At 39.7% G+C, this 57,671-nt stretch carries 55 protein-coding genes, 4 tRNA genes and 2 pseudogenes; 11 read left to right on the top strand and 50 right to left on the bottom strand.

Going from position 1 to position 57,671, the window contains the following annotated elements; translation table 11 throughout:
• Positions 1 to 250: 250 nt before the first annotated feature.
• Positions 251 to 811, bottom strand: coding sequence for a hypothetical protein (locus DWV68_RS06470; protein ID WP_118087993.1), 561 nt, complete (start codon positions 809 to 811; stop codon positions 251 to 253).
• A gap of 6 nt (positions 812 to 817) precedes the next feature.
• Positions 818 to 2,101 (bottom strand): serine/threonine protein kinase, encoded by a 1,284-nt coding sequence (locus DWV68_RS06465; RefSeq protein ID WP_197420822.1) that lies wholly within the window; start codon positions 2,099 to 2,101, stop codon positions 818 to 820.
• 227 nt (positions 2,102 to 2,328) lie between these two features.
• Here DWV68_RS06465 and DWV68_RS06460 point away from each other — a divergent pair, with 227 nt between their 5' ends.
• On the top strand, positions 2,329 to 3,111 hold the full coding sequence (locus tag DWV68_RS06460) for an adaptor protein MecA (protein ID WP_118057758.1): 783 nt from the start codon (positions 2,329 to 2,331) through the stop codon (positions 3,109 to 3,111).
• 54 nt (positions 3,112 to 3,165) lie between these two features.
• On the opposite strand, the gene DWV68_RS06455 is transcribed toward DWV68_RS06460, so the two are convergent.
• The 5 genes from DWV68_RS06455 to DWV68_RS06435 all read right to left on the bottom strand — a co-directional run bounded on the left by DWV68_RS06455 (position 3,166) and on the right by DWV68_RS06435 (position 7,501).
• Positions 3,166 to 3,810, bottom strand: a complete 645-nt coding sequence (locus tag DWV68_RS06455; protein ID WP_117698866.1) for an ATP-binding cassette domain-containing protein — start codon at positions 3,808 to 3,810, stop codon at positions 3,166 to 3,168.
• Positions 3,811 to 3,812: 2 nt separating this feature from the next.
• The gene (locus tag DWV68_RS06450; RefSeq protein WP_117842364.1) at positions 3,813 to 4,655 is read right to left on the bottom strand and encodes a hypothetical protein; all 843 of its coding nucleotides are present in this window, start codon (positions 4,653 to 4,655) and stop codon (positions 3,813 to 3,815) included.
• Positions 4,652 to 5,449, bottom strand: a complete 798-nt coding sequence (locus DWV68_RS06445; protein ID WP_118665332.1) for a hypothetical protein — start codon at positions 5,447 to 5,449, stop codon at positions 4,652 to 4,654. Before DWV68_RS06445 ends, DWV68_RS06450 begins: the two co-directional genes overlap by 4 nt.
• Positions 5,450 to 5,453: 4 nt before the next feature.
• On the bottom strand, positions 5,454 to 6,638 hold the full coding sequence (locus DWV68_RS06440) for a hypothetical protein (RefSeq protein ID WP_147404532.1): 1,185 nt from the start codon (positions 6,636 to 6,638) through the stop codon (positions 5,454 to 5,456).
• Positions 6,639 to 7,291: 653 nt separating this feature from the next.
• Positions 7,292 to 7,501 (bottom strand): DUF1858 domain-containing protein, encoded by a 210-nt coding sequence (locus tag DWV68_RS06435; RefSeq protein WP_117699346.1) that lies wholly within the window; start codon positions 7,499 to 7,501, stop codon positions 7,292 to 7,294.
• Between the two features lie 218 nt (positions 7,502 to 7,719).
• Here DWV68_RS06435 and DWV68_RS06430 point away from each other — a divergent pair, with 218 nt between their 5' ends.
• Positions 7,720 to 7,890: a DUF362 domain-containing protein gene (locus tag DWV68_RS06430; RefSeq protein ID WP_022242564.1), complete on the top strand. Its 171-nt coding sequence runs from the start codon at positions 7,720 to 7,722 to the stop codon at positions 7,888 to 7,890.
• 107 nt (positions 7,891 to 7,997) lie between these two features.
• On the opposite strand, the gene DWV68_RS06425 is transcribed toward DWV68_RS06430, so the two are convergent.
• Together DWV68_RS06425 and DWV68_RS06420 are read right to left on the bottom strand one after the other, a co-directional pair.
• Entirely contained in the window at positions 7,998 to 8,579 is a 582-nt protein-coding gene (locus DWV68_RS06425) for a MerR family transcriptional regulator (RefSeq protein WP_022242563.1), read from the bottom strand.
• A gap of 112 nt (positions 8,580 to 8,691) precedes the next feature.
• On the bottom strand, positions 8,692 to 9,468 hold the full coding sequence (locus tag DWV68_RS06420) for a hypothetical protein (RefSeq protein WP_147404531.1): 777 nt from the start codon (positions 9,466 to 9,468) through the stop codon (positions 8,692 to 8,694).
• Positions 9,469 to 9,883: 415 nt separating this feature from the next.
• Between DWV68_RS06420 and DWV68_RS06415 the strand changes: the two genes are divergently transcribed.
• The gene (locus tag DWV68_RS06415) at positions 9,884 to 10,249 is read left to right on the top strand and encodes a zinc ribbon domain-containing protein (RefSeq protein WP_118088291.1); all 366 of its coding nucleotides are present in this window, start codon (positions 9,884 to 9,886) and stop codon (positions 10,247 to 10,249) included.
• Between the two features lie 130 nt (positions 10,250 to 10,379).
• On the opposite strand, the gene DWV68_RS06410 is transcribed toward DWV68_RS06415, so the two are convergent.
• The 20 genes from DWV68_RS06410 to DWV68_RS06310 form a co-directional block, all read right to left on the bottom strand.
• A complete protein-coding gene (locus tag DWV68_RS06410) occupies positions 10,380 to 11,372 on the bottom strand; it encodes a Fic family protein (RefSeq protein WP_118665326.1) in 993 nt (330 codons plus the stop codon).
• A gap of 169 nt (positions 11,373 to 11,541) precedes the next feature.
• The gene (dnaB, locus tag DWV68_RS06405) at positions 11,542 to 12,873 is read right to left on the bottom strand and encodes a replicative DNA helicase (RefSeq protein ID WP_117699176.1); all 1,332 of its coding nucleotides are present in this window, start codon (positions 12,871 to 12,873) and stop codon (positions 11,542 to 11,544) included.
• A 16-nt stretch (positions 12,874 to 12,889) separates the two neighbouring features.
• The gene (rplI, locus tag DWV68_RS06400; protein ID WP_117842217.1) at positions 12,890 to 13,336 is read right to left on the bottom strand and encodes a 50S ribosomal protein L9; all 447 of its coding nucleotides are present in this window, start codon (positions 13,334 to 13,336) and stop codon (positions 12,890 to 12,892) included.
• Positions 13,333 to 15,384, bottom strand: coding sequence for a DHH family phosphoesterase (locus DWV68_RS06395; RefSeq protein WP_117947274.1), 2,052 nt, complete (start codon positions 15,382 to 15,384; stop codon positions 13,333 to 13,335). Before DWV68_RS06395 ends, rplI begins: the two co-directional genes overlap by 4 nt.
• 90 nt (positions 15,385 to 15,474) lie before the next feature.
• Complete coding sequence (locus tag DWV68_RS14380) at positions 15,475 to 15,651, bottom strand: hypothetical protein (RefSeq protein WP_156454673.1); 177 nt, start codon at positions 15,649 to 15,651, stop codon at positions 15,475 to 15,477.
• Positions 15,652 to 15,765: 114 nt separating this feature from the next.
• Positions 15,766 to 17,166 carry an alanine/glycine:cation symporter family protein gene (locus DWV68_RS06385; RefSeq protein WP_117842215.1) on the bottom strand — a complete coding sequence of 467 codons (1,401 nt, stop codon included), beginning with the start codon at positions 17,164 to 17,166 and terminating at the stop codon, positions 15,766 to 15,768.
• 268 nt (positions 17,167 to 17,434) lie between these two features.
• A complete protein-coding gene (locus tag DWV68_RS06375) occupies positions 17,435 to 18,223 on the bottom strand; it encodes a polysaccharide deacetylase family protein (protein WP_242994288.1) in 789 nt (262 codons plus the stop codon).
• Complete coding sequence (pgmB, locus tag DWV68_RS06370) at positions 18,220 to 18,861, bottom strand: beta-phosphoglucomutase (protein WP_118057750.1); 642 nt, start codon at positions 18,859 to 18,861, stop codon at positions 18,220 to 18,222. The genes DWV68_RS06375 and pgmB overlap by 4 nt, the downstream gene beginning before the upstream one ends.
• A 14-nt stretch (positions 18,862 to 18,875) precedes the next feature.
• Positions 18,876 to 19,691, bottom strand: a complete 816-nt coding sequence (locus DWV68_RS06365; RefSeq protein WP_118057749.1) for an alpha/beta hydrolase — start codon at positions 19,689 to 19,691, stop codon at positions 18,876 to 18,878.
• A 28-nt stretch (positions 19,692 to 19,719) separates the two neighbouring features.
• Positions 19,720 to 22,029, bottom strand: coding sequence for a glycoside hydrolase family 65 protein (locus DWV68_RS06360; RefSeq protein ID WP_118057748.1), 2,310 nt, complete (start codon positions 22,027 to 22,029; stop codon positions 19,720 to 19,722).
• A gap of 15 nt (positions 22,030 to 22,044) precedes the next feature.
• Complete coding sequence (locus DWV68_RS06355; protein WP_022242550.1) at positions 22,045 to 22,893, bottom strand: carbohydrate ABC transporter permease; 849 nt, start codon at positions 22,891 to 22,893, stop codon at positions 22,045 to 22,047.
• Complete coding sequence (locus tag DWV68_RS06350; RefSeq protein ID WP_022242549.1) at positions 22,893 to 23,762, bottom strand: carbohydrate ABC transporter permease; 870 nt, start codon at positions 23,760 to 23,762, stop codon at positions 22,893 to 22,895. Before DWV68_RS06350 ends, DWV68_RS06355 begins: the two co-directional genes overlap by 1 nt.
• A gap of 65 nt (positions 23,763 to 23,827) precedes the next feature.
• Positions 23,828 to 25,090 carry an ABC transporter substrate-binding protein gene (locus tag DWV68_RS06345; protein WP_118057747.1) on the bottom strand — a complete coding sequence of 421 codons (1,263 nt, stop codon included), beginning with the start codon at positions 25,088 to 25,090 and terminating at the stop codon, positions 23,828 to 23,830.
• A gap of 327 nt (positions 25,091 to 25,417) precedes the next feature.
• A complete protein-coding gene (locus tag DWV68_RS06340) occupies positions 25,418 to 26,374 on the bottom strand; it encodes a LacI family DNA-binding transcriptional regulator (protein ID WP_118057746.1) in 957 nt (318 codons plus the stop codon).
• Positions 26,375 to 26,580: 206 nt separating this feature from the next.
• Entirely contained in the window at positions 26,581 to 27,315 is a 735-nt protein-coding gene (locus tag DWV68_RS06335; RefSeq protein WP_118057745.1) for a hypothetical protein, read from the bottom strand.
• Positions 27,316 to 27,566: 251 nt separating this feature from the next.
• The gene (locus tag DWV68_RS06330; RefSeq protein WP_118665322.1) at positions 27,567 to 27,878 is read right to left on the bottom strand and encodes a hypothetical protein; all 312 of its coding nucleotides are present in this window, start codon (positions 27,876 to 27,878) and stop codon (positions 27,567 to 27,569) included.
• Entirely contained in the window at positions 27,878 to 28,276 is a 399-nt protein-coding gene (locus tag DWV68_RS06325) for a hypothetical protein (protein WP_118057743.1), read from the bottom strand. Before DWV68_RS06325 ends, DWV68_RS06330 begins: the two co-directional genes overlap by 1 nt.
• Before the next feature lie 57 nt (positions 28,277 to 28,333).
• A complete protein-coding gene (locus tag DWV68_RS06320) occupies positions 28,334 to 29,440 on the bottom strand; it encodes a lysylphosphatidylglycerol synthase transmembrane domain-containing protein (protein ID WP_118057742.1) in 1,107 nt (368 codons plus the stop codon).
• Positions 29,382 to 29,933 (bottom strand): hypothetical protein, encoded by a 552-nt coding sequence (locus DWV68_RS06315; RefSeq protein WP_117947264.1) that lies wholly within the window; start codon positions 29,931 to 29,933, stop codon positions 29,382 to 29,384. Before DWV68_RS06315 ends, DWV68_RS06320 begins: the two co-directional genes overlap by 59 nt.
• Before the next feature lie 33 nt (positions 29,934 to 29,966).
• On the bottom strand, positions 29,967 to 30,992 hold the full coding sequence (locus DWV68_RS06310; RefSeq protein WP_118057741.1) for a glycosyltransferase family 2 protein: 1,026 nt from the start codon (positions 30,990 to 30,992) through the stop codon (positions 29,967 to 29,969).
• A 659-nt stretch (positions 30,993 to 31,651) separates the two neighbouring features.
• Between DWV68_RS06310 and tyrS the strand changes: the two genes are divergently transcribed.
• Positions 31,652 to 32,878, top strand: a complete 1,227-nt coding sequence (gene tyrS / locus DWV68_RS06305; RefSeq protein WP_118057740.1) for a tyrosine--tRNA ligase — start codon at positions 31,652 to 31,654, stop codon at positions 32,876 to 32,878.
• Positions 32,879 to 32,982: 104 nt separating this feature from the next.
• Here tyrS and DWV68_RS06300 read toward each other — a convergent pair whose 3' ends face one another.
• The 13 genes from DWV68_RS06300 to DWV68_RS06240 form a co-directional block, all read right to left on the bottom strand.
• Positions 32,983 to 33,906, bottom strand: coding sequence for an Rpn family recombination-promoting nuclease/putative transposase (locus DWV68_RS06300; RefSeq protein WP_118057739.1), 924 nt, complete (start codon positions 33,904 to 33,906; stop codon positions 32,983 to 32,985).
• Between the two features lie 337 nt (positions 33,907 to 34,243).
• Complete coding sequence (locus DWV68_RS06295) at positions 34,244 to 35,002, bottom strand: putative ABC transporter permease (protein ID WP_158561552.1); 759 nt, start codon at positions 35,000 to 35,002, stop codon at positions 34,244 to 34,246.
• Positions 34,996 to 35,466 carry a phosphohydrolase gene (locus DWV68_RS06290; RefSeq protein ID WP_118057737.1) on the bottom strand — a complete coding sequence of 157 codons (471 nt, stop codon included), beginning with the start codon at positions 35,464 to 35,466 and terminating at the stop codon, positions 34,996 to 34,998. Before DWV68_RS06290 ends, DWV68_RS06295 begins: the two co-directional genes overlap by 7 nt.
• A gap of 125 nt (positions 35,467 to 35,591) precedes the next feature.
• A complete protein-coding gene (locus DWV68_RS06285) occupies positions 35,592 to 35,852 on the bottom strand; it encodes a Gfo/Idh/MocA family protein (protein WP_330415621.1) in 261 nt (86 codons plus the stop codon).
• A 210-nt stretch (positions 35,853 to 36,062) separates the two neighbouring features.
• Positions 36,063 to 37,286, bottom strand: a complete 1,224-nt coding sequence (locus DWV68_RS06280) for a hypothetical protein (protein ID WP_118057736.1) — start codon at positions 37,284 to 37,286, stop codon at positions 36,063 to 36,065.
• On the bottom strand, positions 37,276 to 37,758 hold the full coding sequence (locus tag DWV68_RS06275; protein ID WP_118057735.1) for an RNA polymerase sigma factor: 483 nt from the start codon (positions 37,756 to 37,758) through the stop codon (positions 37,276 to 37,278). The genes DWV68_RS06280 and DWV68_RS06275 overlap by 11 nt, the downstream gene beginning before the upstream one ends.
• A 146-nt stretch (positions 37,759 to 37,904) precedes the next feature.
• On the bottom strand, positions 37,905 to 38,873 hold the full coding sequence (locus DWV68_RS06270) for a PfkB family carbohydrate kinase (protein ID WP_117699239.1): 969 nt from the start codon (positions 38,871 to 38,873) through the stop codon (positions 37,905 to 37,907).
• Between the two features lie 122 nt (positions 38,874 to 38,995).
• Positions 38,996 to 40,462, bottom strand: a complete 1,467-nt coding sequence (locus DWV68_RS06265) for a glycoside hydrolase family 32 protein (protein WP_330415648.1) — start codon at positions 40,460 to 40,462, stop codon at positions 38,996 to 38,998.
• A gap of 39 nt (positions 40,463 to 40,501) precedes the next feature.
• A complete protein-coding gene (locus DWV68_RS06260; RefSeq protein WP_118057761.1) occupies positions 40,502 to 41,608 on the bottom strand; it encodes a glycoside hydrolase family 172 protein in 1,107 nt (368 codons plus the stop codon).
• Between the two features lie 20 nt (positions 41,609 to 41,628).
• Complete coding sequence (locus tag DWV68_RS06255; RefSeq protein ID WP_022242530.1) at positions 41,629 to 42,456, bottom strand: carbohydrate ABC transporter permease; 828 nt, start codon at positions 42,454 to 42,456, stop codon at positions 41,629 to 41,631.
• Positions 42,453 to 43,385, bottom strand: a complete 933-nt coding sequence (locus tag DWV68_RS06250) for a carbohydrate ABC transporter permease (protein WP_117842185.1) — start codon at positions 43,383 to 43,385, stop codon at positions 42,453 to 42,455. The genes DWV68_RS06255 and DWV68_RS06250 overlap by 4 nt, the downstream gene beginning before the upstream one ends.
• Before the next feature lie 87 nt (positions 43,386 to 43,472).
• Positions 43,473 to 44,765, bottom strand: coding sequence for an ABC transporter substrate-binding protein (locus DWV68_RS06245; RefSeq protein WP_117699248.1), 1,293 nt, complete (start codon positions 44,763 to 44,765; stop codon positions 43,473 to 43,475).
• A gap of 1 nt (position 44,766) precedes the next feature.
• A complete protein-coding gene (locus DWV68_RS06240; RefSeq protein ID WP_118057733.1) occupies positions 44,767 to 46,227 on the bottom strand; it encodes a glycoside hydrolase family 32 protein in 1,461 nt (486 codons plus the stop codon).
• Positions 46,228 to 46,487: 260 nt separating this feature from the next.
• Between DWV68_RS06240 and DWV68_RS06235 the strand changes: the two genes are divergently transcribed.
• Together DWV68_RS06235 and DWV68_RS15160 are read left to right on the top strand one after the other, a co-directional pair.
• Positions 46,488 to 47,537, top strand: coding sequence for a LacI family DNA-binding transcriptional regulator (locus tag DWV68_RS06235; RefSeq protein WP_117947250.1), 1,050 nt, complete (start codon positions 46,488 to 46,490; stop codon positions 47,535 to 47,537).
• Positions 47,538 to 47,563: 26 nt separating this feature from the next.
• Positions 47,564 to 47,830, top strand: a pseudogene (locus DWV68_RS15160) (DUF624 domain-containing protein); the annotation flags it as partial.
• 125 nt (positions 47,831 to 47,955) lie between these two features.
• On the opposite strand, the gene DWV68_RS14690 reads toward DWV68_RS15160, so the two are convergent.
• Positions 47,956 to 48,156 (bottom strand): hypothetical protein, encoded by a 201-nt coding sequence (locus DWV68_RS14690; protein ID WP_118542276.1) that lies wholly within the window; start codon positions 48,154 to 48,156, stop codon positions 47,956 to 47,958.
• A gap of 48 nt (positions 48,157 to 48,204) precedes the next feature.
• Positions 48,205 to 48,275, bottom strand: a tRNA-Cys gene (locus DWV68_RS06225).
• Between the two features lie 189 nt (positions 48,276 to 48,464).
• Here DWV68_RS06225 and DWV68_RS06220 point away from each other — a divergent pair.
• Positions 48,465 to 49,016, top strand: coding sequence for a hypothetical protein (locus tag DWV68_RS06220; protein ID WP_118665320.1), 552 nt, complete (start codon positions 48,465 to 48,467; stop codon positions 49,014 to 49,016).
• A gap of 76 nt (positions 49,017 to 49,092) precedes the next feature.
• Here the strand turns inward: DWV68_RS06220 and DWV68_RS06215 are convergent, their stop codons facing one another.
• The 3 genes from DWV68_RS06215 to DWV68_RS06205 are packed head-to-tail and all read right to left on the bottom strand — an operon-like array spanning position 49,093 to position 52,758.
• Complete coding sequence (locus DWV68_RS06215) at positions 49,093 to 50,475, bottom strand: NCS2 family permease (RefSeq protein WP_117699227.1); 1,383 nt, start codon at positions 50,473 to 50,475, stop codon at positions 49,093 to 49,095.
• Positions 50,476 to 50,501: 26 nt separating this feature from the next.
• Positions 50,502 to 52,208, bottom strand: coding sequence for an adenine deaminase C-terminal domain-containing protein (locus DWV68_RS06210; RefSeq protein ID WP_118665318.1), 1,707 nt, complete (start codon positions 52,206 to 52,208; stop codon positions 50,502 to 50,504).
• Positions 52,192 to 52,758: a phosphoribosyltransferase family protein gene (locus DWV68_RS06205; protein ID WP_022242521.1), complete on the bottom strand. Its 567-nt coding sequence runs from the start codon at positions 52,756 to 52,758 to the stop codon at positions 52,192 to 52,194. Before DWV68_RS06205 ends, DWV68_RS06210 begins: the two co-directional genes overlap by 17 nt.
• Positions 52,759 to 53,537: 779 nt before the next feature.
• Between DWV68_RS06205 and DWV68_RS06200 the strand changes: the two genes are divergently transcribed.
• Positions 53,538 to 54,416, top strand: coding sequence for a LysR family transcriptional regulator (locus tag DWV68_RS06200; RefSeq protein ID WP_117842179.1), 879 nt, complete (start codon positions 53,538 to 53,540; stop codon positions 54,414 to 54,416).
• Between the two features lie 87 nt (positions 54,417 to 54,503).
• Here the strand turns inward: DWV68_RS06200 and DWV68_RS06195 are convergent.
• A tRNA-Cys gene (locus tag DWV68_RS06195) sits at positions 54,504 to 54,574 on the bottom strand.
• A 69-nt stretch (positions 54,575 to 54,643) separates the two neighbouring features.
• Positions 54,644 to 54,715 (bottom strand) — tRNA-Glu (locus tag DWV68_RS06190).
• A gap of 219 nt (positions 54,716 to 54,934) precedes the next feature.
• Between DWV68_RS06190 and DWV68_RS06185 the strand changes: the two genes are divergently transcribed.
• The 3 genes and pseudogenes from DWV68_RS06185 to DWV68_RS15155 all read left to right on the top strand — a co-directional run.
• Positions 54,935 to 55,828: an ABC transporter ATP-binding protein gene (locus DWV68_RS06185; protein ID WP_118665316.1), complete on the top strand. Its 894-nt coding sequence runs from the start codon at positions 54,935 to 54,937 to the stop codon at positions 55,826 to 55,828.
• A 1-nt stretch (position 55,829) separates the two neighbouring features.
• Positions 55,830 to 56,624 (top strand): ABC transporter permease, encoded by a 795-nt coding sequence (locus DWV68_RS06180; RefSeq protein WP_117842177.1) that lies wholly within the window; start codon positions 55,830 to 55,832, stop codon positions 56,622 to 56,624.
• A gap of 266 nt (positions 56,625 to 56,890) precedes the next feature.
• A pseudogene (locus DWV68_RS15155) lies at positions 56,891 to 57,243 on the top strand (IS91 family transposase); the annotation flags it as partial.
• Positions 57,244 to 57,461: 218 nt separating this feature from the next.
• Here DWV68_RS15155 and DWV68_RS06175 read toward each other — a convergent pair.
• Positions 57,462 to 57,534: transfer RNA gene (locus DWV68_RS06175), tRNA-Asn, on the bottom strand.
• Positions 57,535 to 57,671: the final 137 nt, after the last annotated feature.

Below are 57,671 nucleotides of genomic sequence, written 5' to 3'. Positions count from 1 at the left end.
GAGAAACACGCTTTACGAGTTTCCCGCGTAAAAAGAAGCACAGACTATCATTTTTGTCTGTGCCTCTTACCTTTCTTTTTCTTTACATTGTGCTGCATTCTGCAGCGGTGTGAGTAAGCATTCAGGGTAACCTTCTCACATCAAAAGCATATATTTCTATTTATTCATCTTTTTTTATTTTTGGTTTCTGTTAAATTTACATGCCTGCTTTCTACTTTCCTTTTCCAAAAGGATAAGCGTTCGTGATATGTTAAACTAAAGTTTTTAAAAACAGGCGCTCTGCTTCTTTTAAATGAAGCGGGTCCTCCATAAAAGGAAGGGTATGGATTGGTATGCGGTATTGTTTCTGAAAATCTTTTTTATCTTTTTTCATCCCAAACTGTGCCAGAAACGTCACGTTATCCAAATACTTTTCCTCTTCCCATATGACGGACATAAAATACTCTAATTCCTTTCGTTTCCATGGACTTAAGGAAACCAGAATCAGCTTCCGGTCACAGCGCAAGAATTCCCGACGAATCCTGTAAAACTCACTTCCGCCGTCTATGATGTAATATTCATAGCCCTGTCGGATATATTCCGGCATATTATCACTTCCCGCATTTGCAAAATAGTGTTTTCTGTCCGGCCGCCCCCATTTACCCTGCTGCTGTTTCTGCAGTTCTTCCAATTCGTGATTTCCACTTAATTCCACCAATGCCGTGTGACTTTTCAGGCAGTCCGCACAGTAATGGGTCAGCGCAGTGCACAGATGCGTCACACCCACGCCCTGCTGCACACCAAATATTCCGATACTTTTTCTTTCTTCCATGGTTTGTTATCTTCTCCCTTCTTTCGAAAGCATTTGTGTGAAGAATGCTTCCTTTTCTCTGCCACCATCAAATGGCATTGTGTCCCTCGGATAACAGTACACTTCTCTTCCGATGAAAGCTGCAAATTCTCTCGCCTCCATGGGGCTACTGTGATTACAGATAATTTTAAGATTTGGTACACAACGTAACGTTTGCCAGGCTTTCATGGAAGCCTCCCGCTTCCACAAAGACAGATTCACTACGAGTACTGTAATCTCAGCCTCTTCCATGCAGGCTTCTTCCACTGCAGCTCCATAATCGAAAATGAGTGTATCTTCCCCGCTGCCGATAGACTCACTTCCCCGGAAATTCCGGCAGATGACGATATCTTCTTCGCACTCTGCCTCACGGCTCCGCCCAATTTGTTCCACCACATTACTTATCTTTTCCCTTTCTTCGGACTGAATTTCCCGATACAGGGCATTTGCGCCCCCCGCATTAAAAAATGAAGTCAGTGCAATGGCTATATGGGTGGTTCCGACTCCGGATTCTGCCCCCACAACAGATATGCTTTTTAAGAGATGCTCTTTCCGATTCCCCTTCTGCTTTAACGCACGGGTCAGTGCCTGTTGTAATTCCCCGGCGCTTTTGTAACGCTTATTTGGATTTTTTCTTGTGGCTTTTTGTGCGATATGCCGGAATGCCGGGCTGCTTTTGTGGGAATGCTTCTTAACATAAAGCAAAAAAACAGCCCCGATTGCATAAATATCGCTTGCCGTATGCAGTTCATGTTCCCCATACTGCTCCGGTGCCGCAAAACCTTTTGTTCCATAGTTCTGATAATTTTTTCCACGACTGGTAATATATGATGCAATTCCAAAATCGATTAATTTTACCTGATTCCCACATACTATAATGTGCGACGGTTTTAAATCCTGATGTAATACCGGAAATGGTTTCTGGCTGTGCAGGAATGAAACAATTCCACAAAGCTGTATGCCAATCTGTATCATATACTCCTGGGAAACTGACGTATTCCAAAGCAACTTCTCTAACGATTCACCCTCGATATATTCCTCAATGATATAATAAAAGGCTTCATCTTCCTCTATATCATATACAATTGGAATCCCGGGATGTCGTAACTTAGCGAGAATATTCGCTTCAGAAAGAATTGAAGACGGCATAGAACGTGTCTTTGAAATACACTTTATTGCACGATATGTCTCCAACTTCAGATGTCTGGCAAGATATACCTTTCCTGCTGCGCCGCTTCCTAACTCCGACAACAGCTCGTATCTGTCAAACAAAATTTGTGTTTCTATATGTTCCGCCCCTTCCTTCTTTCAAAGGAACCGGAACGCATCTCTTGGAATAGTTTATAGCACAAAGCAATTAGGCTTTGCAATAGAAAATCTGTTTTTTTAGACTTTTTAGAAAACTTTAATATTTTTTACCGGTTTACAAGTATTTTGCATTCCATTATAATATAGGCGTAAACTTCATACAATTTTCTATAGATAAGGAAGTGATTTTTATGAAAATTGAAAAAGTGAATGATAACCAGATTCGCTGCACACTTACCAGAGCAGACTTAGATGACCGCCATCTGAAGCTGAGTGAGTTAGCATATGGCACGGAAAAAGCAAAGTCCCTGTTTCGTGACATGATGCAGCAGGCGAATTATGAATTTGGATTTGAAGCCGAGGATATGCCTCTTATGATAGAAGCCGTTCCCCTGACACAAGATACAGTATTGCTTATTATTACCAAGGTAGAATACCCGGAAGAGTTAGACACCCGGTTTTCCAAATTTTCAGAGCCGGACGAAAATGAATATCCGGATTTTGCAGATGCAAAGAACACTCCTGCAGCCGGAGCCGATGATATTTTAGGCTTCTTCAAACAGCTTCAGGAGAAGCAGAAGAGCGAACTTGCCAAGTCAGTGAAGGCTGCTGCCCCGGCAGAAGCTCCTGTCAAGAAGGCTGCCACTCCTGCTCCGAAGCCTGTCGTAGAACCGGTGGTAGATATTACCCGGCTGTTCGTCTTCGACAGCTTAGAGAAAATCAGCAATCTTGCCCGTATTTTAAATGGCTTTTATAACGACCGGAATTTCCTTTACAAGAATCCGAATAAGAGTGCCTTTTATCTGGTACTGCACAAGGGACACCATTCTCCGGAAGATTTCAATAAGGTCTGCAACATCTTATCGGAATACGCTTCCACTGAGAAATACAGCCGTGCTTCGCAGGCTTACTTCGATGAGCATTTCCTGCCTCTGATTAAAGAGCAGGCACTGCAGGTACTGGCGGAAATTTAAAAACGATAAAAAGGAATTGCTTTGAGTTTCACTCAATGGCAATTCTTTTTTTGTTTATCTTTCTAATTTATGTAACCGACCATGCTCCATCTCATATACTTCATCACATAATAATTCTATATCCTCTCGATTGTGACTGGCCAGTAGTAAAGTTTTTCCCTCTTCTTTAAAAGAAAGAAACAATTTCCTCATTTGTTCAACCCCATCTTTATCTAATCCATTCATCGGTTCATCTAAAATGAGAATATCCTGATTTTCCATGGTTGCCTGTGCAATTGCAAGACGCTGCTTCATACCCAGAGAATATTTTCCTACCGGTTTCTTTAGCTCCGGATCAAGTCCGACTTTTCTCATACTTTCTTTTACATATTCCCGATTTTTCTTATGATTAATCATATATAACAGTTCAAGATTTTTAAGTCCGCTGTACTGCTTTATAAATGCCGGTTCTTCAATAATTGTTCCCAGATTTTGAACCACATCCATATCTTTTCCAACCATTTTCCCACGAACTGTTATTGTTCCTTTTTCTACAAGATAAAATCCACTAATGCACTTAAAAAGTACTGATTTTCCTGAACCATTATACCCTACAATTCCATATATTTTTCCACTTTCACAAGTCAATGATACATCCTTTAATACTTTATGCTTTTTAAAAGATTTCTCAATATGTTCTACTTTAATAACCTCTGCCATAGCTATTCCTCCCTGCTTATCCAGTCTATTCTCTGAATCTGTCTCTGACCTGCAACCACCAGCAGAAACAGAATCAGAAAATAACCTACATAGATATATACAAAATTTGGTTTACTCAAATCATATCCATATCTCCAATTTCCCACATTTTCCCATGAAAATGGTGAAAAATATATAAGTCCTAATTTTGCACCGGCATCCAGATAGTTTACCATTGTAGAAAAGAAAATAAGCAGAATAGTGACTATATATGCACCTACTCTTCTAACATAAAGACTTAATGTATATAATAGCATTCCAATTACTGCAAATGCTAATATATCCATTAAAATTACATGCCCCATCATCTGGTAGGGTGTAAATGCTGACATTACTTTTGTATCCACAATCAGCGGAATCTGATATTTTTCCATACCATAAACAGAAACCGTCCTGTACAGACTTCCCCATGAATTGCTAAAATCAACTGCCGGAAAGTTCAATAAAATGCTTAATAATACCAGTATTACAGCTAATAAAATACTGCTTCCGAAAATATAAAAAATATTTCGACTTCCCCACCGCTTTTTTCCTATACGCTGTACAAAATATAATTCATTTCTCTCCATAAATGGAGCATTCGAATAAAAACATAACACACTTAAAAGTACAACCTTCATAAAGAAATCATCATTTTGAATAAAAGGTAATATTGCAAAACTGTCTTTTACGTTCAATTCCATTGCAAGATTCCGGTAGAGTCTTAACATATCATCTACCATAAATCCCCAAATGATAAGTAATGTCAAAAAACGCATGGACTTCATTCTGCAATAAAGATTCTGTATTTTTGACTGCAAATTCACATACTTTCCCCCCTTATCTCTTTTGTTACTCTGGCTGCAATCAAATTACCCAATACGATAACACAAAGTATTGTCATTAAGAATATGTATCCAAGACTTATCCATGCATTTCCAAATACATCTGTAGAAAACATAAATAGAGAATTCCAATCCCAAATACCACCTTGTGGAAATAATACGCCAAGATATGTAACGATAAAATAATAACCAGCCATAGGAATGCAGATTGCAAACATCTGATTCTTAGCCAATAGAGACAGCAGCATGGATACCAGACACAGAATGCCTCCTAACAATCCAAATATAATTGCAGAAAAAACCAAATATAATATTGGCATTCCATGCATTGCAAACCATCCAAAACAATTCCCACGCAAATCGACACCATTTGCTGTATAAAATTCATCCTCTAACATCAGCAGGGGATGCCAAAAACTATCCTGCTGAAAAAAGAGTAACTGTCCTGCGAAAACAGTAATATCTGCTGCCAGAAATCCGCTTAATACTTTTGACCATATATAACTCTTTAAATCTCCACGCAAAATTTCATTCTGCCAAAAATGATGTTCCTGATCTTCTCTTAATGCATTTCCATATGCAAAGCTGCTAAATGCAAATATTGCAATTGTAACACTCTGAAATTTCATAACTTTATATCTGCTAATAACATCTATTGCCGGCTGGCCAACTTTCGCCATTAGATTCATAATAATATATACTCCTATTACACCAAGCCAGAACGGTGCTGAAGTAAATACCCTGTATAAATCCATTTTTAAATATTTTTTCAGCATATTACTACTCTACCTCCAGTTCAACCATCTCTTCTCCTGTGACAGCATTAATTGGTATATAATTATATGATTCATTCCGTCCTTCTCCCTGATATTTCCCAATCTGACATATCCATACCGGCACCATATCATATACCCCGTTCTTCTTTTGTAATGGATACATTACAAGCTGACATTTCCGAACAGTTATTGGTTCTTCCGTAATAACACTTCCATAGTTCTTTTCTAAAACCTCTGCAATTTTATCAAAAGAAACCAGTGATAACTTCTTTTTTTCTAATTTGCAGGAATATAAAACAGGAATCTGAAGTTCCCCTAATCCATCTTTCATTACATACACCTGCATATCACCATACATTCCCGGATAATCCCTGATATTTTCATACCGGAAAATTTCGATTCCCTGTAAAGTCTGAGAAAAATAGAATAGATAACCCTCTTCCTCTTCTGACCATTCTTCTTTTGCATCTTCTTCGGATAAACTGCCATCCTTTAATAATCTTTGCGTCTGCTCCTCTAAATCTTCTATGTGCATACAATAACTTTCCTTGTATTGTAAATTACCTTCCTCTATTCCAAGCTGATTCATTTGTTCACATGCGCTTTCCCACGCCTGCGTTCTGTCAAAACCAGATAAATCATCTGCATCCCTAAATACAGCCTCATTATCCATTGGATCCTCTGCCCCATATTCACCATTCATATGCAGTACCTGCACTAAATATCTCATTAACGGTTCTTTCCAGTAAAGTCCCTGTTCGGCATCTAAACGTAAAAATCCTTCTAATTCATTATCGTAAACTTCGGCATTCAACCTGTCCCCATTTCGGCTTTCTGTTTCAAAACAGCTTTCTTCATAGTTTAAATTATCCTTTAAGAACATTGTTTTCCACTTATCCGCATCCGGATAAACAATGCTTGCTGTTGATGCATATAAATTTTCATAATCAATATTTTCCCCTGTAATTATCTTTGCATCAAACGCAAAACTATCGTTCACTGTTTTTTTATATTCTTCCGGAAAAGATACTGAACTCTGTTCCTTTTCTGTGTCATTTTCCGCTATCTTCTGATATTCTGTTCGTTCATATGGCAGATGAGCCTGCTGCCATAAAATTGCTATGCATATTATTACTACTGTATAAAAGGCAATTGTTTTAATAACTTTTTTGCAGTTATTTATTTTCATATCTACTCCTTTTACAGGTGGGGCTAACCCCACCTGCAATATATATAAGTTCTTTCCATTCTTTAAGATGTGTACCTTCCAGATATTGTTATGGTATGAGAATGTGCTGCGCGCCTGTGATTCATTTTTTACAGAAACAGCAAACGGACTTGCATCATTTGTCAATTTCCAATATTTTGGAAATGAATTTAAATATCACAAAATAGAATTCTCTTTTCTTTACTTAAAGAACCGGAATCCTCTGCTTACATTTCTCTATATGATTTTATTTTGGGAAATTTGATATCCAAGACTTTGAATATCAAATATAGCGATAACCGCAACTAAGAATTTTCTTGTCATCATAACTCCCTCTCCTCTTGTTTTCAATAACTATTAAAAGCTTAGTATTTTTCATTTTTTCTGTCAATATCAATTATTATCAAAACGAATTATAAATATTTGTATATTTTATACAATCTTACCTGTATATTTTAACTTCAAAACTCACTTTTTCTATCACACTATTTCTGTATCATTATAATCTGCAGAACCTGTCACTGACAGCTTCTTACGGATGCACGACTACAAAAAAAGACCAGAACGCACGATATTTTCAAGCCTTACGGCATTCGATTATCGGACTGTTCTGGTCTTTTATTTGTCTCTATTTCTTACTTGCCGTCTTTTGCAAGGAAATCATTGATTTCATCAACCAAAGACTGTGGCTCGATTCCATGAACCATTGCTGCCTGTTCAATTGTCTCCATCTGTGAAGATGGGCATCCTAAACAATGCATTCCTATGTTTAAAAGAATCGGTGCAATATTCTCATCGATCTGAAGTAATTCACCAATCATGGTATCCTTATTAATCTGTGCCATATTTTTTTCCTCCTTCTTGTTTTCAATGGTGTTATTATAATCCCTCCCGGCAAAATATGCAATTAGTTTTCCCTTTTGTCCACGATTATATACACGATTGCTTTTTCTTTAGTACATGATGGAGAAGTATTGTAAATCGCAATTTTTTGTATTAAAATAATTGCAAGCTAGAATTTTAGCCTATACATTGTTTATTATTTTTAAAGGAGGACGATAAAATGGCATATGTAATTTCTGATTCATGTGTAAGCTGCGGTACTTGCGAAGGCGAATGCCCAGTTGGAGCTATCTCTGCAGGAGATGGAAAATACGAAATCGCTGCTGATACTTGCATCGAGTGTGGAACTTGTGCAGGTGCTTGCCCTACAGGAGCTATCAGCCAGGAATAATTTTCGTACTTAATTCAAAAGAAGCTGTTGGTTTCGCCACACAGCTTCTTTTTTATGCAAGAAACTCGCAAAGCGTGTTTCTCGTAGTTATGCCCTCATTTGTGAGGCTATGCTTCATTCGGTTTCCATTCCTGTTTCTTATGAAACAGCTTCTTCTCTTTCTTTCCCTTTGCCTTCAGGCTCTGACGAATCAGCTCGTCCAGTTTCTTATAGCGTTCTTCCTCCGCTTCATCCTGTTCCCTCATCAGATAATTCATTTCTTTTAATACATAATCCCGCACCAGTTCGCTGACTTCTTTTCCCAGTGCATGATTGTTTTCGGCAATCGCACCTTTTACAATCTGTGCCATCATATGCTGGAACTGCTCCATCCGCCTTGTGTTGTCCTCTACCTCCGTGGAAAGAGTCTGCTTCGCCGGCTCCGATGCTGCTGTTGCCGCTAATAGCTCCGGTGCATCTTCCCTGCCGCCATTATGTATTAAAAGCTTGATTGCCTTTAACTGATAACCCTGCTCTTTCCATTCTTTTATCTTCATGAATTGTTCAATGTTTTCTTTTGTATAATAACGGTGTCCCATTTCGTTGCGGGGTACCGTAAGTTCTAACTCTTCTTCCCAGTATCTAAGTACATGGGATTCTACATTTACAAGTGCTGCAGCATCTGAAATCATATACCGTTGCTTGTCCATAATTGCTCCTCCTTTGCTACTGCTTCTTCCTTAAAATTATAACGCTGCGGCTTTTGTCAGTGCAATTATTTTCCATCGTATTATTCCGACATATTGTGCATGGTTCGCACAATTATTGACATTTCAGGAAGACTCCTGCAACATGTTTTACCACAATCTGGCTGCCCGCTGTCAATGCATTTCCATCTTCATTCGTGGCTCCTGTCAGCTCCAGCGCATATTGCTTTCCACGTATCATCTGCTGGTCTGCACTCACCATGGTCCCATTTTCGATGGCATAAAATTTCTTATTTTTGCCGGATGCCGGATTGATTCCATTGGAACCGACCTCTACCTCTCCTGCAAGGTTCAGTAAAATATAATCATCTTCCGGCTCTGCTATCGTATCAAAATCCAATGCATTTACCATTTCCAGTACAGCATCCCACGGCATAGCCTGCATGGTATCTGCCGATTCAGACTCTTTGATTTCCTTTATCTCAACGGATTTTTCCATGCCATCCAATGAAATCTGATATTTTTTATCATTTACTTTATCAAAAATGATGAATTCTGACTTTGCAGCATAACGTCCCAGAAGGTTTCCATCTTTCTCCAGATAAAATGCACCTTCCATTACCTGACAATCATCAGAAACCGAATAGCTGTCCTTTAATACTTTATCGCATTCTTTTAAGACTTCACCAATTCCCATTTGTTTTAAACGAATAGGATCTGATAATCCCGTTATATTATCCACAGAACTATCTTCATCTTTACCAGCATTCTCTTCTTTCTCTATTTCTTCTGATTCTTCACCTTGTTCTTGCTGGGATTCTATTATTTGTCCAATCTGTTCCAGAAAAGAATTATTGTCTTCTATTAACCTTAGATTTGTTGTAGAAACCACTATCTTTTCTCCTAAATAGTTTTTTCCACCACAACCAGATAGAATTGAAATTAGAATAAATACTATTAAAATATTATAATTTTTCATGCACTCACCCCTTCTCTCTATATAGAAAACTGCTCTATATTTTAGATATAATTTTTTTATGTATTTGTCAAGCCCTATGTGGAGATTTTGTAGGTAAATTTTTATTTCTTTCGGTGCAATTATTTTCGGTGTTCTTACCATCCGCTGTCCTATCTGCCACCGGCAGTTACATTTAAAAGATATTACGCCGGATGATTTTTGTCCATTCTATGGGGAAAAGCTTCATATTCCGTCTGGTAATGGGATTTTGATAAAGGAAAATGGGTTTGCAGGAATCCGGAAAATGCGTTATGGTATACAAAAGATGCAGGAAGGATGGTTTTGCTTTATGTTTTTTATTATGGGAATTTCAAATGGTGAGAAAAAGCTGGCTTTTGACCAGTTAGAAATATGTAATTGCTGCGGAAAATATGGACATCTGGAAGTGTATATGACTTACATGTTCTTTTCTTTCTTTTTTATTCCGCTGTTTAAATGGAACCGCCACTACTATGTGCGCATGAATTGCTGTAATGCCACCACCGAAATCAGTGCCGACTTAGGCAAGGCAATTGCCAGAGGAGAGGTTAAGAAGATTCCTCTCGATACCCTGCATTTTGGTAGATATGAAAATCATATGAAACATTGCAGTTACTGTGGATTTACGACAGAAGAAGACTTTCAGTATTGTCCGAAATGCGGACGGGAATTGTAGCGGGGAACTGCGGCGTATAAGGTAGATGTCGCAAGCGACCGCCGCAGGCGCGAGAATGTGCCGAGGCACATTCTTTGATCCAAATAACTGACAATTATAAGAAACTTGCTTTGCTTGTTTTCTCATATTATCAGCTTTTCACATATCTTTGATTTCTGCTGTTCGGTTTATCCGGTATCGTCATCTGAATCAAATTCATTTCAAGTGATGGCTGAAGATAATTTCTTCGGAATCCCTCTTTCGAACTTAATCCAAGTTTTTCCATCAACGCTTTGCTTGTATAAGGAACATCATATTCCATAGCTTCAAGCAATTTTTGTACTGCTTCCGAAAGATATTCATTTTTCTCACTAATTTGAACAGAAATATCATCCAGAATTTTATCAATTTGAGCCAGCATAAATTCAATAAAAATTGTAAACTCTCCCGCAACGTGGCACCGGGAAATGGCATCGTAATATTCATCCTGAAACTTCTCAATCTGGCTTTCAATCGGAATATATTCAAACACCGGTTTCCAGTCCGAGAGAATAGCCGTGTGCCACAGTCTTGCCATTCTGCCATTGCCATCCGAAAAAGGGTGGATAAATACAAACTCATAATGAAATACACTACTTAAAATCAGTGGATGTACATTATCCTTCGCTTCTTTCATCCAGGTAAATAACTCATCCATAAGCTGTGGTACAAGTTGTGCCGGTGGAGCCATGAAAATACATTGATTTCCATTAAAGACACCTTCTTCACCGGAACGAAATTCACCGGATTCCTCCACAAGATACTTTGTCATAATTCCATGAAATTGTTTTAACTGTCGAATGTTATAAGGATTAATTTCTGAAAGACGCTCATAAGCAGCATAGGCATTCTTTACTTCCTGAATTTCTCTTTGTTCACCAAATACAGTCTTACCGTTAATTACATCCCGAACCTGTCCAAACGTCAATGAATTGGCTTCAATTTTCAAAGAGGAATGTATCGATTTTATTCTGTTATTCTTTCTCAGGTGCGGTTTTGCTTCAAGATTACTGATTGCTGTTATACGTCCTATCTTTTCGGAAATAGATGCTACATGAGATAATATTTTATTTGTTATAGTAAAAGGCGGTTTATATTTCCCCATATGATACCTCCATTAACTTACGTATTATCTTACGTATTTTCTTGCGTATTTTCTTCCTCTATTATACGATTTTTACAAAAATATTCAACTTATTTCATCGACAATTTTCCTTCTACCCATATATATAAAAACCCCGGATGCTGCTTTTTCAGGCAACACCCGGGAATGTTTATTTCTCCATATTGGCAAATCTCGTGTACTGAGGCAGCCATACCAGGTTGACGGTTCCGATAGGACCGTTTCTTTGCTTGGCTACGATGATTTCGGAGATTCCTTTCATTTCACTGTCTTTGTTGTAATAATCATCACGGTAAATGAACATTACAACGTCGGCATCCTGCTCGATAGCTCCGGACTCTCGAAGGTCGGATAACATTGGTCGATGGTCAGGACGCTGTTCTACGGCTCGGCTCAACTGGGACAGTGCCACTACCGGCACATTCAGCTCACGGGCCAGCGCTTTTAAGGAACGGGAAATATCTGAGATTTCCTGCTGACGGGATTCGGAATGTCTGCCGGAGCCGGACATCAACTGTAAGTAGTCGATGATGATTAATTTCAAATCGTGCTCTAATTTATATTTACGGCATTTACTTCTAAGCTCGGATATGGAAATACCCGGCGTATCATCAATGATTAATTTGGAACGGCCTACGTTGCCTGCTCCTTCAATCAGCATTTCCCAGTCTGCATCTGTCAAATTACCGGAACGCAGCTTCTGGGCATCTACTCTTGATTCCAGAGAAAACATACGGTTTACCAACTGTTCCTTACTCATTTCCAGAGAGAATATTGCTGTGGTCTGCTGGGAATGAATGGCTACATACTGTGCGATATTTAATACAAACGCCGTTTTACCCATGGAAGGACGGGCTGCAATCAGAATCAAATCGGAAGGCTGCAGACCTGCCATCTGGTAATCCAGATCCACGAAGCCAGTAGCAATTCCGGTTACGGAGCCTTTTTGCTTGGATGCTTTTTCAATCTTATCCAGTGCATTGATTACGACCTGCTTAATCGGGACATAATCTCCGCCGCCACGATTCTGCACCAGATTAAAAATACTCTTCTCGGTATCTGCCAGAATATCTTCAACACTTTCTTTTCCAAGATAACATTCATCTTCAATGGACTGGGTAGTCTTAATGAGCTTACGCAGAACTGCCTTCTCTTTGACGATATTGGCATAATATTTTACATTGGCGGATGTCGGTACGGATGTTACTAAGTCTCTTACAAATTCCAGGCTGCTGATTTCCGCCGGCACATCCTTTTCTTTTAACTTATTCTGCAATGTAATCAGGTCAACCGGTTCTCCTGCATTAAACAAATCCAGCATGGATTCAAACAGAATTCCATACTGCTTGTGATAGAAATCCTCTTCAATGAGAATCTCTCCGGCTGTCATAATTGCTTCTTTATCCATAATCATGGAACCGATAACTGACTGCTCGGCTTCCAGACTGTTTGGCATAATCCGCTTTACCAGTGCCTCTTCCATGGAGGTTCCTCCTAATCTACTCTTCCGTTACTTTTACACGTAATGTTGCAGTTACCTTTGGATGAACCTTAACCGGCACTTCATATACACCAAATGATTTGATGGCTTCTTTTAACTGCATTTTCTTCTTGTCTAACTCAAGACCCAGCTGATCATGCGTTGCCTGGGAAATCTCTTTGGTGGATACAGAACCAAAGGTTCTTCCACCCTCTCCGGCTTTCATTTTCACTTCTACGGTCTTATCCTTTATCTCATCTGCCAGCTTTAATGCTGCCTGATAATTCTCTTCTGCAACCTTATCTGCATGTTTGTTCTGCAGCTTTAAGTCATTTAAGGTCTTGTTGTTTGCCTCAACTCCCAATTTCTTCGGAATTAACTGATTTCTTGCGTAAGCATCACTTACATTTACTACCTCACCTTTTTTTCCAAGGGATTTTACATCTGCTAATAAAATTACTTTCATTCTTCTATATCTCCTTCCTCAAGCATTTCGTCTATGGTGTCTTCTATGATGCGTTTTGCCTGGGACACGGTACAGTCACGAAGCTGGCAGCCCGCCATGTTCAGATGTCCGCCGCCCCCAAGACGTTCCATGATTTTCTGCACATTGATTTCATCAATGGAACGGGAACTTACATATATTTTGCCCTGATATTCGGTTAATACAAAGGACGCTTTGATTCCGACAATATTTAACAGCTCATCTGCCGCCTGGGCTCCTACGATGGTAGGGCTTTCAATCTTATCTGCCGGACAGATGGAAATGGCAAATGCACCGCGGTATACTTCCGCATGGCGGACCACTTCTGCTCTGGCTTTGTAGGCATCCATATCATTTCGAAGCATTTTTCTTACACGGGTTACTTCCGCTCCGCAACGTTTCAGATAAGCAGCTGCTTCAAAGGTACGGACACCGGTCTTAGTCATAAAGTTGCTGGTATCGATTAAGATTCCCGCATAAATACAGTCCGCTTCATGAGGTGCCAGCTTGATATTTTCTGTAAAATACTGCAGCACCTCTGCTACCATTTCACAGGTAGAAGATGCATACGGCTCAATATAGGAAAGTACCGGATTGGAAATGACCTCACTGCTCTGGCGGTGATGGTCAAATACTACGATACTGTCGGTCCGCTTCAAAAGACCCGGACACTCCGTATGGCTCGGACGGTTTACATCCACCACCATAACCAGTGTGTTATAATCCGTCAGCTCCAGCGCACGTTCACTGGAAACAAACATATCCGGCGGATAACCCTTCTCTGTGGTAAAACCTTCCTTCAACGGACGAAGGGAGGAAGTTACCTGGTCTAAAACAATCTGCGCTTTCTTTCCTAATACTCTTGCGGCGCAGTAGATTCCGATTGCCGCACCAAAAGCATCCGTATCGGAAATGGAATGTCCCATAATCATAACATGCTCACGGCTCTCGATAATCTCCCGCAACGCATGGGCTTTGACCCTTGCTTTTACACGGGTGTTCTTCTCTACCTGCTTGCTGTTTCCACCATAGTAGACAACATTTTCACCCTCTTTAACCACAACCTGGTCACCACCACGGCCCAGTGCCAGATCGATTGCCATACGGGAATATTCATAATTCTGATTATAAGTATCACCGCCGACACCGATTCCGATACTTAAAGTCACCGCCATTTCATTTCCGACTTTGACGGTCTTAACATCTTCAATCAGGCTGAACCGGTCGCTCTGCAGCTCCGCAAGATATTTATGCTGGAATACCACAAAGTATTTATCCTTCTCAATCTTACGCACCAGCGCATCCATTTTCGTAAAATACTGGTTTACCTTCCGGTCAATCAATGCCACTAAAAGTGAACGTTTTACGTCTTCAATACTGTCTAACGCCTCGTCATAGTTGTCTATGTATACAAGACCTGCCACCAGCTTCTGTTCTTCATTTTCACGGATGTAATTATAAAGCTCTGTCTCATCAAAAAGGTACAGCGCTGTCAGATACTGTTCATCCTCTTCAATAGATACAATGCTGCTGTTTTCCGCCATTTCCTCAAAATAAATCTTGCTCATTTCAATACGGAAATTATGCTCCTGCCAGACCATATTTACATCTTCCACGAACTGCTCCTGCTGAATCAGCTCTCTGGTAATGCCCGGGAAAATGCTGGTGATGGATTTATGGAAATTCTTGGTCTTTCCGGTAATCTCCGTAAATTTCTCATTGACCCAGAGAACCTTTCCGTTATAGTCCAAAAGTGCATACGGTATTTCGAATTCATTGAGCAGCTTCTTCTGCACCGTTCCGTACTGAGTGGCAAAATTAATCAGCTCATTCACCAGCACCGGTTTATTAACATTATAAGATATCACCACAACAATGAGATAAATCCCAAGGAAAATGGATACCAGTAACGCTGCCCCTTCATTTACAAAATACATCGGCACGTTCATGCATGCCAGCAAAATAGTAAGCATCAGCGGCCAGTACATATAATTTTTCAGATGACCCTTCAGCTTGATTTTTTTCTTCATAAATTTCTCCTATATAAATGCGGATATTTTTACACAATTGTTACGACCACATACATATACAGAGTGTATTATAGCATTGTTTTATCTGTTTTACAATTCGCTTCTGGCATGAATCTTCTTTTCGTAGGATAAAAGCAGGTTTTCTATCTGTAATGCAACGCTTTCCGGGAAAGTTCCGGCATACTTCAGTGGTATTTTTATCCAGAAATCAAGATTCTGATAACGTTTCTGTCCTCTGGTATTCGCCCTGTCCTGTTTTGCTGCCACCCGGATTTTCACCTGCGCCCGTTTCTGCTCCAGCAGCGGCACCAGAATATAATAAAGCCGGTCATCTTTTAATGAAAGATAACCGGCTGCCTCGCCGGACTGCTTCTTTATTTCTTATTGGCTTACTTCTTCTTTGCCATCAAAATAATCTTTTACCATCTTCACCACGACGCCGGACAATAAGAATACCGCAATCAGGTTCGGGATTACCATAAGTCCGTTAAAAGTCTCTGCTATACTCCACATCAGTCCCAGATTCATAGTTGCACCCACGATGGCAACCAGTGAATAAAGGAGCATAAATGGCTTATTGGCTCTGCTTCCAAACAGGAATTCTATACAGCGGGTTCCGTAAAGTCCCCAGCCGATAATCGTTGAAAATGCAAAACAGCACATGGCAACTGCAGTAAAAATAGACACCCAGCCGCCATATACAGAAGTAAATCCGCTGATGGTAAGTTCTGCGCCTGCTGCCGCACCATATCCAACCGGAACTCCACTGCAAAGAATGACAAGTGCAGTTAAAGTACAGATTACAATGGTATCTACAAATACTTCAAAAATTCCAAAGAAGCCCTGTTTTACCGGTTTTCTGGTGTCTGCACAGGCATGTGCAATAGAGCCGGTACCAAGTCCTGCTTCATTGGAAAAGATTCCACGGGATACTCCTTTTTTCATACTCATAAAGAAACTTCCCACTGCACCGCCTGTTACGGCTGCCGGGTCAAATGCGCCCCGTATAATAGAAGAAAATACGGTCGGAATGCTTCCTATATGTACTACTACGACACCTACTGCCAGCAGAATATACATAATTGCCATAAATGGCACCAGTTTCTCTGTCACCTGTCCGATTCTCTTGATTCCGCCCAGGAGAATCAGTGCAATCAGAACCGCCAGTACGATTCCGATAACAAGATTTAAGGTTGCTGCTCCATCTTCTGAGAGTAGATTATAATTATATAATGCAGAATCAATTGCTGTTGTAATGGTATTGACCTGTGTGGCATTACCGGTTCCGAATACCGTCAGCACACCAAATGCAGAAAACAGATATGCCAGCCAGTGCCAGTGTTTCTTTAATCCATTTTTGATGTAATACATTGGTCCGCCAACGTAATCGCCCTCTTTATTTCTTTCCCGGAAATGCACCGCAAGGGTTACTTCCGAGAATTTGGTACACATTCCCAGCAATGCGGATATCCACATCCAGAATACAGCTCCCGGTCCACCAATGGCTATCGCACCTGCCACGCCGGCTACATTTCCGGTTCCTACTGTTGCCGCCAGTGCCGTACAGACTGCCTGGAATGGAGTCAGTGCTCCGTCAGAGGCTTCTCTTTTCTTGAGCATCCGCCCTAATGTAATTTTCATCGCATATGGGAATTTACGAATCTGTAGAAAGTTGGTCCGGATACTCAAATAAAGTCCGACCCCGATAATGCAGATCATGGCTGGAACGCCCCAGATGAAATTATTCACTGCACTGTTGATGGATTCAATCATTGCTAACATTATGTGTTCCCCTTTTATCTTATTTTCCGGTGGGATGGAGGGGGAAAAACATATCCGGAGAGAAGATTATGAAAATCAGGTTTTGTTTCACAAAATACGCCATGATTCTTAGCAATGTTTTTTTCTTGTAGCAGACTGTCTTTCCGTTTGCTTTGACATGGATAACGATTGCTGTCCACCGGATGTCTCCTTTCCACCCCTTCATCCCACCTGTAAAGTCAGTGTAACGCATGAATTATAGCATAATTTTTCTCAATTTACCATGACTTTAAACAGAATATAAGCCCGGGTGAATGCAGATTTTCTCTCCGTTGCGGAGAAGATAAATATCCTGTCCGCTTCCGTTAAATAATATTTTTTCATCCACGCTGGTATATACGCTTTTTACTGCCATAAGATAATGGCAGACCTCTGCATTGGTAGCATACCAGATATCTTCCCTGCCGCCTGTCATTTTGCAGAATTCTTCTATCACATCCCAGTTCTTATCCCGGTCAAATTCATAGCTGTGTCCCCAGACATAGAAAAGATACTGGAACTGTGGCAGATCAAAGGCAAGAAATTCTTTCGCATGTTCGATCAGTCTGTTGTTATGGTGACAGGTAGGATTCCATTCATAGAAATCCTGCGGATGCGTGTATTTTCCGCTGTCCGTTGCTGTTCTGGCATAATGGATGCCAAGGGAGGGAAGAAGTGTTTTTATTTCATGGCTGTAGGAACCATTCGGATAAGCATGACCGCAGACGATTTTTCCGGTCAGTTCTTCCAATGCCTCGCGGTCGTTTAATATTTCTTTTACTACATCCGTCATAGGGCAGCGGGCTATGGTCAGATGTTCCACGCCATGGGTTGCAACTTCATGCCCCTTATAAAGCTCCGCTATCCTGTCTTTTCCAATTCTTCTCTCTTCCTGCATACAGCCGGAATTCAGGTTGAAGGTTCCCCGGATTCCATAACGGTTGCATATTTCCAGTAAATGCACATCTGACCATAAGCCATCATCATAGCTTATGGTCAGTGCCTTATTCCGGAAACCCGGATATGTATAATAAATCACAATGCAATTTCCTTAAGATCAGCAAATGTTGTCATCGGATAATCCGTTTTCTCATAGAAAGCGGCATCTCCGATTCCGGCAGCCTTCATTCCACCGTTCTTTGCTGCTTCAATTCCGGCAACTGCATCCTCAACCACCAGACAATCCTCCGGTGCAAGAGCAATGTATTCTGCCGCTTTTAAAAATACTTCCGGATCAGGTTTGGATTTTGTAATATTGGTGCCGTCAGAAACTGCATCAAATACATCATCCAGTCCTACCTGTTTTAAAATAAATTTGGTATTCTTGCTGGAAGAACCAATCGCAACTTTTATGCCTGCTGCCTTTAATGCAGCTAAGGTCTCCCGGACTTCACCTGTTACATCATCCGGTGTCATGCTTTTTAATTCTTCTTTATAGTAATTATTTTTTTCTTCTGCCAGTGCTTCCTTTTCTTCCTGGGAAAGTGCCGGTCCATGGTAGTTTCTTAAAATAATTTCAAGGCTTTCCATTCTGCTTACACCCCGCAGCAGGTTGTTAATCTCTTCATTAAATAGAATTCCACGGGCATCCGCTATTTTTTTCCAGGCACGATAATGGAGTTTATCCGTATGAACTAGTACTCCATCCAGATCAAATAAAATTCCTTTAAATTTCATCTTGTCCTCCAATCTTATAAATCCGCTACCCATTTTCCAGCTAATGTAATCCAGTCCTGACAACGTTTCTGAATGCCGAATCCATTTTCTGTAATCTGTGTTTCTTCATTGGCAAGAGAGAGTCCATGAAGTCCTTCCGGGAAAATATGAACTTCTACAGAAACCTGGTTTTTCACCAGTTCTTCTGTAAACATCAGGGTATTCTGGATTGGCACCGACTGGTCGGTTAAAGTATGCCAGATAAATACCGGCGGTACCTGCTTTCCTACCTGATACTCCAAACTTAAAAGCTCTTCTAATTCTTTGCTCTTTTTCGTTCCCATCAGGTTTTCAATGCTGCCGTGATGTGCATATGTTCCGGATGTAATTACCGGATAAGAAAGCAGTAATCCATTTGGCTGCATCTGCTCTGCGGTAAGTCCTGTTTCTCTTGCCAGCCAGTCTTTGTCCCAGAACACACCAAGGCTTGCTGCCAGATGACCGCCTGCTGAGAAACCGGCTACGATAATCTTATCTTCTTTGATGCCATATTCCCCGGCATGTTCTCTTAAATATGCAACGCTCCATGCCAGTTCGCATAAGGACTGTGGAAATTCTGCCGGTGCCACGCTGTAACGCAGAACACAGGCATGAAATCCTCTGGCAATATACTGCACCGCAACTGCTTCTGCCTCCCGGTCGGAGGTAAATTCATAGCCGCCGCCCGGGCAGATAAGTACCAGCGGTCGGGTACGATTGCTGTCAATCTCTTCAAAATTATCTAAAATATAAGTATACAATTTTGCATCGGTCGCCTTTGGCGTCTGAACCGGTATTACGTTATATTTCATAACTTCACCTTCTTTTTTCTATTCTTTACTAATTCTCCTGATAAGATACTTCTGCCTTCCGGCTGCCTGCATCCACCGTATACTCCTGTCCATAGATGCAAAGTGAAACCGCTTCGCCTTCTAACAGTTCTACACTGCAGGTTTCTTTATTTACGCATATCTCTAACAGGCTTCCATGATAACGGACACGGAAATGATATCCCTGCCACTTTTCCGGTATGGATGGTGCTAAGAAAAGTGTCTCTTCTTCTGCCCGTAATCCGGCAAATCCATTGACAATTGCCATATAGCTGCCGCCCATATTGGCTGCATGGATTCCATCTTGGCTATTCTTGTGTGTATTTAATAAATCCATCTTGGCTGAATCGCCAAAATAGTAATATGCCTTGTCCTTAAGACCAAGTCTGGATGCCATAATACTGAATACACAGGTAGAAAGAGAGGAATCATGGGTTGTAATTTTCTCATAATACAGGAATGATTTTTCTTCCGTTTCTCTGTCCTGATAATCCGGGAAGAGATAGTGTGCCAGTACAGTATCTGCCTGTTTGCATACCTGATAGCGGTATAAATGCAATGGATGGTAATGCAGTAACAGCGGGAACTCTTCCTGTGGTGTATGCTCTAAATCCCACACCGGTTTCTCCAAGAAAGAATCGTCCTGCGGATTGATTCCAAATGTCTCATCATATGGAAGATACATTTTCTCCTGCGCTTCTTCCATTGCCTCGATTTCCTGCTCTGTCAGGTCATTTTCTTTACAAAATTCCTGATAAGCTTCTTTTTCTTCTGCCAGCCGTTTTGCAAATTTCAAAAACCACTGCATGCTGTATTTTGCGCTGGCATTGGTATAATAATTGTTGTTTACAATACAGGTATATTCATCCGGTCCGGTTACATCATTGATTACAAAGCGGTCTTTATAGTAGTTTCCTACATCAAGCCACAGCCGGTTGGTCTCTAAGAGAATCTTTAAACCCATTTCCTTGATGAATTCCCAGTCACCGCTGGTCTTATAATATAAAATAACTGCGTATGCAATATCTCCATCAATATGATACTGGGCTGTTCCGGATGGGAAATAACCGGAACATTCTTTGCCGGTAATGGTACGCCATGGATAGAGTGCACCTTTTTTATGTCCTAATAAAGCCGCATTTTCTTTGGCTTTTCCCAATGTCTTATAGCGGTATTCCAAAAGCTTTCTAGCGATTGCCGGATTGGTCATGGCAAAATACGGTACCATAAACATTTCCGTATCCCAGAAATAATGTCCTTCGTAGCCTTCACCACTTAAGCCTTTCGCCGCAATGCTGGAATATCCGTCGTAACCGGCTGACTGCAGAAGCTGATACATATTAAAGCAGAGGGATTCATTTAAGTCTCTGTCTCCCACGATTTCCATGGAAGAGTTGTTCCAGAACTCTTTTAAATATTCCTGCTGTTTTTTATAATAAGAAGCAATTCCCTGCTCCACTACTTTGGAAAGCTTCTCGTCTGCGGCTTTTCTGCAATCCTCTTCCCGGATAGAATCTGTAAAAATACTGTATTTTATGATTCTTACTTCATCTCCCGGCCGTATATCAAAGCGGTAGCTTACGTCCATTGCATGTGCGGTCTCATCATAGGTTACTACTTCTGATGGCTGGCGCTTCTGGTTAACAGTGACTATGTTTGCCACTGCACTTGCCACCTTAAGATGGCTCTCTATGGTAGAACTTACGAGACATGCACCGGATTCGCATATGTGAACATCTTCTTTTTTCAAATGATTGTGGCTTTCCCCTGCCAGTCTTGGGTCATTTGGATTAAAATAATTTCTGACCAGTCCTAAATGTCTGGAATGTATTTCTACTGTTCCGGAAAAATCAATGGACTGGAAGCAATAATCAATGGTAAAAAGGGAACGTTCTTCAAAGGAAGCCATTCTTGTAATATTAAAATGAAGCTGCTTTCCTTCCTTGTTGCTCCAGTCTACTTCACGTCTGGTAATTCCTTTTTCCATATCCAGCGTTCTTACATAACGGCAGTCTGCGTCATCCGCCATGGAAAATTTCTGCCCGTCAAAGGACACCTCTATGGTCTGGGTATCTGCCACATTTAACATACTCTCTTTGTCTTCCACGAGATTGCAAAGTTTTTCTGCCTGCTTCATAGGTGCAATATCATAAAAGCCATTAATATACATGCCCCGCATGGTGTCGAAATCTGCTGGAACGCCTTCTTCCAGGGTGCCGCGTACTCCGATATAGCCATTGGCATTATGAAAAATTGTTTCCTGCAGCTGCAGGCTCTTCTCATTTAATCCAATTCCTGTTACCTGATAAATTTTACTCATATACGCTCCCTCTCTTTAACCCTTTACTGCACCGGCTGCTACACCTTTGATAATATGTTTCTGGCAAAGCAGATAGAAAATGATAACCGGAATAATGGTAAATGTCAGTGCCGCCATTGCCATATTCCACTCGATGGTATACTGTCCAAAGAACAGTGACATTGCCAGCGGAATGGTCTTATTTTTGATACTGGTCAGTGTCAGTGATGGTAATAAGTAGTCGTTCCAGATCCAGATAACATCCAGAATAATTACAGTTACGGTAATGGATTTTAAAATTGGGAATACAATTCTCCAGAATAGCTGCCAGGTATTACATCCATCAATAATTGCGGCTTCCTCTAAGGATACCGGAACGGAGGATTTGATAAATCCATGGAATAAGAACACACCCATGCCGGCGCCAAAGCCTACATACATAAAGATTAATCCACCTAAGGAATCTTTAAACGGAATACCGAAGAATTTCCCAAACTGATTCATTTCCTGCATCAATGGCATCATAATGGTCTGGAACGGAATCAGCATGGTAAGAATCAGAAGTCCGTATAAGAATTTACTTAATTTATTATTAGAGCGGACAAACATCCACGCTGTCATAGCACTCAGTAATACGATAATTCCTACTGCAATTACTGTTACGATGATGGAATTCTTAAATGCCATTAAAAAATCCATTTTCTTTAAAGCGCCCTGGAAATATTCCAGTGTAAAATGTTTTGGAAAGGCGAAGATATTTTCATATAATTCTGCACGGCTCTTGAAGGCATTTACGATTACCATATATACCGGAACCAACCATACGCAGCACAACAATATTACCAGAATATTTACGATTATTTTTCCAACTGGTTTTCTCTTCATTATGCTGACACCTCCTTATCGCCAGTAATCTTAACCTGAATTAATGTAATCAATGCAATGATGACAAAGAATACGATTGCTTTTGCCTGTCCATATCCGAAATGGCTCTTGGTAAAGATTTCATTAAAAATATTCATGGACACCATTTCTGTTGAGTTGTTTGGTCCACCGCCTGTCAGTGAAACGTTTACATCATAAATCTTGAAACAGTTGGATAATGTTAAGAACAGACATATTGTAATGGATGACATAATCAGCGGAAGCTTAATGTTGATTAAAGTTCTCCAGAAGCCTGCCCCGTCAACCTCTGCAGCTTCGATTACATCATCGGAAATTGCTTCTAATCCTGCGATATATACAATCATCATATATCCTGCCATCTGCCATGTAGATACTACAATCATGGCACAGAAAGCCATTTTCTTATTTACAAGCCAGTTAAAAAATATGTTTGTTAATCCGGTCATATCTCCGATTGTACTCATTGCGTCTCCAAGAACGTACTGCCAGATATAACCTAAAATCAATCCACCAATCAGGTATGGTAAGAATAACATGGTTCTTGCCACATTACGCACCTTCAGTTTGGTTGTTACCAATACTGCAAATGCCAGTGCCAGTACATTGACAATTACTACAGTAATTAATGTAAATAATGTTGTTCTTACTAATGATGTCAGAAATTGTTTATCCGAAAAAATCTTTGCATAGTTGGACAATCCTACAAATACCTTTTCACTTTTTGCCAGTCCATCCCAGGATACAAGGGAATAACCCATTCCCGTGAAAAACGGAATGATTACTATAATGCAAAACATAATCATCAATGGAGCGGTAAATAATGCATACCAGCCTTTTTTTATCTTCATCTTTGTCCCTCATTCCTTTTCTAAAGTGAACAGGTGCTGCCAAAGGCAACACCTGCAATTAATGTTTACTCATTTGCTGCTGTTACGAATGAATCATTTAATGCTCTTAAGAATTCATCGGTTGTCATATCCGAGGAGAAGTATTCCTCTGCGTTCTGTACCAGGTAAGTTGTGATGATACCTGCAGGCCACTCCTCATTGAATGTCCAAGGAATGATGTTGCCTTCTGCGATTGCATCAGATACTGCCTGTGATAATGGGTCTAAGTTATCAGCTTCCATACCATCTACTACCGGAATGAATCCAAATTTGTTGGTAAGGTAATCAGCTCCTGTTTCACTTGTATATAACCAGTTTAAGAAATCTTTTGCTAACTGTTTGTCACTGTCACTTGCGTCTGTATTTACACACCATACAGATGGAATACCGACTGCGATGGATTTGTTGCCTGCGATTGGTAATGGAGCAATTCCCATATCAAAGTCTACATCATAGGATGAAAATAGGGAGTAGCACCAGTTACCCTGATGAATCATTTCTGTTTTACCGGTTGCAAAGTCACCACAGTTGTCATCATAAGATACTTCCAGTGGATTCTTCTGGTTCTCTTTGATTGCTTCGAAAATCTGTCCAAGTTCCTGGAACTCTTTTACGTCAGCGATGTTTACCTTTCCATCGTATACATCCTGACAGAACTGTGCCGGATCATCCTGTAATGCGAATGGAGTATTTAAAATCTGTCCGATTAAGAAGTACGCTTCCTGTGAAAGTCCAAGTCCTGTCTCCCCATCGGCTGCTGCATCTTTGATAGTCTGAACCAATGCATCGGTTGTATTAATCTGGTCTTCACTGATTAAGTTTTTGTTATAAACCAGTCCGAAGCCTTCTGCTGTCATCGGAACACCGACTGTCTTATCATCGCTCTTTGCAATAAGGTCATCATTAATCTTGTCTAAGAAACTCAAATCACTTAAATCCTCTAAGTAAGCGGACATTTCCGCAATCTCTGTGCTGGAAGAAAGTGAAAATACGGTAGGACCGGATTCACTTGACATATAAGTCTTTAAGTTCTGGTAATAATCATCTCCGGAAATCTGCCAGACTTCTACTTCTACACCGGTCTCTTTTTCATAGTCTTTAGCAAGTTCTTTCAACTGATCATAAATCTCTGTTTTCTGCTGGAAGATGGTAATCTTTCCTTTACTCTCTCCGCTTGCGCCCTCTGTATTGGAAGCATCAGATCCTCCCTTAGAACCGCATCCTCCTAATACCATGGAAGCACCTAAAACTGTTGCCAATACTAATGATACGATTTTTCTCTTCTTCATTTTGTACCCTCCTTGTGTTGCTTTGTTTTTGATAACTATACTTTACATAAATTTTACTAATTCGTCAATCCTCTTCGTTATCTTTCTACCTTTTTCACTGTTTTTACATGGTTTTGTTGTGCAAAACGACCGTTTCAAGACTTGTTTTTAGTAAATTTAGTAAATATTTACCTTTTTTTAGTAAAACAAGCAATATTATTATAGTAAATTTTCGCTACTCTCACAAACTACACGAAACACGCTTTGCGAATTTCTCGCTACTCGCGAAAAAAAGAAGAACCCTCTGTACCAGAAGATTCTTCCATGTCCTATTTTTTATCTTATTTTCTATCGTGTGGTCTTTCTCCAGTGAACCTTCGCGGCAATCTTAAAGGTGTCAAAACTGCAGCTTCCCGCAATATTCTGAAGCAGAAACTGGGCCGCCAGATAGCCTCTCTCATAATCCGGGATATCTACCGTGGTAAGTCCCATCAGTTCTGACATCTCGGTTCCATCGAATCCGGTTACTGCTATATCATCCGGAATCTTAAGACCTTCCTGCCGCAGTGCCTTCATTGCTCCGATTGCCATATTGTCATTCGCACAGACTAACACTTCCGGAATATTATCTGATAAAAGCATCAGTCTTGCTGACTGATAACCGCTCTTTTCATAATAATCTCCCAAGAAATAATTTTCCCGGCTGAATGTAATTCCATTTTTCTGCAATACATCTTTTAATGCCCGATAACGTTCCTGGTTATCCAGCGTATCTATTCCTGCAATATATCCAAAGCGGCGATAGCCTTTATCCACCAGCCCCTGCACCAGCTCTGCCATTGGCGCATAGTTATTGACTACCACGCTCTTAATATTCGGCACATCCATAATCCGGTCCAGTGCCACAATGGGATAACCTTCATTTGCCTTCTGGATTAAAGTGGAATTCTTACATTTCATATCCAGCATGATGGTTCCGCAAGTCAATGCCGGGTCCATAAATTTTTCACAGGATTTATTGGTACATATCATTAAATCATATCCTCTGGAATACACATAATCGCTGATTCCATGAATGATTTTCAGATAAAAGTTACGCTCATAATCACTGAAATTAAAAAGAATGGTATTGGTATCTTCTGCCGGCTTCTTATTTTTCCCCTTGTTAATATCATAGCCATTTTCCTTGCAAATCTCTAAGATCCGCTGTCTTGTCTCTTCCCCCACATTATTCCGGTGATTCAGTACATTGGATACGGTTGCCGGTGATACATTCGCCAGCTTTGCAATTTCTTTTACTGTCATACGCTTCCTCACTTTATTTTCTGCTCCCAAAGTAAATAATTACCTTTGTTTAACACCTCTTCAGTAAACGTATCACATTTTTTATATAAATTCAACTGAATGTTATAACAAAAAATGTGCCTTGGCACATTCCCGCGCCTGCGGCGGTCGCCTGCGACATCTACCTTATACGCCGCAGTGCGCATCCTCGCGGAGCGTTTTTTACTTTACAGGAAAGCAATTTCCTGATTAGAACGCTCATCTGCTATCAGCCGGTCAAATCGTCTTTCTTTTACAATCGGAAGCAGCTCATCCAAAAGCTGAAATGCATACTCTTTCCGGTCACTTAAGAAATAGCTGACTGCACACAAAAGATTCATTTCACATAAATCCATGACGCGGTCACCCTTTCGCAGCGGCTCCCTCAAATACTCTGCCAGCGAAAGCATTGCCAGATATTTTTCTTCCAGAATATATGCCCGCATCTTTATCATATATTTATAGGTATCCAGCATATTCAGTTCTCCAAATTCGCTGGGCGCCTCATTTTCCATCCATTCCGTTACTGTATCCACATCACCATCATACAACAGTCCCCAGGCTTTCATTGCTCCGAAATTCTCTAAAAGCCATCTACTCTGTTCCTTATGAAGCCTCTGATATATCTCTTCCAGAATCGGATATACCACCGCTATCTGTCCGGTTGCTATCATAATCCGCATCTGAAGGCTCAAAGCAATAAACAGAACAGCAATTTCGCCTTCTTTTTCTATAAATGGAATAATTCCAACTAATGTAGTAATTGCTTCAAAACATTCATCTCTCTGATAGCATACTTCTGCATAAGTTATTTCTGCAATTCCAAGGGAACTGTCTCCATAGAAGCATTTTACCCAGTCCTTTAGCTGTTCCTTCCGGTCATGCACATAATTTCCATACATGGTCATATCCCGGTTTTTCATGCATTCCCCTCCGACACGATTCAACACTTTTTATCTGTTTTTATAATAATTACGAATAACCTGCCTGTAAACTACCCGAAAGTGTAGGTTTTTCATTTACCCGGGAATTTTTTAAAACAGGGAATTTAAAACACTTGACCGGAAGATAAGTTAAAGTGCAAGAATTGCACTGCACAGTAAAACAGCAAGAGTCAGCTATTGCAAACTCTTGCTGTTCGAATATACCTTTAAAAAAGGGACTATTAATATTTCTATTTTCTCTGTAACCGCTTCTGCAGCACGCCCTTTGGATCTTTGATTAAAAACATTATCAGCCAGATGATTAATCCCAAGACCACTACGGATATTCCAAGAAAGAAATCATTCAGCATGTCCACCGGTTCCGGTGTAAAATACGCCGTCTTTAATTCTATGTACTCAACTACCGCATCTACCAGCCACATCAGTGTGGCGCCCCAGTACATAAGACTTAAGGTTCCTATTCGCATCTCGTTGGTGCCGTCCTTAAAATACCATACCAAAGTTACAATCACTGCCGCAATGGCTGCTGTAAGTAAAGTCATTACTGTATCTCCTTACCTGTTCCGATAACCGGACGTTTCTCGATGACATTGGATACTGCTACCATACCAGCCCACACAGCCGTAACAAGTACTGCCATGGCAACACCAGTTGTTGCCATCTCATGGAGCATTGCCATCGCATCCTCCGGATTTCCTGCTGCTGTTAAAAATGGGAACCATGGTGTCACTTCGCCATGCCAGATATGTTCAAATGCCAGCAGCGCAGAACCGCCCCAAAGCATATGGTTTAACCATTTTAATTTATGAGAAAATGGTGTCTTACTGCTCTCACTTAAGGTAACTTCCTCTTTATTTATGCGTTCCTCTTTCCCCTTTACTACATGCTCTGCAATTGTGGTAACCGCAGCTTCCGTTGCCGGAACTAAAAAACATGCCATATTTATATCCTCCTTATAAAACTGATACTTTTATTATATGAGGGAATTTTCTCAAAGTCAATTGTATTCGGCTGTTTCTGCGGGTTTCTTTCTACTGCATTTTTGCTCGAAGATATATACTATCACCGTAAGAATTGCGGAAGTTATCAACAAAAAGTAGAAATTTATTCCACGGGATACACACATGGATGCTGTAAGATAAGTGCCCGGAAATACTCCCGCGAAAATGCTCTTATACATCAGCTCCGTAATTCCCTGTGCTCCCGGCAGTGGCAGCATGTCCACGGCGATATAGACGGATGCCTGGAGCATCATGACTGTAAGCACATCTGTGCCTTTTAAATGAAAGCCAAGATATACAAGATAAGTCAGGAAAAATACACTGCATCTTTGCAGCACAGTGAATAATGTGGCCGCCACGATTTTTCCCTTATGTCCGGCAAAAAACTGCACGGTCTCACGGTATTTTTCCACAAAGCCGGAGAGTTTCCCGATTCGCTCCTCCGAATACTTCAGCAGATGAATCCGCACGCAGAACCGCTCTACTCCTGTCACAATATTGTGAAACAGCTTTGGCCCGAACATCACGATTAAAAGAAAAATCACCAGCACTGTATTTAACAGAAGTCCCAGATAAAAAAGCCACATATAGCTTCCCAGATAATTCTTTAGCGGATGATAGCCAAACAGCAGCATGAAAAGTCCAATCACCACCAGCACAAATTTGTAAAGCACTGCTACCGTCATTAAGACCACAGTACTTTCCGATATTTTTAACCCATCCTTTTTCATATGATAGAGCTGCATCGGCTGTCCGCCTGTAGCGGACGGTGTGATTCCCGAATAGAAAAATCCGATAAAGGAATATTTGATACACCTGCCTGCTGCAACGGGATTTCCCAGTGCCCGCAGAAGATAGCAGATCATCAGCCCTTCTGCCGATACGAAGAAAATCCCCAGACCCATGGCCCCAAAGAGATACCACGCATCCATTTTTCTTACTGCCTTTGCAACCTCTGTCATATCATTTCCCTTACAGATAGCAGAGAAAGTCAGTGCCGCCAGTAAGAGAAACAGCAGGACACTGATGAGATTCTTTTTATTCTTATGCAATTTCTGTCCGATACTGCTCCATACGGATGAGCTGCTTAAGTTCTCCTTCATAGATGACCTCTTTCTGCTCTAATTCATAAAAATCTTTTGGAGTTACCAGTGAAAAATGCTTCGAAAAAAGCTTTAATCCATTCTCCTCTAGCACACGGGCAATAAAGGAGGAACAGGTATAGCGTTTCTCCCGGAAGAATTCCTTCTGCAATAAAATAAAAGGCAGCCCTGCGATGCAGTAATGATATTTGTAGCGGTTTTCATAGCATTTTTTCAGCTGCTTTCTGATATTTTCCTTCTGCTCCTCCGTGCAGTCTATGGCAAATATCATATAACGCGCCGTTGGAAATGCCCGCATGATTTTCTCCTTTTCTTCCCGCTCGAAGCCCGCCAGAAGCGGTATTGAAGGAAATCTTCTTCCCACACTGTAGCACTCATCCAGCATCTCGTCCATGCCAAGCACCACATGTATGTAATCCTGCCGGATGGCTTTGCGGATCATCCACGCAAACAGCCCCGGAGTATCTACTAATCCGATGTATAATTTTTCCATTTTCTTATCCTCTTATACGATTTCTGCTGTTTCTTACTGGAACTGGTACATTTTCCGTGCCAGGCGATAGCCGGTCAGGGTTACAAAACCGCCTGCCACACCCCCCGGCAGATAAGTAAATCCGCTTAATCTCCGGTATTTTAAAATGCTATAAAGCTTTGGATGCAGTGCCTTTATATGCTCCCAAAGATTCTCCCGTTTCGCATAAGCTTCCTTATCTCCAATCAGTAGCAGATGGATGGAAGAAATTGCCATCATGATAGAGATATTTCTTGTCATATAGGCTGCCAGCTTCGGATAAGTTTTTGATATCTCACCAAGGTTCACGCAGTCTGACACCAGTTTGGTCACCTTAATCTGCTGGTCAATCCGCTTCATTAAGACCTTTTCATTCACGGACTGGTCATCTCTTCCCAGGAAATAATGATACAAATCCAGATTCAGATAACAGATATTTTTCACATAAGGCAATGGTTTATATGCAAATATGTTATCCACATAAAAAGTATGCTTCGGCAATTGCAGCCTGCAGTCCCGCAATATCTGGGTGCGGTAAAGCAACGCATGCATCACAAGGTACTGGGACGGCTTAAAATTGCCCATGTCATTCCAGGTACAAAGCTTCTTCTCCGGAAATACATTGGTATAGCGCATTGGCTTTGTCTTATTCTCATAAAGGTGGTCATAGACATAATTGCAGACTACCAGATCCACTTCTTTTTCCTGCCACTCCCATTCCCGAAGTTCTGAAAGAAGCTCCTTTAAGCTTTCCTCATCCAGCCAGTCATCAGAATCCACTACTTTAAAATAAGTCCCTGAAGCTGCCTCAAGTCCTGCATTTACGCCGGAACCATGTCCACCGTTTTCTTTATGTATGACTTTCACAATATCCGGATATTCCTTTGCATACTCGTCGGCAATCTCTCCGGTTCTGTCGGTAGAGCCGTCATCTACAATGATAATTTCCCCTTCCTCTTTGCATACCAGAAGAGAATCTATGCAACGTTTCATATAATCCTGTGAATTATAACAAGGTACTGTAAATGTAATTTTCTTCATTTTCCTAACCTCCTGTATCTCTGTTTACTAAAACGAATGAACTTTCCTTTTATCTTCAATTTTCTTTTTGTGTATTACTCCATTAATACAATTACACAATTAAAGCAATTTGTCAATTTACATTTCCTTAAGATTTGTTAAACAATAAATAACAAATTTTTAAATCCGGCTTTTAAAATCTTATGTTTGACAAATTTTAAGTTACCCCCTATAATGGGGATAATTAAGGCAGTTACAGGCTTTGATGGGAACAAGTAATAGCAAAGGAAACCTACAGAGAGTCACCGGTTGCTGAGAGGTACAGGGGCAGCTTGTTATGAATACATCCCGGAGCTTCGCACCAAATATTCAATATTTGTCAAATCAAAATTAAACTTTACAAATAAATGGTTTGTGGAAATTTGAATGAGTAGGCTGCGACGGATTAGCACACGTTATCGATGCGTAAGTTGCCAGATATCCTTAAGGCACTGCAGATGGCAGTCCTGTCGGTGACGGACACTTACTGAGGCAGGTTATGCGAATAATCTGTGAAAAAAGGTGGTAACACGAGACTTCGCCCTCGTCCTTTCATAGGACGGGGGCTTTTTTATGCGGGAAACAGGATAAAAATATTTCCCGGAATTTTAAAAAATACATTTTCAGAAAGGATTTTTATTATGACTTTATATGACGAATTAGTTGCCCGTGGATTGATTGCCCAGGTAACTGATGAAGCCGAGATTAGAGAGCTCATCAACAATGGAAAAGCTACTTTTTATATTGGATTTGACCCAACTGCAGACAGCCTTCATGTCGGACATTTCATGGCACTTTGCTTAATGAAACGTCTCCAGATGGCTGGCAACAAACCAATCGCCCTGATTGGTGGCGGAACTGCCATGGTCGGAGACCCATCCGGACGTACCGACATGCGCCAGATGATGACACCGGAAACCATTCAGCACAACTGTGACTGCTTTAAGAAACAGATGAGCCGCTTTATTGATTTCTCCGATAACAAAGCTCTTATGGTAAATAACGCTGACTGGCTCATGGACTTAAATTACATTGAAGTACTGCGTGAAGTTGGTGCTCATTTTTCTGTAAACCGTATGCTTACTGCAGAATGCTACAAACAGCGTATGGAAAAGGGCTTAAGCTTCTTAGAGTTTAACTACATGATTATGCAGAGCTACGACTTCTATACCTTATACCAGAAATATGGCTGTAATATGCAGTTTGGTGGCGATGACCAGTGGAGCAACATGTTAGGCGGAACCGAGCTGATTCGTCGTAAACTTGGAAAAGATGCTTACGCGATGACCATCAACCTTCTTCTGAATTCCGAAGGTAAGAAAATGGGTAAAACACAGTCCGGTGCTGTATGGCTTGACCCGAATAAGACTTCTCCATTTGACTTCTATCAGTACTGGAGAAATGTTTCCGATGCAGATGTATTAAAATGTCTGCGTATGTTAACCTTCCTGCCGTTAGAGCAGATTGACGAAATGGATAAATGGGAAGGCAGCCAGTTGAACCAGGCAAAAGAAATCTTAGCTTACGAACTGACCAATCTAGTTCACGGCGAAGAGGAAGCCAAAAAAGCACAGGAGAGTGCAAGAGCATTATTCTCCGGCGGCAATCATGCAGATATGCCTGCTGCTGAAATTACAGAGGCAGACCTTCGCGATGGCGTTATCGATATCATGGGACTTCTTGTTTCTGCCGGACTTTGTGCTTCCCGTTCCGAGGCACGTCGTGCCGTAGAGCAGGGTGGTGTTACCATCAACGGCGAAAAAGTAACCGACATCAAGACCACATATACTCCAGATGATATCAAAAATGCAGAAGAATTTGTTCTGAAACGTGGAAAGAAGAAATTCTGTAAAATTGTAATGAAATAATCTATAAAAATAAGCCAAAAGAGTTGTACCGATTTGTCCTGATGGACATTCCGGTACAACTCTTTTTTGTCCTATAACTCTATTTCTTTCTGAATCTTATCGCTTTATAAATCCAAAGTCTTTCCATACTTTTCTAATACCTGTTTTGCCTGCTCTTCCGTTATCTGTAATTCTTCCTGCAGCAATGCCAGGATTTCGGCATCTGATTTTCCAAATTTACTACCGAGCTTTATGATTTCTACTTCTTTTCCCTCCTGCAAGCCTTCTTCTAAACCAGCTTTCTTACCTTCTTCCAACCCAGCTTTCTTACCTTCTTCCAGTCCGGCTTTTCTTCCTTCTGCTTCGCCTTGTTTTCGAATCCGCTCTTCTCTCTCAAAACTCTTCATATATGCAAGACCTACCTCTCCATCCCGCTTAACTGCCGTTACCATCCGATGTAACTTTTTCAAGTTTTCAGATGGAGCATTCTCTATGGATGAATGCTCCATGTAATGCAGTAGCTGTTTTAATTCCTCCGGCGGGTTTCCTTCCCTTCCCCTTGTATACAAGAATATCGTCTGTGCGCCATCCTCATATTCTAATTCCGGTACTTCGATACATCCATTTTTGATTGTATACACCATACGATTCAATCCAAAGGGATCATAAGTTGTAATAAAGATTACGATGACATTCCGAAGACTCCCATAGGTATCCCCTGCTGTCAGATTTCCTGCGTCAATCTTCGCATGGTAAAACCGAACTCTTCGGGGCAGTGATACGATTTCTTCTTTTCCATCATTCTGGTCTGGTTCTATATCAAAGATTTCTCCGTTCTCTTCATCCAGATACACATCCAGCCGAATGCCGTGAGTCTCTGTATTCTCTCCACAGAAGAAGCGCTGCGGCACTACTGTAAGCTTTCCTATCTGCCGACGCAGAATGCATTCCAAAATGTACCTCGCCGACTGTTCCCCGTAAATTTTGTGGCTGGTCAGGCTGTTTACCAGAAAGTCATCCACCAGATTCAGTTCTTCTAAAGTTTTCATGTTTCCTCCTTTTCCCATAGTGCAAGGAAAAGCAGGATGATATACTTGGCTTTTCGTAAGAACGAATTTTCATATCGTTCAAACTTATTTGTCAGGTACTGTTATCATAATCTCATTTCCGATTCTGAAATTCCACCTATCCAATGCACTATGCGTTCGTAAATTGTAATTAGAATTTAAAAGCATAGAATTCATTGAATTGATACCAGAAATTTAGATTGGCTTCCGCCACTCGAAAATCAGAATATATGCTTTGTGTTGATTGTAACAAATGCCCTTGAAGAAAACAAGTAAAATATTTATAAAACCGGTACCGTAAAACCGGTACCGAAGGCTTCTACCCCCGGAACCGGTCTTTCACTTTCTCCACATATTGAACACACAGTTCTTTCCGTTCTTCCACAAAACTGCTACAGCGCTCCTTCTTCTCTTCGAAGTAAATTTTACAGTACTCCTTCTGCTCCCCTGCCATATAAAGGTAACATTCTTTCCGGTCCCGCATCTGCCGTGCCAGCTTTTCCATTCTTGCACGGACGGTTTCCATATGTACGGTCGTATAAACCACATCAACTACAAAGAGAATATATAGGAAAAGTACCACTCTGGTGAGCACCAGCTCCGGAATTGCTGCGGTAAGCTGCATGATTACCGGATGAACGAAGCGGAGCAGTATCACGTTTCCGATTCCGAATATGATGCAGCCATAAAGACAGATTCTCCCGTTCAGATTATATCTGTATCTGGTATAATCCCACCAACGTTTGTGGAACATACACTCCATCGCATAAGAAGTAATATACTCTACTACGCCGGAGGTAAACATGGCTGCCACAAAGATTGCCGGCACATTTCCAATCCAGCCAATGAGCCAGTAATTAAGCACTGCTCCCGCTCCATAAATCGGAATCCACGGACCTCTTAAGTAGCCACGGTTGATAAATTTATGATATTTTATCCGGGAGCAAATGGCAGATTCATAAAGCCATCCTGCTGCACTGTAAATCACAAACCACAGGAAATAAATTCTGCCAGCTACCAGAAAATGCAGGAACACATTTCCGCATGTGCCCATAAATTCTCTTACCTGTACTAACATACTTCCTCCCTGCATCTGCGCTGTAAGGTCTCTCTGGTAGAACATCTCTTGTCAATCCAGCAGACAATCCAGCTTTCCAAGTATTTCGGCGGCACCAGCGTCAGCGGAAACATATGCTTCTTGATAATGTCATGCTCTATCGGAGTTAATTCCACATCCATGCTGGCATTCTGCAGTGCTACACCCGGATGGAAAAATCCATGCAGATGATGCGGCGTCAGCTGGTTATGCCAGTCATATAAGAAATAATCGTGAAGCAATGCTCCCCGGATCAGCTGCTCCATTTCTACCTGAAGCTGATGTTCTTTTGCAAAAAGGTAACTTTCATATGCCACCTGAACGCAATGCTCGTATACCGTGGTGGTTCCATGCTGAATATGCTCCCTGGACTGCAAAATTCTGGTTTCTGCCTCAACCTGCTTTAATATATTCATGAAATAAGTATCTTTACTATAAGCTTCCATTTTCTTTAACTTCCTTACTTCTCATCTTATTCCATCTTAATCAATATCATGTATTACGTCAATGCCCGGATTCTTACGATTTCCTTAACCTGTAACCATGAATGTTTTTTATAAATACCTGAAAGCTATAAAAACACCTTTTCGCAGCTTATCATTGCCCGCTTCGGCTGCTTGGAATGCATGGAAAGCGCAACTGCTGCCATCTGGTCTGAATCATTTTTTAATAAGATGGTTGCCTGCTCATCTGAACCAGTTGGTGATACCTTTCTCTGACTCACAACCTCTTCCGGCTTTTTATCCATGAAGCTTCTTACAATAGAAAGTGCATATACGCCAATGTCAAGCATTGCCCCGCCTGCAAGATTCATATATAAAAAAAACTTCATCTATGGAATCATAGACCTTTGCAATGCCATATTTTTCCGCAAATGCTACTGCTTTTTCATATTATCTCTTCCTTTTTTCTTAACTGATTTCTCACTTTTGCCATAATCTTATCATAAGAAAATGCATTTTATAAGAGGCTGCCACAGCCGGATTTTGGTAAAAAATCTATCCAGTGTAACAACCTCTTTTATGTCATATCTTTACTAAATTTACTTTATCAAATCGACGCAGTCCGGTTTTATCTGATACAATGCTTCTGTAAGACTTCCGTCTTCATTGCGGAAAACAACGGAAATCCGAAGTGTGGAAGCATCTTCTTTTCCATCGTTTCCTGACATGGTAATTGCATTGACGCTAAAATATTCATCCTCTGCAAGCCAGTTGGAAACTTCGCCGCTTCCGCCATTTGCAACATAATCTTCTTTTTCAATATACTGTGTTCCAAAATCTACCCAGCCATTTTCGTCCGGTGTAGCAGAAAATACCGGATAATCCTTTACGATTTCAAAATAATCCGATAAATTATCTGCTGTAATTCCATCCACGAAATCTCTGACCTGCTGATTCATATAGCCTGCTGCAGCTTTACTTTCTGCTCCGGTAATTACGCTGACTTCTGCTCTGCCGGCAGTTCCTTCCGTATCTGCTGTCTCAGCTCCTGCCGCAGCTTCTTCAAGCTTCTTAAGGTACTCCTCCGCTGCCGCCGGATCTGCCTTAGTGGTATCTAATGGCAGGGTAAAAAGTGCAATTGTGCCAGCATAGTCTTCCACTTTACGGTAAGAGCCACTTTCATTGTCCATTCGAAATGCAGCCGTTTCGCTCCCGAAGCTGTCCACGATTCCCAACTGTACGCCACGGTCTGCAAATATTTCCAAATCATCACATTCTATCAGCTCATAAAGAACGCCGTCTTTACAGAACCAGGTAAGTGTCTCATCCATGGTTGCTGCATTGGCATCCAAAAAAGACACGCCATTGATTAACGGTGCCACAAAGAAATTGCGGTCTTCCATATCCGTTCCGTCACTTTTTGCAATTGCAACAGCTGCATAAGTATGTGATTTGCTGACATTTTCCCGAGTTTCCTGTGGTACACAAAGCTCTAATTTTTCTCCGGACACCAGTCCTAATAAGGTAATATCATAGCCATTGCTCTGCTGCGTCTCATTGACGCTTACCGCATCCTCTCCGGCAAATGCCCGGCTCAATGCTCCATTGTCCGCTACTTCATCCGCAATCTGTGACGGACTTAGGAAATGATACGCTGCATAGGCACTGCTGCCGCCTAACAACAATACGGCGCAGGCACTTGCTGCGATTAATTTACGTGTTGGATGAAATTTTCTATTATGATTCATATTGACCTCCAAAGAAATATGTCCGGAGGCATGCAAAGAAGAAAAAGCCTGTTTATATCTTTCTTTATCTGTCATTTTCCCATTCCTCCTTTAATACATTTCTGAGCAGTCTGCGACCACGCGTCAACCTGACCTTCACGTTGCTTTCTGTCACATTCATAATCTTCGCGATTTCCCGGATGGTGTAATCCTCATAATAAAATAAATGTATGACGATTCGATACTTCTCTGGAAGCTTCATGACTTCTGTAAACAGTGTCTGGGCTTCTGGTGTCTCAAATGTCAGTGTCTCCATATATTCTTCTAACGGCACACCTTTCTGCCGCCAGAAAGAAAGATTGATATTCTTTGCTTTATTGATTGCCACCCGAATGAGCCATGCTCTGATATGCTGCTCATTTTCAAATTGTCTGTTGGTTGTATGATATTGAAGAAAAGTATCCTGCACCACATCATCGGCATCTGCTGCATTTTTACAGATATTGAAAGCCGCTGCAAATAAATGGTCTTTATACTTTTCCGCTAATACCTCAGTTGCTATTCTCATGAGTGATCCCTCATATTTCTTTTCTGTTTAAAAGGCCTTTCACTATATATACAAATGGGGATGGAAAAAGGTTACAAAAAAAGAGCTGACCGACCCAAACCTCAACTGTGCCACAGCTCTTTTTATTGTCCAAATCTTTTTATAAATTATAACATATTCCTTTGAAGCAGTTCTTCTATTTCACTCTTTTTTGGTATTGCACGGATAACACCTTTTCTGGTTGTCACTATAGCTGCCGCTGCATTTGCCAGCTTTAAAAGTTCCTCCAACTGCTTTTCTGTCAAATTATTAAAATCATGTTCCAGAAGATAATTCAGCACACTTCCCATAAACGTATCTCCTGCACCTGTTGTCTCGATTGTCTTTACAGAAAATCCACTACATTCCACACGCATTCCCTTATAATAAGCGCGGCTTCCTTCTTTTCCCATTGTTAAGAGAATGAGTGGTATCTGATATTTTTCCTGAAGGCATCTGATTCCCTCATCATAATCTTCTTTTCCAGTAACAAACTGAATCTCATTATCAGAGATTTTCAATATATCACATTGACTAAATCCATAATTCATCTGTTCTTTGGCTAATTCTAATGAACTCCACAAAGGTTCCCTTAAATTTGGATCAAATGAAATGAGTGCTCCACTCTCCTTTGCCGCTTTAACCGCTTTCTTTGTTGCAGCTCTTACACTATCCTGTGTCATAGATAACGTTCCAAAATGGAAAATTTTTGCCTGGGAAATAAATGTTGTATTAATTTCATCTTCTGTCAGCATCATATCAGCACCCGGATTACGATAAAAAGAGAACTTACGGTCACCATCCGGAAATGTATGTACAAATGCAAGTGTTGTATTTACAGTACTGTCTGTAAAAAGATTGGAGGTATCAATTCCAATATCATTTAACGTATTTCGAAGCAATTTTCCAAACTGGTCTTTTCCAACTTTGCCAATAAATGCTGTTTTCTTTCCCATTTCATTTAACATTGCCAGAACATTACATGGCGCTCCACCAGGACATGCTTCAAACAAATCATTCCCCTGTTCACTCTGTCCATTCATCGTAAAATCAATTAATAATTCTCCCAATGCAATAACATCAAAGCTCTTTTTCATATTACGATTCCTCCTATATTTCTTCCTTTTGTTTTTATAGAAATGAAACCAGTTCTTTTCCGAACTGGTTTATCACTTCCTTTTCTTCTATATCATCATACCATGAAATGAAATTCATTTTTTCACGGTTCAATTCCATACACTTCTACATTTTCCAGCACAACACTTCCTTCTACTGCCTGAAAATATATTTTATTTTGTTCATTTCCCGCAAATACATTCATAGAATGATTATTTTGATAATTATCAGTAAATAATTCTAAGGAACTTTGATCAGATAAAATATGAACATCTAATACATCTTTTTCTTTTAAAAAGAGTATACTGTGTGATATCCCTTTACTCCATCCATCTGCCTTATTACGATTTACTTTTAATTCTCCATTCTTCAAATCAAATATACAAACTGTTTGATTTATTTCATCGCATCTTAATTTTACAAGTAATTGCTGTGCATTGCTCGCTCGTAAATTTATATTAAATTTCAGTTCAAATGCTATTCCATCATCTGATTTTAACTCTTGTTGCGAATCACAAATCACCAACTTGTCCTGAACATATTTACCAGTTTTTTTTCTACATTTTTTTAACTCCCGTATCGGAACAAAACTCAATCTTCCACTTTTGGTCATATTAACTTCGCGCGGAAAATTAAAGAATCCGCACCAGTCTTCCCTGTAAGTCGGTCCCCAGTCTTTAAAAAACGGCATCCATTCCCATTCATTTGCCCATGCAACCATAATTCTTCTTCCATCAGGTGCCTGAAATGATTGTGGTGCATAATAATCAAAACCCCAATCAATTTCTCCTGAAACATCATAATCAAACCTGCCGGTATCATAATCAAACGAACCGGTTAAATACACACAAGTCCTCTCTCCTGCATCGATAGGTGAAAAAGTTAAAACATACCGGTTTCCTATACGAAAGAAATCAGGACATTCCCACATGGTTCCCCATTCTCCCCTGCTTTCTGCTAATACATTTATAAATGCCCAATGTATCAAATCTTCTGAGCGATACAATAACGCCTGTCCTTTTTGATTTTTTGAAGCTCCGCATACCATATAATAGCTGTCTTCGTGTTTCCATACCTTGGGATCCCGGAAAGAATCTGGCGAAATCCCTTCCGGTGCTGTTAAAACTGGATTTTTTTCATATTTTTCAAAATGAATACCATCTTCACTATAAGCAACACACTGTGTCTGGACAAATCCATTTCCATGATTCGTTGCTGCTGTGTATATTAAATATAGCTTTCCGTCAAATTCAATTGCACTTCCGGAAAAACATCCACCCTTCAAATGATCTTCATAAGGTTCACTTGGTGCTAATGCAACCGGAAGATACTCCCAATGAATCAAATCATCACTGACAGCATGTCCCCAGTGCATATTTTCCCAAAAACTCTGATATGGATTATACTGATAGAAAAAATGATACTTTCCTTTGAAATATATCAATCCGTTTGGATCATTAATCCATCCCGTTTCTGCCATAAAGTGGTATTTCTGCCTCATTTTTCCCTGTGAAACTTTTTCTTTATTCTGATTAATTACTATTTGTGCCCGTTCAATTTCCTGAAGCATTTTTTCCTTTGACATCAATTGACCTTTCTGCTCCCTTTTCTATCTTGGCCATCTTTTTTCTTTCTCAGGAAGCTTTGAAAAAACATTATGTGGTTCCTTCTGATACCAGTATGCAACACTTGACAAATCATCCTGACGTTCAAATAAACCTTTATGTCCAACACCAATCTGTTGCACAGTAACCTTAAGCTCCTCATCAAAAAACACCGGATCCATGACATGCCAGCGATAAAAACCGCGCATTGGTGGACAATCATCATTATGATATAAATTATTTACCAGATCATCATGCCTTGAATAATATGGATATCCAAGAAAAGGAGTTGTATATGTCTGTTCTATCGTTTTTCCGTCTTCATGTTTGGCAAAACTCCAGGAACCTCCAAAATAATCTTCCATTCCGGTTCCACAGATTGTTGGATATTGTTCATCTCCATCAATATAAAACTTTACTTCTCCTTCACCCCACCAATATCTTTGAAGTGTAGACAATGCTATATATGTACCGATATAATGACCACTACCTTTTATTCCATCTGCAATAACATAATCTTTTCCCAGCTCGGTAAGAGCTTCTCTTCTCCAGCTTGCGTGAAAATATTCCGTTTCTTCTGGCAGATAATTGTATAAATTATAATCAATCTGATAAAAAAAAGCCGGAATTGCATTTGCATGCTGATTTTCTAATGTAATAACTGCTCTCTTTTTAAATGGCATCTGAATATAAGAATTTAACCCTCTGGATGGGACAACTGTTATAAGACTGGAATTAATATAACACTCTTTTCCAAATCCACAACAGAAAAAATCCCCTAACGGTACTTCTACTGATGGATTTTCCTCGCCGTCCCAATACATTCTGAGAACCAGGTCCCTAAGAACAAAGCAATCTCCTTCTGACGTTTTATTATCCGTTGTTATCCATATATGATGAATAATTCCCGGACCATCTATTTCTCCTAAAACAACCGTCTCTCCCGGCTGGATATCATTCAAACACGGACTGCCTTTTCTTGATTTTCCGAGAACGCTGGCTGCCATACCTCCCTTTCCCTTTTCTCCTGTCCTGTTTTCAGCATTAATCGCCCTGCTTTTTCCATGTGTCAGATAGGGAAGCATTGCTGCTGTTCCTGGCAGCATAATCATATTTTTATCCATTTTATACCTTATCCTTTCGTTGCACCCATAGTCATTCCAGCTGTTACCCATTTATTTAATGCAAAATAGATTACCAGTGGAGGAAGAATTGAAATTGCTATTGCAGCAAATGTTGAACCCCAGTCCACATTTCCAAATGCTCCGACATAATCTTTTAATCCCATTGCCACTGTCTTGGCTGAAGTATCACTAATAAATGTATTTGCAAAAATAAAGTCATTCCAAATCAGAATACTATACATGGAAGCAATTGTAATAACGGTATTTCTTGCTAATGGGAACACAATCTGAATAAAAGTCCGAAGCGGTGAACACCCATCAACAACCGCTGCCTCTATCAATTCATTCGGAACAAATTCGTAAAAACTTACAAACATCATAACTGATAAAGGTAATGCAAATCCTACCTGTGGTAATATTAAAGAAAAACTTGTATTTAAAATACCTAGTTTACTATAAAAAATAAATAATGGTATTAATGTAATCTGTACTGGAACCATAATTCCAAATGTAAAGAAAGAATAAATTGTTTTTGTTCCTCTTACTTTAAATTTTGACAATGCATATCCTGCAGTAGAACTTAATACTACAATCAGAATCAGCGAAATAACGGTCACCTTTAAACTATTCCACATATACATACCGATTTTACCATCTGATAAAACCTTAGAAAAATTTTCCAGCGTAATACTCTTTGGAAATGCAAATGGAGCTGCTGACAACTCTACGGTTGGTTTCACACTTGCAACAAACAACCATATGACCGGATATATCTGAATGATTAAGAAGAGAATAATCAATACTGCAAATATTATTTTTATTATTTTTTTCTTCAATGATTTCCCCTCCTATTCCTTCTGATGCGTTCTTTTTCAATTCTTTTTTCTTCTTTTTGTTCCTTTGAAGTAAAAATTTTTCTTAAAATATAAACAACTAAAATACTTTCAATAATAATAAACACCGCTAAAGTACTGCCATAACCATACTGGTTACTTGAAAACGCCTTTTTATACATATATGTAGACATTAATTCGCTGGCATTTCCCGGTCCACCACTTGTCAATAAAAATGGAATATCAAATCCTCTTAATGCTCCTGTCAAACACATCGTCAAAGTCAGAAGTATAATATCTTTTATCAATGGCATTTTAATTTTAAATAATATCTGCATTTCAGAAGCGCCATCTATTTTGGCAGCTTCATATACAGAAGGATCTAATGAAACCAGTGCAGCATAAAATATAACCATATACATTCCAGTAAATCTCCATCCTTCCGGTATGGATACAGCTGGTAATACAGTACTTACTTTCGCAAGCCAGGACGTTACCATTCCACCTAAACCTACTTTTTGTAATATCTGATTCAATAATCCCATAGGCTCTGTTGAGTACATACTTCTAAAAAGCTGTGTGATAGCAACTGTTGTAATAATACATGGTACATAATACAACGTTTTAACCAGTGTCACATGCTTTGTCATATATGTCAGCAATATTGCAAAAAACAGTCCAATTAATAATTGCATGGAAACTACAATAACAAGGTAAATCAGATTGTTAAAAAATGCCTTATAAAAAACTTCGTCGTGAAACATAGTCACATAATTTTCCAATCCGACAAACTGCTTTTTTCCTATTCCTCCCCATTTCATAAAACTTAATCGAATAGACTCTTCTATTGGATAAAATACTGCCAAAATATAGAACAATAATCCTGGAAGTAAAAATGCCAGAAAGGCCTTTTTGTTTCTTATAACGCCCATTATAACTCCTTCCTTTTCATTTATATAAATCTGTTACGAGATATGTATTACCAATCATGATAATACATATCTCGATATGTCATTTACTTATTTTGTATATTCTGCAATAGAATCATCTACCAGTTTACAAAAATCGTCTACTGATAAATCACCGGATGCCAGCAATAATAAATTATCCTGCATAACGGTATTGGTATTGGAATCAAGGTATGTATCCCAAGGCTTCAGGAAGTTTTCACCTGTAGACTGCATATCTTCCTGAATTTTCAGATAAAGATCTGAGTATTCAACATCATCCGGTAAATCGGTTTTAATTGGAGACATCTGCTGTTTTCCAGCATATAATTTACCATAATTATCAATTACATATAAGATAAAATCTTTTGTTTTTTCATCAAATGTTTCTGCATTAAATGCCATACCAATTCCAGAATTTATACAAAATTCATTTGGCTGTGTTTTTGCACCTTCAATAGTAGGAAGATAAAAATAATCAATTTTACCCTGCTCATATGCATCCTGCATAGCGCCGATTTCCCAGTCACCAATATAATACATTGCAGATTTTCCATCTAAAAACATTGATTGTGCTGTTGCATAGTCTGTTGCAGCAAATCCATCATTAAAATACTGACCCATTTCTTTCATAAATTCTGCTGCTTCTCTTCCGGTTTCACTGTCCATTTTCTCTTTTCCATCTCTTAAATTAATGATAAAATCATTTCCGGTTTCTCTAAATGGAAGCATTGCTAAGTATCTCTGTACCGGCCATCTGTCAACACCATCTACCGAAATCGGTGTAATTCCATTATCTTTTAAGGTTTTACATACATTCAGCCACTCATCCATGGTAGTTGGTGGTGTCAGATTATACTGTTCAAAAATTTCTTTGTTATACCATGTCATTTCCACATGATATTCTAATGGTAAAGTATACATGGAACCATCTGTAAATTCCTGATATTTTAATGCAATCGGATAGAAATCATCATATCTGTCATTATCTTTTAAAAATTGTTTTACATCTACTAACATTCCTGCATCTACCAGCTCCTGACAATATGGATCGGCATCAATATCAATTATATCCGGCATATTGCCTCCGGCAATTAATGTCTTTAATTTCTGTAAATAGGAAGGTCTGTCCGCTGTTGTTTCAAATTCAATTTTCCACTTTCCGCCTTTTTCTTTACTGTACTGATCTGCAATTTCATGCATTACCTGATCTATTTCACCATCCACAGGTCTTGATGTCATCCACGTAACAGTTACCACATCATCATCATCATTTTTTGCTTCTTTTTTTGTAGAACCACAGCCTGCAATCAACCCTGTTACCATTGTTGCTAACAATAAAATACTCATCATTCTCTTTTTCATTTTAATCCCTCTCTTTTCTTGTTTTTATCACAAAATTGTTTAATTCTACTTCTCCCTGTACCACATAAACACCGGCATAGCCACCTTTGTGATCATACATTCTGGTAGATAATACAATTTCATCATTAATATACACAATACAGATATCATCTTCTCTTATTATCAGTAAATGATATTCATCTGCATCCGGAAGCCTTCTGGATGTTTCTATCTGGTATGGTACATCACCTTTTATCTGCCACTGATAGATGCCCTTTTCTGAACGTGGCCACATATCCCATGCTACTTCCTTTTTCCGTTGATTCATTCTTAAAAAATAACCCTTTTCCATTTCAGAATCAACATGTAACGCTATTCCGAATTCATGTCCCCGCTTCACACAGACATCCATTTCAATTGAAAAGCAATCTTCCGGAATTTCATAGACACCGGAGCCTAAGGTATCACTTATTACATGAATTCCTTTTTCTGTCTTTGTTATCCGGCTATTATAGCCTGCTGCTGGTTTCATATCCTGTACTTCATCATAGAACTCTTTCACACCTGGAATAACACGGACTTTTAATGTTCCATCTTCCGGATTCTGAATCAATTCATGGAACACCATTGTTCCACCCCATTCCCATGGTCCAAAATCTTTATTTCCATATTTGCTTGCAATCCATCCAAATGCAAATCTTCGCTGTCCATCTGATGCGGTTTTGATTGCATAATCTGATCTGGTGTCAAAGACATCATCTTCAGGAATTTCCCATGGTCCATTTGGACTTTTTGAAATTCTATAATGTGTAGTAAATTGATCCGAAAAAGTGGAGAAAACCAGATACCAGTAATTTCCCATCTTGAAAATTTCAGGACATTCCATGGTGATATACATGCCAGGGGCATAAAACGGTTTTTCATAGGTCCATTGTTTCAAATCCTTTGACTTACACAATGCAATACAGCCTCCCCTTAATTCACCTCCTCCTTTAATTCTTGAAGCCAGAAGCATGTCATAACATTCATCTTCTTCGTTCCAGTATACAAATGGATCCCGCCAGTCAAATTCTTCATATTGCTTTCCATCAGAAACAAACAAAAATTCTTCTACTGTATTAAGATGTTCTAAATCTGTTCCTACTGCCTGCATTACAGACTGTACACTTTTTCCATTAATTTTTATATCTTCATTATACGCAGTAAAAAATGCATGATAAAGATTTTCTTTGTCTTTTATTACGGAACCAGTGTAAGCATTCTTATTTGGCTTGTCATCTCCTCCTCTCTTGATTGCTTCCCCTTTGTATTCCACATTTACAAAGTCTTTTGTTGTTACAAGATGCCAGGTAGTTTCTTCTGCATACTCTTTGTCTCTGATTCTTGGATCATGCAGATAATAACCATAAAAAGTTCCATTTTCATAATACGGTATTAAATCTCCAACCCATGCATCTTTTGGTCTGTACAATAATTTTTTCATATGCACCTCTCTTTGCACTATTTGCATGTTTTTTCTCGTTCTTTTTATGCTCAAATTTTAGCATATGCACTATTTATTTTCAACATACCTTTCTCAATTTTATCATTTTCTATTTTTTTTACATAATAAAAACTGTTGTTTTATACATGTTATACATCTTTTCATTGTTATTTTGTGCATTTCATGCATTTTTATTTTTCGCACATTTTCTTCTTCCTTTATTCTTAATAAAGTGTTACAATAAATCTGGAGGTGGAAGTATGAAATGCACGATTAAACAATTAGCCGAAGAATTAAACTTATCCAGAAATACTGTTGCTAAAGCTTTAAAAAACAGTAATGAAGTTTCTTCGAAAACAAAGCAGCGGGTTTTAAATAAAGCCAGAGAACTGAATTACAATAACATAAACAAAGAACTTTTTTCCGAATCGGGAGATGTTACTTCTCCATCTAATGTGAATAATGGTTCTATCCTGTTTCTTACCAAAACCTATGCACCAGACTCTGAATTCTGGACTGCGGTTTTAACAGGTATTGAATCCATCTTATCTAATGCACATTATCATCTTGTAATTGGAATCATGTCTGAAAGTGATTTGAAAAAAATGGATTTTCCTACTGCATTAAAAGATCCTTCCATTAAAGGTATTATTCTTGTGGAAATTTGTGATGGGGCTATCTGCAATGCATTGTTACAATATAATCTTCCAATTATTACTGTTGATTTACCAAAGGATTATAATCCTGCTTTAGATATGATAGATATTGTTACTATGGAAAACAAAAGAAATATTCACCGGATTGTAAATCATTTAATTTCCAAAGGTGCCGAGCGTTTTGCCTTTGTTGGAGATATTTATTCCGCAAATGTAGGACGAGGTTTTCAGGAACGTTTTGATGCATTACAAGAATGTCTTTCTGATAATCATCTGGAACTAGACCGGAAACATTGCTTATTAACAGAAACTTCTGATGAATTTCAGGACTTTCAAATAGTCGTTAAAAAATTACAAAAGATGGCTTCTGTCCCGGATGTATTTATTTGCGGGAATGACCGTACAGCAATCCAATTAATATATGCTCTTCAATTTTTGGGTTATCAGATTCCAAAAGATGTAAGTGTAGTAGGATTTGATGATATTCCTGCTTCTGAAAGGATTACACCTTCTCTCACTACAATACAGACTCCAAAAAAATACCTTGGTATTGCTGCAGCCCGCCAGATGTTAGAGCGGATACAATATCCAAACTCTCCTCATTCATATATGGAATATGAAACAAAACTTATTATCCGGGATTCCACAATATAGAATTAATTTTGAAAGGATATTATACTATGGAAAACTTCTTTTCACTTGATGGTAAATTTTTTCGATTTATCAACAAATTTACCAGTTTAATTGCTTTAAATTTTTTATTCATTATTACATCCCTTCCTATTATTACAATCGGGGTATCCTTTTACGCCCTTTATCAAACAAATTTAAAACTTTCACAAAATACAGAATCCTATATTGCAAGAACTTATTTTTTCTTTTGGAAAAAAAATTTAAAGCAGAATATTCTTCTTTGGTTACCTGTAATGATTTTATTTATATTTTGTCTGATTAACTTATACATTTTACCTTTTATGCCAGAAACCTTTTTCAGGTCTCTCACTCTCTGTATACAATTTCTTATTTTGTTGTTATTGCAGGGATTTCTTATTTATGCATTTTTTCTTCCGGATCAATACAGAACTACTTTAAAACATACCGTAAAAAATGCAGTTATATTGACTTTTAAATATCTTCCAGCTACTTTTTTATGTATTTGCATAAATGCACTACCAGTTTCTATTCCCATATTGTTACCAAAAATAACCGGATATGTGTTAGCAGCTTTTATTATAATAGGCTTTTCCGGAATTTCATTTCTACATACTTTCATATTGCAACTACTATTAAAAAAAGAGAACCTCTTCGGTTCTCTTTAAAAAGGCGTCTGCCGGATTTGAACCGGCGATAAGGGTGTTGCAGACCCGTGCCTTACCACTTGGCTAAGACGCCGCATATTTAATTGTGTCAATTCACACTCATATAGTTTACCAAAGCAGCACAAATCCGTCAAGAGAGAATTTACAGATTTCTACCTGCTTTTTACACAATTCCATGCAAATTTATTTGCTTTTTTTACATAAGAACAGTATACTTATAATGTTATAAAATATTAAACCATTTTTAGGAGGAACAAATATAATGGAAAAAGGTAAGTTAGGAATCAGATTATCATTTTATGCAGTAGCCGCATTTATCCTTGCATTCTTAGGATACAGCACTGTTCTTGCATTACTGACTGGTTTCGTTCTCATCGTGGAGAAAAATGAATGGGCTTCCCGTCAGGTAATTCAGGCATTTTTCTTATGTATCTTTGCAGATATCGTAAATGGTATTTTAAACATTTTCGATTTCTTATACCAGATACCTCTTATGGGTTCTGTATGGGGAACAGCAATTTCTGTCATCGATGGTATTGTAAGCCTTGTAGTTCTGATTTTCTGTATCATGGCTCTTGTAAACACAGCCAAAGGAAACGAAGCAAACGTTCCTGGATTAAACGGACTTGCAAACTGGGCTTACGGCATTGTAGCTCCAAAGGTAAATCAGGCACAGCAGGCTTATTATGGACAGCAGCAGTTTAACGGACAGCAGCAGTTTAACGGACAGCAGCAGTTCAACGGACAGCAGCAGTTCAACGGACAGTCACAGCAGTTCAATGGTCAGCAGCAGAATCCAAATCAGCCACAGTAGAATTATTACATAGCGAAAAAATTTAAGCGCAGAGCATTCATTGCCCTGCGCTTTTCTTATGCAGTTCTTCAAAAGATTATAAGGAAATCATCAGATAACGGATAACAAAGAGTGCGGATAATACTACTGTGATAATATTTAACTCCTTGAACTTTCCGGTAAAGATTTTAATTAATGTATAAGCAATTAATCCAACGGCAATTCCGTTTGCGATGGAGTAGGTAAGCGGCATCATGATTAATGCCAAGTATGCCGGAATTGCTTCAGATACATCATCAAATTCCATATCTTTGATGGCACTTAACAAAAGACCACCTACGAAGATTAATGCCGGTGCTGTTGCACAGGATGGGATGATGCTTACAAACGGAGCAAAGATGATTGCTGCTAAGAACATGATTGCTGTAAATACAGAAGTCAGTCCGGTTCTTCCTCCTACGCTGATTCCGGAGATACATTCACCATAAGTGGTAACGGTGGAAGTACCAAATATAGAACCGCCAACCGTTGCAATTGCATCACAGAGAAGGCTCTTCTTTGCATTTGGAATATTTCCATCTTCATCTAACATATTTGCTGATTTTGCAGTTCCGATTAAGGTTCCGATGGTATCAAACATGTCAACCATGGAGAAAGTGATAATCAGCATGATCAAAGTTAAAATTGCCTGTCCTACCGAGCTTCCCATAAATAATTCCCGGAAACCGCGGAAACATGCGAATAAGGAAACATCTGCAAAATCTTTTACCTGGGCACCAAAGTTAATCTGGAAGCCATCAAATACCGTATTTCCGGTGAAAATTCCAAGAATAGTTACTACAAAAATACTGATTAAAATAGAACCGGTTACTTTTTTCTTATAAAGAACGGTGGTAAGTACGATTCCAAAGAAGGCTAAAATTGCGCCCCAGCAGGCCACCGGATTTTCAGAAAAAGTAGAAAAATCCACCAACGATACCATGGTACTTTCATTTCCTACAATAAGACCAGCATCCTGGAAGCCGATAAATGCAAGGAACAATCCGATACCTACCGATATGGCAACTTTTATATTTTTCGGAATTGCCATTACAATTTTTTCCCGGAAGGAACATAAAGTAATCAGAATAAATAATGCACCGGAAATGAATACCATTGCCAGTGATGCTTCATAGGAATAACCCATGCCAAGCATTACGGTGTAAGTAAAAAATGCGTTCATTCCCATACCAGGTGCCTGGGCAAACGGCAATCTGGCAAGAACTCCCATTAAGAAAGTTCCTAAAAATGCAGACAGACAGGTGGCAAAAAATACGCCGTTGAATACCTTATCATACATATCGGTTCCTTCAAAAGGTGTGGCAAGCATTGCCGGATTTACCATGATGATGTAAGCCATGGTAACAAATGTTGTGATACCTGCAATAAACTCGATTTTTACGCTGGTACCATTTTCTTTCAGTTTGAAAAACTTTTCCATAATAAACGTCCTTTCTTTTGTTTTATCTAAACCAGTTCACAGACTGGAATAAATCGATTATTTATAATATCTAATAATCCCCGGTTGGTAATTGCCATCTCCGGAATGACGGCAAGGGAAATCTGAAGACTCATGGTGAGGATTGGATTCTTAAGGATACAGCCGTGTTTCCATAAATCAGCTAAAAGTCTATCTGTTTCCTCTACAAATGCCTCCATTGGCTTCTGGCTTAATATGCCAAGTACCGGAAGTCCTACAAACTGTTTTTCTTCTCCATCCCTTACATAAGAAAGACCACCCTGTTTTACAATGACCTGATTAAATGCCAGCGTCATATCCGAAAGAGAAGTTCCAAATGCAATCAGATTCTGGGTATCCTGTCCTACCGAACCGGCAAATGCTCCCTGCAGTGCTCCTGCCTGGCTGATGATGCCGATTCCGATGGAACCATCTTTCCGGTAACGGTCTACTACTGCACAATACATTAAGTCATCCTCTAAAATGAGTGCACCGTTCTTTACCGGAAGCGTTCTCTCTTCGTGAATTGTCTCCAGGATTCCGTCCACGATTTTTACAATATTGACTTTTACTTCGCCATCTATGCAGCCTTCCGGCAATGGAATCGTAAGTTCTCCTTCTTTTAAATCATCCCGCTTTATGGAATGGATCACTTCTTTCGGATAATCCATTCGCGGATAAGAAGCCTTTGCAATTTCTCCGTTTACAATAACATCCTGCACCTTAAAGTCTGTTAAATCCTTCACAAGTATCATATCTGCACGATATCCCTCTGCAATGACACCTCTGTCCTTTAAGCCATAGGCTGCTGCCGGATAAATCGTTGCAAGCTTGATAGCCTGAAGCGGCTCCACACCTTCTTCCACAATCTGCGCCAGTGCATAGTTCATATGTCCATGCTCTGCCATATCTTTCGCTGTAATACAGCCATCGGTAGAAAGTAAAATATGGTCGCTGTCTCCTGCTTTATCTAAGAATTCTTTTGCACTTGCAGGCTCTTTTAAGGAGCCACGGCGGATAATGACATACATTCCTTTCCTGAATTTTTCTAACATTTCCTCCACCGTTACACTCTCATGGTCGGAGCTTACGCCTGCTGCAATATAGGTATCTAAGTCAGCTCCCAATACACCCGGCGCATGTCCGTCTATTTTTAAACCTTTTTCTTTTCCATAATCTAAGATTTCTTTTAAAGAAGCTTCCTTTGCAATGACCCGGTTATAATCCATGGCTTCTGCAATTCCATACATGCCATATTCTTCCACCATCACTTTGACATCGGAAAGCATCACCTGTCCATAACAGTCTTCATATCCCGGTGCTGACGGAACACAGGGAGATGCCATCCAGACCGGTGTAAGCTCTGTCTCCTTCATCTCTTCCATCAGATATTTTGCACCTTTATGTCCTAAGACATTTACTGCATCATGAGGGTCTAAGACTGCTGCTGTGGTTCCGTTTTGTATCAGTGCCTCTGCAAAAGATGCACTGCTTAACATGCTAAGCTCCACATGGGTATGGGCGTCAATTAATCCCGGCAGGGCAGTAAGCCCTTCCCCATTGATTACCATAAGATGCTCCTTTTCTTCTATTTCACTGGCATCAATATGCTCTGCAATTTTCTCAAAACGACCATTTTTGATATAAATATCCCCGGTTTTTATCTCATCTTCCAACACATCTGCAATCGCAACATTCTTAATCAACAGGCTCATAGGATTCTTTTCCTTTCTGAAACAATGGTAGTTTCTGTAAAAATGTGATATCTGTCCGCTCTGCCGCTTTTCCCTCTGCCAGAATTGCAAGCCTGCTGCAAACCTCTCCTCCGGCTTTCTGCACCAGACGCTCTGCCGCAGCCAGGGATTCTCCTTTTGAAATCACATCATCCACAATTGCAACTTTCTTTCCCTTTAACTTCTCTGCATCCGTTTCATCCAGAAAAATGTCCTGATTTCCCTCTGTTGTAATGGAATGCACCGCATCCTGGATAAATGATTTCACATAGGACTTCACGCTTTTCCGGACTACCACAAATTCCTTCATATGAAGCTGCTTTGAAATCTCGTACGCCAGGGCAATTCCCTTTGCTTCAATGGTCAGGATAATTTCTGCTCCATTGGCAAATGCCGCCAGTTCCTTTCCTGCTTTCTCAATCAGCTCCGTATCACTGATTACCACAAAACTTGCATACGCTGTTCCATCTGACAGTTTAACAAAAGGCAGTTCACGTTTCAGACCACATACTTCTAAATCATAATGTTCCATTTTATCTATATCCTCTTATCCATCATTATATATCCGCCGGAAATGTTCTGTCTCCTTCGGATGTATTGTAACTATGAAAAACACGAAAGGTACAACACGTCCCCGTATTGCACCTTTGCTTACATACATTTGCATTATAATAGAAATTGTTTTATAATAAAAATACTATTTTTACTTGATTTCTATAATATTTTTATTATATTGTGTGGAGGGGAATTGTAAAGAAAAATATTTTATTTCAATATAATTAGCCGGTTATGCAGGAAGATTATTTTATCTGATATGAAATGTCTGCAGTTCTTAGTTACATGTTTTTCTTGATTATAAACTGTCTTTCCATTGCTTTAAGAGGATAACTGCTCTGTCCGCCGAGTACGGATGCTGAATAATGTCTGCAAGGGGCACTAAGAATTTCGACCTATAACTGAATAAGCCTGGCAACCGGCGCAAATTCACATCCATGTTCATATGCGCCTCGCTGGCACTTCCCTGTGCCAGCGTTGCCGGATGCCAGACGAAATTTCAAGTGCCCCTAACAGCCCTTAAAATGCATCCGTACTTCGGCGAACCGGGAAGTTATCATGTCAAACATTGGAAAGACTGTTTTGATAACAGAAAGAAAAACATGTGCTTTAGAACTGCGGCATTTCATATCAAAAATAATCTTCCCTGCATACCCGGAACTATATTGGAAATCCTATATTTTTTACAATCCCCCCTACAAACCACATAAATTATATTTTCAAATGATTCCTACAAAACAAAAGAGGTATTTTATTATGACATTAGACTCCTACCGTAACTTTGTAACCATTGTAGATTGCGGCAGTATCGTAGCGGCTGCCAATAAGCTTCTGATTGCACAGCCTTCTTTGAGTAACCAGCTAAAAAATATTGAGAAAACCTATGGTGCGAAGCTTCTTCTCCGGGGAAACCGTTCCTTAGAGCTGACGGATGCAGGAAGAATCTTTTACAAACGTGCCAAAGAGATTTGCATGATGGAAGAGGGCTTACGAAATGAATTGCTGAACCAGAAAGCCGGCTTCTCTGAACTGTTGAAGATTTCAATTCCAGCCGGTAACTCTCCTTATTTTCTGCACAAATTTTTTGATGCCTTTATCGCAAAGCATCCGAAAGTAAATTATGACTTTTATGAGATTCCAAGCGAATTTGTTATTCCGAATGTCTTAAATGGAATTACGGAGATTGGGCTGATTCGCTCTGCCGCACCCGGACATGGTGCGCTTACACTTTATCCCTATGAAAGAGAGGATATTGTTGCGCTGTTTCCAAAAGACCATCCCCTGGCTAAAATCAAAGGAAAGCTTTCTGTCCCGGACCTTGCCAACTACCCGCTGGCAATTCCTTTTGACTGTCTGGATATTGTTTATGCTTCTTTTGGACACTATCTTCTTTCGCCAAATGTTTCCATGATTACTTCTCCGAAAACCACTGCCATTGAATGGGCGCGCTCTTTTGGAAGTGTAGCCTTAGTCTCCCTGACGAAAGAGGACATACGTGAAATTAAGGATATGTGCATCAAATATATTTCCGATGAAAACCTCTATATTATGAGTGCTTTTATTATCAGCAAAGACCGGCACCTTTCGAAGATTGCGAAGGAATTTTTGCAGGTGCATGGTATTGAAGTTTCTTAAGGTGCTCGCCAAATCTGCATGCAAGCATGCGATTTTTCTCGCTACTCGCGTAAAAAAAAGAGAATCTATAAAAGATTCTCTTGAAAGAGGCGACAACCAGATTCGAACTGGTGATAAGGGTGTTGCAGACCCGTGCCTTACCACTTGGCTATGTCGCCATATTCTGTTGTAACACTTCCAGTATATGCAGTGGCACATTTTTTATGCCTCATATTCTGTTCGTGTAGTGACTCCGACGGGAATCGAACCCGTGTTACCGCCGTGAAAGGGCGATGTCTTAACCGCTTGACCACGGAGCCAGATACGTTCCAACGACCGTCAGAACGTGTTTTAGTATACCATAGAGTAGTGGTGATGTAAAGCGTTTTTTAAGAATTATTCGTCATAATTTTGCTCAAAATTATTCTCTTTAAGGGTACACTTCTTTTCTCTTTCTGTCTATCTTTTAAAATTTTCTTCTTGACATTACTGTCTTAGTGTATTATTGTAGTAATACAAATAAAGAAGGAGATATGTTTATGGAAACAATATTGCAAACAACGAATCTTTCCCGGCAATTCGGTAAGAAGATGGCTGTAAATAATGTAAATATGACCATTCACAAAGGTGATATTTACGGATTCATTGGAAAAAACGGTGCCGGAAAAACAACTTTCATGCGCCTTGTCTTAGGTACTGCTTTCCCTACCAAAGGAGAAATCAAATTATTTGGCGGCGAGCCTTTCGATAAAGCCAGACGCAAAATCGGTTCTTTAATCGAAGCACCTGGACTTTATAAAAACTGTACCGCCTATGAAAACTTAAAGCAGTTTTCCTTAATTTACGGTGGCACCGATGCAGAGATTAAGGAAATCCTTTCTCTGGTTGGGCTTGCTGATACCGGTAATAAAAAAGCCGGCAAATTTTCCCTTGGAATGCGCCAGCGTCTTGGTATTGCCATTGCACTTCTCGGCAATCCGGAGTTCTTAGTCTTAGATGAGCCGGTAAACGGTCTTGACCCTGCCGGAATGAAGGAAGTCCGTGATTTGATTTTAAAGCTGAATCATGAGAAAAATATTACAATTCTCATTTCCAGCCACTTATTAGATGAGCTGTCCAAAATCGTTACCAGATATGGAATTATCAACGACGGTATGCTGATTGAAGAAGTTACTGCTGCAGAATTAAATGAACGCTGCCAGCACAAACTGATTTTTACAGTAGATGATGTGCAGAAAACAGCCACTATTTTTGCAGAAACTATTCCGGCAGAACAGATTCGCATTGCCGGCAATCAGGTGATTCTCTCCTCACATCTTGAGGAAGCCGCTGAATTAAACAAACGTCTGGTTCAACAGGGCGTTGCGGTAAATAGTTTCTGGGTGCATGCAGAAGGACTTGAACAATACTTTATGAAACGGATAGGTGGTTAATATGGGACAATTATTTAGATTTGAATTTCGAAAATTATTCCGTCAGAAGAGCTTTTACATCTGTGGCTGTGTGTTAATCGGATTAATTCTTCTGACCGCAGTAACATTAAATATGATTTACAGTTTATCACAGGGAAATATGGAAGCTGGCGGCGTAACCGTAAGTGCTTCTGACGATGGATTCCTTTATACCGGCATATATATGCTGGTTGGTGCAGTATCTTCCAGCAACTTTACGATTGTACTGGCTGTATTTCTTTCCCTCTTTGTATGCAGCGACTACACCAATGGCACTTTAAAAAATATCATTGCAAGAGGCTACAGCCGCACCCGCATTTATGCGGTAAAATACATGGTATCCTTAGCTGCCACAACGGTTTATACCATTGTCTGCTGGCTTACCGGATTCCTTGCCGGCACTGCATTCTGGGAAGTTGGAAGCCTTTCCGGTACCACAGGAGATCTGGTTATAACCCTGCTTTTACAGCTTCTTGGTAACTTTGCATACACCTCCCTGTTCTTCCTGATTGCAGTTCTATTTAAGAAAACAGGCGGTTCCATCGCAGTCGGTATCATCGGTCCACTGGTTTTATCCATGATAATCTCACTGGCAGACACCCTGACCCACAAGAAATCCTTTGATTTTGCCGACTACTGGCTGGATAACTGTATGGTTGAGACTGCAACAGACCTTATGGCTTCAAATATGATTACCCGCTGTCTCATTTGCTTCCTTATCTATGCGGTACTGTTCTATGTAATCAGTATCTTCGTAGGAAGACGCAATGAAGTGTAACTATATGAAAAACTCTTTATGAGTTATTCACCATAAGAACTTGCTACCGGCAGCTTCTTACGGATGCTGAGCAGCATAAAAAACGCCCGCAGATATGTCATGATATCATGAGCAAAATCAGTTCATCATATCATGACATATCTGTGGGCGTTTTTTTGTGCTATTTTTTAACGCTATTCTTCAGTGATACTTATAGTGCTATTTCTTAACGTTACTTCTAATGCTGCTTTTTAACGCTATTTCTTACACCTATGACAATTTCCATTTTTCATTTGCCCTGTAAGCTTGTTGCCTGTGTTCACCGTCATTATGTTTTCACTATCCCGGAAGAGCTTCGTGCTTATTTTTCAAAGACAGATCTCTCTTAGATTGCTTATTCCATTCTGTCCGCGATGTTGTCCTTCGTATTTTTTCTAAAATGAATAAAACGGAAAACTTCACTCCCTGGCGTCCTGTCAAACATTTTGACTATAACTTTCTTCGTAATGCCTTTCGTAAAGTGCTGCTTGAACAGCTTACTTTCCGCATTGGTTCAACTTTTCACAAAGTTAAAAATGAAATGTACACGAAATATGCCGATGGTTTTTATGTTCTTGCAAAGCCAAATCTCTGCACTCCATTCTTCTCTCTTTCGGATACAATCCTCTATGTTGTTCCGAATGTGGTACTTCTATGTTGGTTTTAGAAGTTTACCACAAAAAAAACTGCACTATTTACCATTCGCTCTTTTGTCATGTCATTTTTTATTTCCAGTTTATTATAACACTATTTCTGAGATTTGAGAAATTTCCTGTAAAGTAAAAAACTCGATAGCAAAATCTGCTATCGAGCAATCAGCTCCCCGAGTAGGACTCGAACCTACGACAGCGCGGTTAACAGCCGCGTGCTCTACCAACTGAGCTATCGAGGATTATTAAGTTAAAGAATGACGTTCGCCTGAAATCAGGTAACGCCATTGTTAAAGGTACATACCTTCAAAACTTCATACAGATTATTTCCGAGTTGCTTTGGTCAAGCCCTCGACCGATTAGTAACAGTCAGCTCCAC

Source organism: Roseburia sp. AF12-17LB (genome assembly GCF_003479605.1).
GTDB lineage: Bacteria > Bacillota > Clostridia > Lachnospirales > Lachnospiraceae > Roseburia_C > Roseburia_C amylophila.
The sequence above is the reverse complement of the archived record's forward strand: the minus strand, read 5'-3'. Positions and strand labels throughout refer to the sequence as shown.

Bases quoted from the DNA above. Each gene is read 5' to 3' on its own strand.
- DWV68_RS06280 (WP_118057736.1), bottom strand. From the start codon at position 37,286: ATGACAGATAAAGAAAGATATAAACAGGCTTTTTCTTCTTTGCATGCC.
- DWV68_RS06215 (WP_117699227.1), bottom strand. From the start codon at position 50,475: ATGGAAAAGTTTTTCAAACTGAAAGAAAATGGTACCAGCGTAAAAATC.
- DWV68_RS06285 (WP_330415621.1), bottom strand. From the start codon at position 35,852: ATGAAGTTTTTTTTATATATGAATCTTGCAGGCGGGGCAATGCTTGAC.
- DWV68_RS06300 (WP_118057739.1), bottom strand. From the start codon at position 33,906: ATGAAAACTTTAGAAGAACTGAATCTGGTGGATGACTTTCTGGTAAAC.
- DWV68_RS06445 (WP_118665332.1), bottom strand. From the start codon at position 5,449: ATGCTGAAAAAATATTTAAAAATGGATTTATACAGGGTATTTACTTCA.
- DWV68_RS06180 (WP_117842177.1), top strand. From the start codon at position 55,830: ATGGGACAATTATTTAGATTTGAATTTCGAAAATTATTCCGTCAGAAG.
- DWV68_RS06350 (WP_022242549.1), bottom strand. From the start codon at position 23,762: ATGAAGATAAAAAAAGGCTGGTATGCATTATTTACCGCTCCATTGATG.
- DWV68_RS14690 (WP_118542276.1), bottom strand. From the start codon at position 48,156: ATGAAAGTATGTAGAAATGAAATTCCGGAAAAGCCTATTATAATAAAA.
- DWV68_RS06210 (WP_118665318.1), bottom strand. From the start codon at position 52,208: ATGAGCCTGTTGATTAAGAATGTTGCGATTGCAGATGTGTTGGAAGAT.
- DWV68_RS06430 (WP_022242564.1), top strand. From the start codon at position 7,720: ATGGCATATGTAATTTCTGATTCATGTGTAAGCTGCGGTACTTGCGAA.
- DWV68_RS06185 (WP_118665316.1), top strand. From the start codon at position 54,935: ATGGAAACAATATTGCAAACAACGAATCTTTCCCGGCAATTCGGTAAG.
- DWV68_RS06365 (WP_118057749.1), bottom strand. From the start codon at position 19,691: ATGAAATATAACGTAATACCGGTTCAGACGCCAAAGGCGACCGATGCA.
- DWV68_RS06265 (WP_330415648.1), bottom strand. From the start codon at position 40,462: ATGCTTCAGGAAATTGAACGGGCACAAATAGTAATTAATCAGAATAAA.
- DWV68_RS06270 (WP_117699239.1), bottom strand. From the start codon at position 38,873: ATGAAAAAGAGCTTTGATGTTATTGCATTGGGAGAATTATTAATTGAT.
- DWV68_RS06205 (WP_022242521.1), bottom strand. From the start codon at position 52,758: ATGGAACATTATGATTTAGAAGTATGTGGTCTGAAACGTGAACTGCCT.
- DWV68_RS06295 (WP_158561552.1), bottom strand. From the start codon at position 35,002: ATGTTAGTACAGGTAAGAGAATTTATGGGCACATGCGGAAATGTGTTC.
- DWV68_RS06315 (WP_117947264.1), bottom strand. From the start codon at position 29,933: ATGGAAAAATTATACATCGGATTAGTAGATACTCCGGGGCTGTTTGCG.
- DWV68_RS06440 (WP_147404532.1), bottom strand. From the start codon at position 6,638: ATGAAAATAAATAACTGCAAAAAAGTTATTAAAACAATTGCCTTTTAT.
- dnaB (WP_117699176.1), bottom strand. From the start codon at position 12,873: ATGGAAGAGGCACTGGTAAAGCGGATTATGCCAAACAGTCTGGAAGCC.
- DWV68_RS06470 (WP_118087993.1), bottom strand. From the start codon at position 811: ATGGAAGAAAGAAAAAGTATCGGAATATTTGGTGTGCAGCAGGGCGTG.
- DWV68_RS06290 (WP_118057737.1), bottom strand. From the start codon at position 35,466: ATGGAAGCTTATAGTAAAGATACTTATTTCATGAATATATTAAAGCAG.
- DWV68_RS06395 (WP_117947274.1), bottom strand. From the start codon at position 15,384: ATGAAGAAAAAAATCAAGCTGAAGGGTCATCTGAAAAATTATATGTAC.
- DWV68_RS06435 (WP_117699346.1), bottom strand. From the start codon at position 7,501: ATGGCACAGATTAATAAGGATACCATGATTGGTGAATTACTTCAGATC.
- pgmB (WP_118057750.1), bottom strand. From the start codon at position 18,861: ATGAAATTTAAAGGAATTTTATTTGATCTGGATGGAGTACTAGTTCAT.
- DWV68_RS06325 (WP_118057743.1), bottom strand. From the start codon at position 28,276: ATGGCATGTTTTTTAGTTCCGGCAACGGAAGCTGCGGTTACCACAATT.
- DWV68_RS06245 (WP_117699248.1), bottom strand. From the start codon at position 44,765: ATGAAAAAGAGAATGATGAGTATTTTATTGTTAGCAACAATGGTAACA.
- DWV68_RS06425 (WP_022242563.1), bottom strand. From the start codon at position 8,579: ATGGACAAGCAACGGTATATGATTTCAGATGCTGCAGCACTTGTAAAT.
- DWV68_RS06340 (WP_118057746.1), bottom strand. From the start codon at position 26,374: ATGACAGTAAAAGAAATTGCAAAGCTGGCGAATGTATCACCGGCAACC.
- DWV68_RS06200 (WP_117842179.1), top strand. From the start codon at position 53,538: ATGACATTAGACTCCTACCGTAACTTTGTAACCATTGTAGATTGCGGC.
- DWV68_RS06240 (WP_118057733.1), bottom strand. From the start codon at position 46,227: ATGAAAAAATTATTGTACAGACCAAAAGATGCATGGGTTGGAGATTTA.
- DWV68_RS06355 (WP_022242550.1), bottom strand. From the start codon at position 22,893: ATGAAGAGAAAACCAGTTGGAAAAATAATCGTAAATATTCTGGTAATA.
- DWV68_RS06460 (WP_118057758.1), top strand. From the start codon at position 2,329: ATGAAAATTGAAAAAGTGAATGATAACCAGATTCGCTGCACACTTACC.
- DWV68_RS06345 (WP_118057747.1), bottom strand. From the start codon at position 25,090: ATGAAGAAGAGAAAAATCGTATCATTAGTATTGGCAACAGTTTTAGGT.
- DWV68_RS06360 (WP_118057748.1), bottom strand. From the start codon at position 22,029: ATGAGTAAAATTTATCAGGTAACAGGAATTGGATTAAATGAGAAGAGC.
- DWV68_RS06455 (WP_117698866.1), bottom strand. From the start codon at position 3,810: ATGGCAGAGGTTATTAAAGTAGAACATATTGAGAAATCTTTTAAAAAG.
- DWV68_RS06410 (WP_118665326.1), bottom strand. From the start codon at position 11,372: ATGGGGAAATATAAACCGCCTTTTACTATAACAAATAAAATATTATCT.
- DWV68_RS06415 (WP_118088291.1), top strand. From the start codon at position 9,884: ATGTTTTTTATTATGGGAATTTCAAATGGTGAGAAAAAGCTGGCTTTT.
- tyrS (WP_118057740.1), top strand. From the start codon at position 31,652: ATGACTTTATATGACGAATTAGTTGCCCGTGGATTGATTGCCCAGGTA.
- DWV68_RS06250 (WP_117842185.1), bottom strand. From the start codon at position 43,385: ATGGGCGTTATAAGAAACAAAAAGGCCTTTCTGGCATTTTTACTTCCA.
- DWV68_RS06385 (WP_117842215.1), bottom strand. From the start codon at position 17,166: ATGTTAGCAATGATTGAATCCATCAACAGTGCAGTGAATAATTTCATC.
- DWV68_RS06275 (WP_118057735.1), bottom strand. From the start codon at position 37,758: ATGAGAATAGCAACTGAGGTATTAGCGGAAAAGTATAAAGACCATTTA.
- DWV68_RS06335 (WP_118057745.1), bottom strand. From the start codon at position 27,315: ATGAAAAACCGGGATATGACCATGTATGGAAATTATGTGCATGACCGG.
- DWV68_RS06330 (WP_118665322.1), bottom strand. From the start codon at position 27,878: ATGACTTTACTTACAGCAGCCATTGCGGCAGTGATTGTAACTTTGGTA.
- rplI (WP_117842217.1), bottom strand. From the start codon at position 13,336: ATGAAAGTAATTTTATTAGCAGATGTAAAATCCCTTGGAAAAAAAGGT.
- DWV68_RS06235 (WP_117947250.1), top strand. From the start codon at position 46,488: ATGAAATGCACGATTAAACAATTAGCCGAAGAATTAAACTTATCCAGA.
- DWV68_RS06310 (WP_118057741.1), bottom strand. From the start codon at position 30,992: ATGAAGAAAATTACATTTACAGTACCTTGTTATAATTCACAGGATTAT.
- DWV68_RS06320 (WP_118057742.1), bottom strand. From the start codon at position 29,440: ATGAAGGAGAACTTAAGCAGCTCATCCGTATGGAGCAGTATCGGACAG.
- DWV68_RS06260 (WP_118057761.1), bottom strand. From the start codon at position 41,608: ATGATTATGCTGCCAGGAACAGCAGCAATGCTTCCCTATCTGACACAT.
- DWV68_RS06220 (WP_118665320.1), top strand. From the start codon at position 48,465: ATGGAAAAAGGTAAGTTAGGAATCAGATTATCATTTTATGCAGTAGCC.